Origin of the sequence: Methylobacterium durans (assembly GCF_003173715.1) — a bacterium.
Classification (GTDB): domain Bacteria; phylum Pseudomonadota; class Alphaproteobacteria; order Rhizobiales; family Beijerinckiaceae; genus Methylobacterium; species Methylobacterium durans.
This window is the reverse complement of sequence record NZ_CP029550.1, coordinates 3,003,859-3,059,929: the sequence shown is the minus strand read 5'-3', so window position 1 is coordinate 3,059,929 and position 56,071 is coordinate 3,003,859. Positions and strand designations below refer to the sequence as shown.

Genomic DNA, 56,071 nt, shown 5'->3' with positions numbered 1-56,071 from the left:
CTTCGCATGGTCGCTCTGCGGGCTCTTCGTCGCCTACGCTCTGGTCGTGCTCTGGCGGCTCCGCCCGGCCGCCCGGCCTTGACGGGCGACGCCCGATCGGGCATTCACCCGCCGGTATTCGGCCGGGCCTCCCGGCCCTTTTGCGTTTCGCTCTCATGCGGAATGCCGCAATCCACAGGAGCGCCGCGCCATGGCCAAGGCCGTCACCGTCAAGATCAAGCTCGTCTCCACCGCCGACACCGGCTACTTCTACGTGACGAAGAAGAACTCGCGCACGCAGACCGAGAAGCTCTCGATGAAGAAGTACGACCCCGTGGCGCGCAAGCACGTCGAGTTCAAGGAAGCCAAGATCAAGTGATCCCGGCCGGCGCCCGGCGGCGCCTCCGGATCGATCCGGCACGAAGAAGGCCGCCCACCGGGGCGGCCTTTTTCATGGGCGCAAGCCGGGCCGGGGGGCCGGGACCGCGGCCGGCCGTTCAGGCCGCCTGCGCCTCGACGCGGTTCCGGCCCGCGGCCTTGGCGCGGTAGAGGGCAAGATCGGCGCGCTTGAGCATGTCGCCCGGCGCCGCATCCTCGGCCTCGCGCACGGCGACGCCGATCGAGACCGTGACGGAGACGCTGCGCGAGGCGCGCTGGATCGCGAAGGGCAGCGCCTCGACCCGCTCCCGGATGCGCTCGGCGATGGCCTGAGCCTCGGCGAGCCCCGCGTCGGGCAGGATGATCACCACCTCCTCGCCGCCATAGCGGGCGACGATGTCGATGTTGCGGGTGTGCGTCCGCAAGCGCTCCGCGAAGGTGCGCAGCACCTCGTCGCCGGCCTCGTGGCCGTAGGTGTCGTTGATACCCTTGAAGCGATCGATGTCGAGGATCAGCGCCGCCATCGGCCGCTGGCGGAACGCCGCATCGCCGAACAGGGTGCCGAGATGGCTGTCGAGGTAGCGCCGGTTGTGCAGGCCGGTCAGCCCGTCGGTGATGGCGAGTTCCATCGAGGCGTGGACCGCGCCGCGCAGCACGTCCGAGAATCGCTTGCGGCGCACCTGCGTGCGCAGTCGCGCCAGCAACTCGTTCCGGTCGACAGGACGCAGCAGGAAATCATGCACGCCGAAATCCAGCCCGCGCACGATGCGCGCCCGCTCGTGCGGCTCGGCCAGCATGATGAGCGGGACGTTGCGGGTCCGGTCGAGAGAGCGGAGCTGGCTGCATAGGCGCAGGCCGTCCGAGCCTTCGAGGTCGAGGCTGACGAGGATGGCGTCGTAGGTGCCTTCGGTGGCGAGCAGCAGGGCCCGGTGGGGGTCCGCCTCGACGGTCACGGCGTGGTGCTGGCCGAGCGCTGCGGCCATGCGCTCGGCGGCGCCCGGGCGGTCCTCCACGAGGAGTACGTTGGCGTCGAGCCCGGTCTCGGCGGTGGCGAGCGCCAGTGGGTCGCCGATGCCGAAATCGCGGGAGGCCATGGCGCGGCTGCGCAGCTCGTCCGTCACCGCCTTCAGCCGCACGAGGCTGCGCACCCGGGTGAACAGGGCGGTGTCGTCGATCGGCTTGGTCAGGAAGTCGTCGGCCCCCGCCTCGAGGCCCCGCAGCCGGTCCGAGGGCTGGTCGAGGGCCGTGACCATGACGACGGGGAGATGCGCGGTGACGGGGTTGTTCTTGAGATGCCGGCAGACCTCGAATCCGTCCATCCCCGGCATCATCACGTCGAGGAGGACGACGTCGCACAATCCCTGCTCGCAGATCGCGATCGCATCGGGACCGTTCATCGCGGCCAGAACGTCGAAATACTCCAGCGAGAGCTTCGTCTCGAGGAGCTTCACGTTCGGAAACAGGTCATCGACGATCAGGACCCGGGCCGACATCGATCCTCTCGCTGAAGTTGTGCAATCTTCGATCTGACACGCTTAGCGAGTACAGACTAGCCGCCGCGACTCAGCGGGTCTCGCCAAGATACGTCCGAACAGTTGCCAAAAACTTCGCGACGGAGATGGGCTTCGACAGGTAAGCCTCGCAGCCGCCCTCGCGGATGCGCTCCTCGTCCCCTTTCATGGCGAAGGCCGTGATGGCGATGACGGGGATGTCCTTGAGGTCGTCGTCCTCCTTGAGCCACTTGGTCACCTCCAGCCCCGACACCTCGGGCAGCTGGATGTCCATCAGGATCAGGTCGGGATGGTGCTTGCGGGCGAGTTCGATCGCCTCGATGCCGTTGGCCGTCTTCAGGGTGGCGTAGCCGTGCGCCTCCAGGAGATCGTTGAAGAGCTTCATGTTGAGCTCGTTGTCCTCAACGATGAGCACCGTCTTCGTCATGGCCCATTGTTCCCGGTGCGCTGGCGGCTCATTGTTGACGGACTCTTGGTCCGTCTGGTCCGTTTGTAAGTGACACATGTTGATGAAACGCAAATCCGTTCAAGTGGATGATTCTGCTGAAGTCGTGGCGGTGGAGATCCTGGGCTGGCTCGCGGGCGACGAGGAGCGGCTCTACCCGTTCCTGAACGCGAGCGGCCTCGCACCGGACAATCTGCGCGCGAGCGCGCAGGACCCAGGCCTCCTCGCGGGCGTGCTCGACCACGTGATGGGCGACGAGACCCTGTTGCTGGCCTGTTCCCGTGACCTGAACCGGAAGCCCGAGACGATCGCGGCCGCCTGGCACCGGCTGTCGCCCCGGGGCTCCGACGAATTCTGATGCGCCCGCTCTGCCGCGACTGCCTGGGCACGCAGGAGGCGGGCGCCCGCCGCTGCGCGGCCTGCGGCTCGCCGCGGCTCCTCGCGCACCCGGAGCGCGACCGGCTCACCATCGCGCACGTGGATTGCGACGCCTTCTACGCCGCTGTGGAAAAGCGGGACGACCCAGCCCTGCGTGACCGGCCGCTCATCATCGGCGGCGGACGGCGCGGGGTGGTCTCGACCGCCTGCTACATCGCGCGGATCTCGGGCGTGCGCTCGGCGATGCCGATGTTCCAGGCCCTGAAGGCCTGCCCGGACGCGGTGGTGCTGCGGCCCGACATGGAGAAGTACGCCCGGGTCGGCCGCGAGGTGCGGGCGATGATGCTGGCGCTGACGCCGGCGGTGGAGCCCGTCTCGATCGACGAGGCCTTCCTCGACCTGTCGGGGACCGAGCGGCTGCACGGGGCGAGCCCGGCCGTGACGCTCGCGCATTTCGCCGCGCGGGTCGAGCGCGAGGTCGGGATCACGGTCTCGATCGGGCTGTCGGACGCCAAGTTCCTCGCCAAGATCGCCTCGGACCTCGACAAGCCGCGGGGCTTCTCGATCCTCGGCCGGGCCGAGGCGGCGGCGTTCCTGGCGGACCGGCCGGTGACGATCCTGCCCGGCATCGGCCGCTCGGCCGCCGCGCGCCTCGCCGATCTCGGCGTTGCCCGCGTTGGCGATCTCCTCCGGGCCGACCCGCGGCGCCTCTACACGGCGATCGGCCGGGACGCGGAGCGCCTGCTGGCGCTGGCCCGGGGCGAGGATTCGCGACCCGTGCGCAGCCAACGGGAGGCGAAGGGCGTCTCGGCGGAGACGACCTTCTCGGCCGACATCGCGGGCTTCGCGGAGCTGCGGCCGATCCTCTGGCGTCTCTGCGAGAAGGTGTCGGGCCGGCTCAAGCGCTCGGGGCTCGCGGGCGCGAGCGTGACGCTGAAATTGAAGGACCACAGCTTCGCGCTGCGCACCCGCACGCGCGGCGGCCTGCCGCCGACCCAACTCGCCGCGCGGCTCTTCGCGTCGGGCGAGGCGATGCTGCGCGAATCCTGCGACGGCACGCCGTTCCGCCTCATCGGCATCGGTGCAGGCGATCTCTGCGACGCGGCCCATGCGGACCGGGGCGACCTCGTCGACGGAACGGTCCGCGACACCGCGCGCCGCGAGGCGGCCCTCGACCGGGTGCGCGAGAAGTTCGGGGCGGGCGCGATCCAGCGCGGCCTCGCCTTCACCGCAGCGCCGCGGCCCGCGGCCAATCCCCCCGTCCCGGCGGGAACGAGCCCGGGCTCGCGACGCGACCGCGTCGGCTAGGGCGGGTCCCGCACCGGCCTCCGCCGGAGCGGGATCACGGCGTGCAGGGCGCGGGCTGCACCTTGTCGATGTCGAGGCGGGTCAGATCGCCCTTGATGGCGAAATCGCCGTAATCGAGCTTCAGCGCGCCGCTGACGCCGTTCTCGTAGAGGTCGAAGGTGAGCGTATAGATCGGCGTGCGCTCGCCCTCCCCTTGGGTGAAGTAGCTCAGGGTCACGGGCCAGTGGGCCATGGCGGCGATGGGGCCCTCGCGCAGGGGCTTGTCGCGCTCCGTGTCCGACGCGTTCGTCGGCGCCGTCACCTGCCGGCCGATCACCGCGAGGGTGTCGTAGACCTTGCGGCCGTCATCCGAGCCGTCGAACACCTTGGTCGAGAGCGTGGTCTGGCCGGCGCGCGCCGCCTCGATCAGCCGGCGCATGTGCAGGCTCGGGAACAGCACCGCGTCGCGGTCCTGGAACTGGTCGCGCTTCGGTTCCTTGAGGCGCACCTTGAGGCCATCCTTCACATCGGCGGTGCCGTCGATGGAGGAGCCGGGCGCGCCGTTGAGGACGGTCGTCGTCTTGAAGCGGAAATCCTGGCCGTCGCCGCTCTCGAAGGTGGTGTTGCGCAGATCCGAGGTGCGGCTTCCGGACTCGCCGCTCTCCAGCATCGTCACCTGCCGGGTCTGCATCGTGTAGCCGCGGCAGGCATCGCCCTTGAAGTCGATGACGATGCGGCCGCGGGCGCTCTCGACGGCGCGGGTGCCGCCGCTCGAGGCGAGCGTCAGATCGTAGACCGCGCGGTGGCTCGCGAGCGTCACGGCTGCGGCCTTGGCCGGCGGCTCCTGGCCGGCCGGAGCAGCGGGGGCGGCCCAGGCCGTGCCGGTCGCGAGAAGGACGAGGCAGGCGGGGGCGAGGCGCGGCGTCATGCGGACTCCTGAACTGGCGCGGGCCGGGATCGGGTGCGGCTGCGACCGCAAGTGCGGGGCAAGCGCGGGTGACAGATAGGTTGTCCCCCGATCGGGGCAAAGATCGGGCCGATCGCCGCGCCGTCCGGCGACAGGCCGCCCCGCACCGCAAATGCGCGGAGACCCGGGCGCCCGGAGAGGGTTTCGGCGCGGCCGCAGCCTTGCCGCAAAGATCGGCGACACGTCCGCCGAGGGGCGGCGCGAGGCGCCCGAACCGGTCCGGGACGATCCGCGAGCGCGGTGTGCCGGCGGGGGATGAGGTCAGGGCGGCGGATCGGATCCTCCAGGTGCTCGCCCGATGGCGGGCGGACGAGGATGCCGGCATGCCGCGGGGCGTTCCGGCACGGCGCCCGCCCGGATTTGCCCATGTCGAGAATATGCCTATGTTAATGAAAACAGAATTCCGCACAGTCGAAGGAGGACGGATGCTCAGCGGCTCGGCAGTCCTGAGGGTCTCGCTGCTGCTCATCGTCGCCGGCGCCCTCGCGGCCTTCGTGCAGCATTTCTGGCCCTATGGCGGGCCGGAACCGGTCGAAACGCCCCGGGCTCCCGTCTCCGCCCCGCGAAACCGGCGCCGCGCGCGGAGTTGCGCCGGGTGGATCCGGCACCGGCGCCACTACCCGCTCCCGCTCCCGCTCCGCAACTCGCCCCCGCGCCGAGCCCGACGCCACCGGCCGCGACGCCCGAGGCGCCCGCGCGTCCCGCGCCCGGACCGGTCGCGGGCCTGGACCCCGCGCCGCCCGCGCCGATGCCGGCTCCGGTGCCGCCCCCTGTGCCGGCGCCCCTCGCCCAGGAGCCGGCCGAAGCGCTCGCCCCGCAGGCCGAGGCCGACCCGGTCCCGGATTCCACCGCGCCGCGTGCCGTGAGCCTCGTCGATCTCAATACCGGGTCGCTTGCCGAGCTGAACCGCCTGCGCGGCGGCGGCACCATCGGCCGTGCCATCATCCAGAAGCGGCCCTACACCGCGATCGATCAGCTCCTCTCGAAGCGGGTGCTCACCCGCGCGACCTACGAGCGGATCAAGGATCAGGTGACGGTCCAGTAGTTCTGATGCCTGCGCTCTGGCGCGGAGAATCCGGGATGCCTATGGTGCGGCGGGCGTGATCACACTCGTCGACAGGCCAAGGACACCCGCATGTTCACCCCGACCGGCAGCACGATCCTGCGCGACGACCTCGGCGTTCAGGAGACCACCGAGACGGACAACGTCGTCCGCTGGGACGGCGAGCGGCTCTACGTGGAGCACGACGTCTACCACAACGGGCAGCTCGTCCACCGCAAGTACCGCCGCAACGTCACCGAACCCGTGGCCCGCGCCCTGCTCGCCGTGATCAACCGCAGCAAGCAGTGAGGCCCGCTCCCCTCGCGCTCGCGCTTCTGGCGGGGCTGTCGGGACCGGCCGCCGCCGGGGTCAGCGTCCGCTACGTCGCGCCCGAGCGCTTCACCGACGCCGAGAACCGGATCGGATCCGGCCTGCCCCTACGGGTCACCCTGGCGGAGATGACCCGCATCCTGCAGGAACTGGGAGACCGCCACCTGCCGCCGGGCGAGACCCTCGCCATCACGATCCTCGACATCGACCTCGCCGGCGTCGAGCAACTGGGCTTCGGCACCGCCCAGGCCCTGCGCGTGGTGCGCGACTCCTCGCCGCCCCGCATTCGCTTCGCCTACAGGTTGCAGCGCGGCGGCCGGACCCTGGCGCAGGGCGAGGAGACGCTGACCGACATCAACTTCCTCCTGACCAGCAACGCCCGCTTCTCCAGCGGGCCGCTCTTCTACGAGCGGGCGCTCCTGCGGGACTGGTTCAGGCGGCGCTTTCCGAGCGGCTAGCCGCTCAGCGGTAACACCAGCGTGAACGCGAGCGATCACCGCGCGTTGTCAGGGACGATGAGCGCGATCATCACCCTCGCGGCCTCGGCCGGCGGCCTCGAGCCTCTCCAACGCATCGTGGCCGCCGTGCCGATCCCATGCCGGGCGTCGATCTTCATCGTGATGCATGTCGGCGCGCATGACAGCGTGCTGCCGCTCATCCTTCAGGCGAGCACCCGACTTCCCGTCTCGCACGCGACGCACGACAGCCCGATCGAGCCCAGCCGCATCTACGTGGCGCCGCCCGACCGCCACATGCGGCTGAGGGACGGGCGCATCCACCTCGACCGCGGCCCAAAGGTCCACTTCGCCCGCCCGGCGGCCGATCCCCTCTTCATCTCGGCGGCCGAGGCCTACGGGACGCGCGTCGTCGGCGTCGTTCTGAGCGGCGGCGACGGGGACGGCGCGGAGGGCCTCCGGATCATCAAGGAGCACGGGGGCCTCTCGCTCGTGCAGCATCCCGTGGAGGCGTCGAGTCCCGGCATGCCGCTGGCGGCGTTCGGCGCGGACGATCCCGACGCCTGCCTGCCGGTCGCCCAGATCGCCGAGCGGGTCGCAGCGCTCTGCGCCGAGGATGCGAGCCTCGTGCCGGCGCCAGGGGCTTAGGCCGGACGTCGCGCCGGCCCGCGAGCCCGCCCCCCGATCGCATCCTCCGGCCCGCTCCCTCGTTATGGTCCCGCGCGGTCCCCGCGGAGGCCGGCGAGCGGGAGCCCCCATGAGACGCATCAGCCAGATCTCGGACCTTCATTTCGGCCGCACCGATCCGGCCGTCGTCGAGGGCCTCGTCGCCGAGCTGAACGCGGACCGGCCCGACCTCATCATCATCTCGGGCGATTTCACGATGGCGGGGCGGCGCCGGGAATACGCCGAGGCGCAGGCCTTCCTCGCCCGGCTGCCCGAACCCTGGATCGCGGTGCCGGGCAACCACGACATCTCGCCCTTCCATCTCGTGCAGCGCTTCTTCCGGCCGTTCTCGCGCTACAGGCGCTTCATCGCCTCCGAGACCGAGCCGGTCTTCCAGGACGAGGAGATCGGCATCGTCTGCCTCAACACGGTGCGGACCTGGGCGCCCGAGCGCGACTGGTCGCAGGGCAAGATCCACCGCTGGCAGATCCTCGCCGCGGAGGCGCGGCTGCGGCGGATGCCCGCGCACCTGTTCAAGATCGTGGTCGGCCACCACCCGTTCATGCCGCCGCCCTGGGACGAGGAGGCCCGCCTCGTCGGGCGCGCCGACAAGGCGCTCGCCGCCTTCCGGCGGTGCGGCGTCGGGCTGACGCTGGCCGGCCACCTGCACCGGCACTACGCCCGGTTCGCGATCGCCGACCGCGACGGCGCGGAGCACGAGGAACTCGACCGCGCCCGGATGCGCGGCGGGAACGGGCGGCTCCTCGCGGTCCAGGCGGGCTCCGCCACCTCGACGCGCCTGCGCGGCAACGAGCCGAACGCCTACAACCGCATCGCGATCGAGGACGGCCTCGCCACCGTCACCGTGCGCCTGTGGAACGGCAGCGCCTGGGAGGACGCGGCGGCGGCGCGGTAGGGTCATCGCGCGGGTGGCACGACGCGCCCCCTCTCCCGAACAGGAGAGGGGACCCGCACGCGAGATACCGATGTCGCGGACTGTCGGGACCGATGCGTGAAGGACGGAGTGCGTTCGGGTGAGGCGGATCGCGCGTGCCGATCTGCCGCCTCTTCAGCCTGCCCCGTAGCCGCCCTTCCGGTTGGCCGGCGCGTCGTCGCGCTGGCCGCTCTCGTAGCCGCCGCTCGGGCGGCCGTCGCGGCCTGTCCCGCCTTCGGGCGGCGGGGAATGCGGCCCCGGCTCCCCGTCCTGCGGGGATCGCGTCTTCGCGCGCTCCGCGCGCGGGTCCCGTGCCGGCTTGCCGTCGCTCTGCATGGATGCCTCCTTTGCAACTCCTAATTGAGGCAAGGCACCGCGCCGGACGCGGGTTCCGACGCGCAGGGTGGCCATCGCTCCGAGCTTCAAGCCGAGCCTTTCCGGCATTCCGCCCTATCTTCCCTGTCCCGCAACCGAACCGAGAGGAATCGTGATGGCGAACGACAGTGGCACCCGTGACCGCGCCGAGACCCGCGCTGCCAAGCAGCGCGAGCGCGAGGTCGCTGGCGCCGCCGCCTGGCAGGACCACGAGGCCGAGCAGCGCGCGATCGAGGAGAGGACGCAGAGATTGCGGGCGATGCGCCTCGCCCGGGAGGCCGAGAAGGTCTGAGCGCGTCGCCTCCACGACGTCATCCGCCCGTCATGGGTGCGAATGAGGCTGCGCGCCTCGCCTGAGGGAATGGCAGCCAGATGGACTTCCACCGCCGCTTCACCGTGCTGATGTGCGCGCCGGCCTTCGATCCGGACGATCTTGAGGGCGCGCGTGTGCAGCAGATCGTGGCGGCGGTGGAAGGGCGCGGCTTTGAGGTGGTGCGCGCCCGCCGCGTCGAGGACGCGGCCATCGCCGTGCAGACCGACGCCGCCATCGGCTGCATGGTCGTCGACTGGGGCAAGCGCGGCCTCGACGGCAAGGCCGCCGCGCTCATCAACATGATGCGCAAGCGCGGCCTCGAGATGCCGATCGTCATCATGGTCCGCAGGAAGCGCCTGGAAGACATCCCGGTCGAGCTCCTCGACTTCATCGACGGCTACATCTTCCTCGCCGAGGAGACTCCCGAATTCATCGCCCGCGGCCTCGTCTCGCGCGTGACGCAATACGCCGAGACCCTGAAGACGCCCTTCTTCGGGGCGCTCGTCGACTATGCCGAGAAGGGCAACCAGCTCTGGACCTGCCCCGGCCACAACGGCGGCATCTTCTACAACCGCTCGCCGATCGGGCGGATCTTCGTCGAGCATCTCGGCGAAGCGATCTTCCGGGACGACCTCGACAATTCCGTCCTCGACCTCGGCGACCTCCTCACCCACGAGGGCCCGGCGCTGAAGGCGCAGAAGGAGGCGGCGCAGATCTTCGGGGCCGAGAAGACCTACTTCGTCCTCAACGGCACCTCCGCCTCGAACAAGATCGTGCTCTCGGCCCTCGTGGCGGAAGGCGACCTCGTCCTGTTCGACCGCAACAACCACAAGGCGGCGCACCACGGCGCGCTCTTTCTCGGCGGCGGCATCCCGATCTTCCTCGAGACCGACCGCAACGCCTACGGGCTGATCGGCCCGATCTTCGCGGAAGCCCTCGACGAGCGGGCGATCCGCGAGAAGATCCGCACCAACCCGCTCGTCACCGACCGGGAGGCGTGGCGGCGCGAGCGGCCCTTCCGCGTCGCCGTGATCGAGCAATGCACCTACGACGGCACGATCTACGACGCGGAGAAGATCCTGGAGCGGATCGGCCACCTCTGCGACTACATCCTGTTCGACGAGGCCTGGGCGGGCTTCATGAAGTTCCACCCGCTCTTCGCGGGCCGCTTCGCGATGGGCCTGAAGGACCTCGGGCCGGATTCCCCCGGCATCATCGCCACGCAATCGACCCACAAGCAGCTCGCGAGCTTCAGCCAAGCCTCGCAGATCCACACCCGGGACAGCCACATCCGCGGTCAGGCCCGCCGGGTCGAGCACCGGCGCATGAACGAGAGCTTCCTCGTCCACGCCTCGACCTCGCCCTTCTACCCGCTCTTCGCCTCCCTCGACGTCGGCGCCCAGATGATGAAGGGCCGCTCGGGCGTGGTCCTCTGGGACGACACGATCCGCCTCGGCATCGAGTGGCGCAAGAAGGTGCGCGCCATCCGCCGCGAGTTCGAGGAGAAGCGGGACGGCGACCCGCGTGAGCGCTGGTTCTTCGACCCCTTTGTGCCGGACGTGGTGCGGGGTCCCGACGGGGCCGAGGTCGCCTGGGAGAGCCTCTCGACGGACGAGCTCGCGGGCGACCCGCGCCACTGGGAACTGACGCCCGGCGCTGCCTGGCACGGCTTCACGCATGTGAGCCCGGGCTACGCGATGACGGACCCGAACAAGCTCACGGTGCTCACCCCCGGCTTCGACCGCCGCACCGGCGCCTATTCCGAGCACGGCGTGCCCGCTCCCATCGTCGCGCAGTACCTGCGCGAGAATCGGATCGTGCCGGAGAAGAACGACCTCAACTCCCTCCTCTTCCTGCTGACGCCCGGCGTCGAATCCTCGAAGGCCGGCACGCTGATCTCGGGGCTCGTCGCCTTCAAGCGCCTGCACGACGACAACGTGGCCCTGGAGGAGGCCATGCCCGAATTCGTGCGCCGCCGGCCGAACCGCTACCGGGGCGTGCGCCTGCGCGACCTCTGCGCGGAGTTCCACGCCTTCCACCGCGAGGCCGGCACCTCGGCGCTCCAGCGCGCTCAGTTCGCGCCCGAGCACCTGCCCGAGATGGTGCTGCCCCCGAAGGCCGCCGCCCAGATGCTGACCCGCAACCAGGTCGATTACGTGCCGATCGGCGAGGCCGAGGGGCGGATCGCCACCACGCTGCTTCTCGTCTACCCGCCCGGCATCGGCACGGTGCTGCCCGGCGAGCGGCTCGACGCGCGGGCGAAGCCCATGCTCGACTATTTCAAGATGTTCGAGCGCTCGGCCAACCTGTTTCCGGGCTTCGAGGCCGAGATCCAGGGCGTCTACCGGGAGGTCGACCCGGACGGACGCATCCGCTTCCACACCTACGTGATGCGGGAGTGAGGCGACCCTTTCCGCGGATCCTCAGGGCCGGCGGGTCTTCTCCCGCCCCGTCTGCGCGAAGGGCGTCGTCTGCTCGGCCTCGCTGAGGAGCTGCTTCTTGGCGCAGATGGCGCGGGCGGTGATCGGGCCGGGCTTCGCGCCCATCGAGAGGCAGTAGATGCTGCTCTCGTCCATGCCCGGCCGGTCGCCGGCGCTGCAGGTGCCGTTGACCGCGAACTCGTCCGACGCGCAGGTGGCGACGCAGCGCCCGCCATCGGCGCAGTTCGTCATCTGCACCCGCAGGGCCGCGAAGGATGCGGCGCTGCGCCCGTCCGCGCCGGCGGCTCCGGCGGGGCCCGCAGGTCCGGCGGGCCCGACCGCCCCCGCCTCACCGCGGGGACCGGGTGGGCCGGCGGGACCGGCAGGACCGACCGCCCCCGCAGGGCCGGCGGGACCGGCCGGCCCGACCTCGCCCCGCGCCCCTTGCGGGCCTTCGGGCCCCTGCGGGCCGGCGACCCCTTGCGGGCCGCGCGGGCCGATCTGGGGCCCGATCTGGGGACCGCCCTGGCTCCCGATCTGCGGCGAGCCCTGCACCGCCGCCGGCACGACGGTGGGCACGGCCGCGCGCGCGTTCGGGTTGCCCTGCCCCTCCGGCCCGCGCTGACCGCAGAAGCCGATCACGGCTTGGCGCACGTCGGGGCCGGCCTTCAGCGTCACCATGCAGTTCGCCGGGTGGTAGGCGAGGCGGAACAGGAAGCGCCCCTCCTTGTCGGCCGTGATCTGGCTGCGGTCGTCGAGGACGACCGTCGCGGTCTGAGCCGGGTTGACCCGGCCGCTGACCCGCAACTCGCCCGCCGTGATCATCGCTTGGTCGATGATCATGTCGGCGAGCGCCGGACCTGGGATCATCAGCATCGAGGCCAAGAGGAACGCGGTACGAGACATCATCAAGCCTCTGAACGCTGACGATCAGGACTTGAACGCTACTGCGCCCCCCGGACAGCGTCCACGAAGCGTGCGGATTCATACGGAGCCCGGAGGGGACGGCGCGCCGACCTCCGGCGCGCCCTCGGCCTCGAAGGCGATGCCGATCTCGGGGCCCCGGCGCCAGACGAGGCGGACCGGCCGCGCGGCGAGCGCCCCGAGCCGCAGCGCGAAGCGCACCGGCAGGAGACCGATCTCGGCGAAGGCGAGGCGGGCGCCGGCGCCGGACAGGTCGGTGACGGCGCAAGCGAGCCGGCGCCCGTTCGCGAGGCCGACCGACCCCGGCAGATCGACCTCCTGCCGCTCCGTCCGCCGCCGGTCGATGCCGGGACATGCCATGCCGCGCCTCTCCTCCGAGACAGGCGCCGATGGTGGCGGGCGCCCGGTTGACGGACGGTCAACGGGGCCTGGCCCATCAACAGATGGGGCGGTCCCGTACCGGCCGTGTCCGGGGCGGGGTCAGTCGCGGGCCGAAGCGGACCGGGCCGTCTCCGCCGCGAGGCGAAGCCGCGGCTGCTCCGAAGCCGCCGCTCCGGCCGCGCCGCTCTCGGATCGGCGCAGGATGGCGCCCTCGCCCCGGAGATCGATCACGATCGCCGCGTCCCGCGCACCCGGGTCCAGCCCCAGGCTCGCCGTGAACAGGCCGTTGAGCTGGCCGGGCCGACTCGTGCCCGTCTGCGTCATCACGCGCCATGTCAGGGTCTCGGCCGGAAGCGCCGCGCCGCGCTCGAACATCGCCCGGTAGGGCTCGGCGGCGCCGCCGCCGGAGGGCGCGAAGGTGCAATCGGCCACGGGTGTGAGGCCGACGACGAGGCCGAGGTCCCCGTTGCGGATGCAGGTCAGCGTGCCGGCCTCCCGATCGGGCGCCTCGCTCAGGGTGCCGCGGGCGTAGGGCGCGGTGGCGATGAGGACCGCGCAGGTCGCGGCGATGGAGAAGGCGATGACTTCCGTACGCATGGGGTGCCCCGACGAGGTTCTGTCCGCTCGCTCCGGTCTCGAAGCGTTGCGTTAACCCTGTGGGGCAGGCCCGTTGCGCGCGTATTCCGTCCTCTGTTTCGTGGCGGCCGGATTGCGCAGCGTCCGAAGCAATACACTTCGCTCCGGGGCTACTGCGTCAGCTCGGCGACGCCGAGGATCGCCCCCATCACCGAGACGATCAGGCCGCCGATCAAGCCGCCGATCGCGATCGTGACGAGGGGCGTCAGCAGCGCGAGCAGCCGGTCGACGCGCTCGCGCGTCTGCGCCTCGTGCATCGCGGCGGCGTGGAGCAGCACGGTTCCGAGGCGGTTCACCTGCTCGCCGCTGGCGATGAGGCTGACCGCGGCGGAGGCGTTGAGCGCCAGAGCCGCATGACTGTGGAAGACCTGCCCTCGAATGGGTTCGTTTCGCCAAATTCGACGGATTGTCCTGTGGTCAAGCTTCACGAACGCGGCTTGGGCCTCGGGTGACCGACAGTGAGCGGATCGGCCTTCATATGCAGGTATCATCCTATTGAGGCATTGATAATGGCATTCTAGATCCTATTCACGATGTCGTATGCAATCGCACCCAGCAGGCCAGCGGTCCATTTCCTGCGCCTCAACCAAGATTTCTCGGCCGCCTCCGTTGGACCCGAGTCAACTTCCCTTTCCGCAACTCATACGGCGATGCCCTGTGATTGGATCCTGGCAGGCGGCCTCAGGACGTTCAGAGACGATTCACTCCACGCGGGCCGCTCCACTGCGGCCCTCAAAATCTTCCTCACCCTGGCGTGGGAGGTTCCGTCAAGCTCGCACCTCCAATCAGGGAGAGGCTCAGTGCTTCTCGCCTACGAAGAGTTGAGCGAGCTGACAGCTCTGTCCCACCAGCTCATCGCCGCCGGTAAGAAGCTGCTCATCGACCGCGGGCTAATCCGCACCCATCCGGAAGGGCAGGGCCGACGACTTAGATACTTCCTTGAGAACTATGATGGGTCACTCGCTCAGTACCGACTGCCGCATCGCAGGCTTTTGCCTAGACTAGGCGATTCCTCTCCTGCAGATCTGCGAAGTTTTTCAACCCGACATGTCGGCGACCTACACGCCTTAAAGGTCTATGCCTGCCTGTGCGCTCTCGGTCAGCCCGGCAAGAATAGAATTTCTTTCCGGCTTGATCGTCTCTCCTCGCTGACGAAAATCGCAAACGAGAAAACACTCGGCGCCCTGGATAAACTCGCTACCCACGGTCTCGCGTTGCCCCGCACACATTCAAGTGTCGCGAGCAGCGAGGCTAAAGAAGTTGAGATTGTTGGTTTTTCGCCCTTGCGACCTGTGGGGCTACGTGAGCCCCATCAGAACTGACAACAGGACCTCGCCACTAATCCAGAATAGATTTAAGACTATAATTGTTATCCTGCAATCTGATGGAAATCAGACAGTTGCAAGCTGACGCATAGTTTACTTATTAATTATTTTTACCCGGCCGTCCAGGAGAAGGTTTTTCAATAACGTGTTGTGACCAAATTACATTATTCTGCTTTGATTACGCGCGACGATCATATTAATCTGTGTTTCTGAAATATTAAATGAAATTCTGACTAGATGCAGCTCACGGATATCTTCTTGAGGTCCGCTTGCACTGCATTGAGTGGCGCCTCTTCTTCGACCATCATCCCTTTGACCGTATGGACGCGCAGGAGACGAACCCACGCTTCAGTGAGATCGCCGGCAGCTTCGCCGAAGGTGGGATCGCCTGCGTGCTCGACACACCCTTCGAGATCATCTGCAGACCTGGACGAAAGAGTCCGAGCGCTTCAGGCTCGATCCGTCTCACCAAATCCCGGGACCGAACATCTAGTACTACTGTGTCACAAACGAGCGATGGCAGCAGGGACATCGGTGAAGGGACAGGACCAGTGCACGCGCCAGTCTCAAGCGCAGGCTCTTGATGGAATCAGGCACGTGACGCTCTGGCCGGATCGGGGGCGCCGCGGGGTCTGTAACCGGCGGGTAGGACAGGGGTTTGGCGCCTGGTGATCTTCGGTCCTGAGGGGGGAAACCGGCCTCGCTCGGAGACCAAGAACCCGTACGCCGCGATGCACAAGCTGGCGTGATGATGGAAGCCGCGCCAGCTCCGCCCCTCGTAATGGCCGAGCCCGATCTCCTGCTTCAGCTCTTGATAGTCCCGCTCGATGCGCCAGCGCAGTTTGGTCTGGCTGACGAGCTCGGCCAGGGACGTCTCGGGCGGCAGGCTCGAGAGCCAATACTTCGTCGGCGCGGCCTCGCCCTGCGGCCACTCGATCAGGACCCACTCCTCGGCACGAGGCTCGTGTCGCAGCTCATCGCGATGCGCCGGGCGCGCCCGCACCGCCGCAAAGCGCGACGCCAACATCCCGTTCGGGCCCGCACGCCACCTGACCTGCTGCCAAGCCGCCTCCGGCAGAGACCGGGCCAGCTTCTCGGCCGAGAGCGGCTTTTGATCGGGGCTGCGCCGCACCCGGGTCGGTGGCCTGCCGCGCCCGCTCCACGCTTTGGGCGGCAAAGGAGCTGTTCCGGGTGGCCACAGGCTGGTCGAGGAGGAGATGCCGAGACTGTAGCGCAGACCCAACTCCGTCAGGGCCGTGCGGAAGGCTGTGTCGATCCCGTATCCGGCATCGGCCAGCACGAGACCGGGCGGCACCTGTTCGGCCTGGGCGGCACGGATCTGATCCAGCGCGATCTCCGGCTTGGTCTGGAAGAAGATCGCCTCGGGCACGCCAGCCTTCGTGCGCCGCTCGGGATCCTGGGCCCAGGCTTCGGGCAGGTAGAGGCGGTAGGCGATCGGCAGGCTGGCCTGCGCGTTGGCCAGCGAGAGCGTCACGGCGACTTGGCAGTTCTCCTGTTTGCCGATCTGCCCGCAGTATTGCCGCCACACCCCGACCGAGTGCCGGCCCTTCTTGGGAAAGCCCGTGTCATCGACGATCCAGGCCTGGATCGGGCCTTGGCTCTCGATCATCGGCAGCACCGCGGCGCGGACCCGGGCCAACAAAGCGGCGTCTGACCAGTCGCCCTTGGCCACGAAATGGTGCAGCGCCTGATGGGTGGCCTGAACCCGAGCCGGTGCGATCCGGGCCGCCATGGGCTCGATGCTCTTGCGCGCGCCCGGCAAGAGCAGACCGGTGCAGTAAGCCTTCAGCGGCGCGACCCGATCAGCATGGCCGAGGACGTCCGAGAGGGTGTCGACATAGGCCGCAAAGCGCGGCTGGTCGGCCAACGGAGTGTTCAGGGCATCCATGCCGCGCTCCTGCACGAGATCGGATCACCCCTCATACACCCCATTCTTGTGACACAGTAGTACTAGGAGCCTGTCCGAGTAACGGGGTTTGAAGCCGGGGGAGAGGGGGCGAGACCGGAGCCGATGAGGGCGGACAGCGGGCTCAACGGTCGGCCTGTGCCAGCTTCAGGAGGTTATGGGCCGTGCAGATCATCGCCCACTCGCCCCGGACCTGCTCAAGCCCTCTCATCAGGAACGGTCGGAAGCCTCGGGCCTGCTTGATCTGCCCGAACACCGGCTCAACCACCTGCTTCCTGAGGCGATAGCGACTGCGGCGGCCAGCCCGTTTTAGGCGGGCGGCCATCGCGCTCATCAACGGCATCTTGGTCAGCCTCCGGCGGCCGGCCGCATCCGCCTCGCCGTGTCGCGCCCGGCCCGGAGCGAGGTAGCCCGTAATGCCCCGCTCCCTGAGCGCGACGAGGTTCGCCTCGTTGGCAAACCCGGCATCGCCCGAGACCTCCCGCGGCTTGCGCCTGAGATGAGCGCGGACCCCGTCCACAAGCGGCACGAGGGCGCGGTAGTCGGCCGAGTTGGTCACGAGGCGGTGCGCGACGATCACCTGATGCGCGGCATCGACCGCGATCTGACCGTTGTAGCCCTGCACGAAGCCGTCGCGCATGGGCAGGATCCGGCTGTCCGGGTCGGTGAAGTTGCGCTGCGCCCGGTCGGGCGGACTGCCGTCGTCACCGCGCAGTGGCCGACCCTGCCAACGCATGCCCGACGAGGCACCCGGCCCGTTCTCGTCCTCCGGATCGGGCGGATCTGCGGCCTCCGCTTCCAGCGCGGCCTTGGCGGCGCGGATTGCTTCCAGCCGTCGCTGCTTGTCGGCCATCCAGTCCGGCGTTTCGTCGCCCCGACGGCCGGCACCGTGAGCCTGATCCTCCGCCGCGTCAGCCTCGCGCGCTCGCTCCAGCCAAGCGTCCACCTCGGCCGCCAGGGCCGGCTCGGCCGTCTTCATCCGCCCGTAGCTCATCGCTTTGTGGCGCGAGGCGTTGGCCTTCAGCTTAGTGCCATCCACCGCCACGTGAGCGAACTCGACGAGACCGGCTGCCCGACACAGGCGCAGCACCTGCACGAACAGGTCCGACAGGGCCACGAGGTGGCGCTTGCGGAAGTCGGCGATGGTTCGGAAGTCGGGCCGGTTCAGGCCGGTCACTGCCATGACATCGACCCGCTCCTCGCAGGCGCGGGCGAGCTGGCGCGAGGAGTACAGGCCTCGGCTGTAGCCGTAGAGCAGGAGCGCCACCATCATGCCCGGATGGTAGGGCGGGTAGCCGCGCTCTTCCGCGTAGGTGTCGAGAATGGCCGAGAGGTCGAGCGCCTCGCGCACCGTGTCGCGCACGAAGTGCGCCCTGTGCCCGGGTGGCACGAACTCGTGCAGCGAGGGCGGCAGCAGCCAGCCCTGATCGACGTCCCAGGAGCGAAACACCTTGGCCATGAGCCGAGTGAATCATCCCGCGGCCTCGTCGTCGAGACACTTACTCGGACGGGCTCCTAGTACTACTGTGTCACAAACGGAGAATAGCAGCAGGGACATCGCTGAAGCGATTGCAACAGGGCGCGCGTCAGTCCCAGGCGCAAGGTCGTAATGGAGTCAGGCACGTGACGCTCGGGCCGGATCGGGGGCGCCGCGGGGTCTGTAATCGGCGGGTAGGACAGGTGTTTGGAGCCTGACGAACTCGGATGCCGAGGGGGAATCCGGCCCCGCTCAGAGACCAGAAACCCGTAAGCAGCGATGCACAAGCTGGCGTGATGATGGAAGCCGCGCCAGCCCCGGCCCTCGTAGTGACCCAATCCGATCTCCTGCTTCAGCTCTTGATAGTCCCGCTCAATGCGCCAGCGCAGTTTGGTCTGGCTGACGAGCTCGGTCAGGGGCGTCTCGGGTGGCAGGCTCGAGAGCCAGTACTTGGTGGGCGCGGCCTCGCCCTGCGGCCACTCGATCAGGACCCATTCCTCGGGACGGGGCTCGTGTCGCAGCTCATCGCGATGAGCCGGACGCACCCGCTCTGCCGCAAAGCGCGACACCAACAGCCCGTTCGTGCCGGCACGCCATGTGACACACTGCCAAGCTTCCTCTGGCAGAGACCGGGCCAGCTTCTCAGCCGAGAGCGGCTTGTGATCGGGGCTGCGCCGCACCCGGGTCGGCGGCCGGCCGCGCCCGCTCCAGGGTTTGGGTGGCAGCGGTGTCGTTCCGGGTGACCACAGGCTGGTCGAAGACTGAATGCCGAGACTGTAGGGCAAGCCCAACTCCGTCAGGGCCGTGCGGAAGGCTGTGTCGATCCCGTATCCGGCATCCGCCAGCACGAGACCGGGCGGCAGCTTGTCGGCGTGAGCGGCACGGATCTGATCCAGCGCGATCTGCGGCTTGGTCTGGAAGCGGATCGCCGCGGGCACGCCAGCCTTCCTGCGCCGCTCGGGATCCAGGGCCCAGGCTTCCGGCAGGTAGAGGCGATAGGCGACCGGCAGGCTGGCCTGGGCATTAGCCAGCGAGAGCGTCACGGCCACTTGGCAATTGTCCTGCTTGCCGACCTGTCCGCAATACTGCCGCCCCACCCCGACCGAGTGTCGGCCCTTCTTGGGGAAGCTCGTGTCATCGACGATCCAGGCTTGGATTGGGCCTTGGCTCTCGATCATCGGCAGAACAGCGGCACGGACCCGGGCCAGCAAAGCAGTGTCTGACCATTCGCCCTTGGCCACAAAGTGGTGCAGGGACTGATGGGTGGCCTGAACACGCGCTGGCGCGATCCGCGCTGCCATGGGCTCGATGCTCTTGCGCGCGCCCGGCAGGAGGAGACCGGTGCAGTAAGCCTTCAGCGGCGCCACCCGATCCGCATGGCCAAGGGCGTCCGAGAGCGTGTCGACATAGGCCGCAAAGCGCGGCGGGTCGGCCAGCGGGGTGTTCCAGGGATCCATGTCGCGCTCCCGCACGAGGTCGGATCACCACTCATACACCGCAATCTTGTGACACAGTAGTACTAAGTACGTCCTTATAAGTTTCGTGGTATGCTGGGGCGCTAAGCCGGGAGGCGGCGATGCGCGCCCTGCGTTTGGACAGCCTGAACGTCGATCAGCTGCGCGAGCTTGATGATCTCTACCGAACGACGCGCGATGTCCGGGTTCGCACGCGTGCGCAGATGATCCTGCTCGCGGCCGAGCAGAGGCTCGCTGTCTCCGAAGTTGCCGCGATCGTGCGCGAGAGCGGCGAGACGGTCCGACGCTGGGTCCATCGCTACGAGGCCGAGGGCATCGACGGCCTCTCCGACGCGCCGCGCTCGGGCAAGCCGGCCAAAGCCGGTGCCGCCTACCGCGAGCGGCTGGTCGAGCTGGTGCGGCGACGGCCACGCGCCCTGGACCTGCCGTTCTCGATGTGGACCGCCGCCCGGCTGGCCGATCGCTTGGCGGAGGAGACGGGCTTGCGTATGAGCGTGGCCAGTATCCATCGGCTGTTGCGCTCGGCTGGTCTGGGGTTCGGTCGTCCCCAGCACACGATCAGCAGCCCGGATCCGGACTATGCTGTCAAAAAAAGGCGGTCGAACTCGCTCGCGACGGTCTGAAGCCAGGATCCGTCTTCTACTACGCCGACGAGTTCAACATCAGTTGGCACCCGACCTTGCGGCCGATGTGGGGCCGAAGGGACAGCAGGTGATGATCCCGACCCCGATGCAGCCGGCGCGGCGCTATGGGCTTGGGGCGGTCGATTGGCATAGCGGCCAGACGGTGGTCCTCACCCGCCCTCATAAGCGGCGACGCGAGGTCGCTGAACTACTCGGAACGCTCCTGACCAAGCACCCGACCGAGACCATCTACGTCGCCTGGGACAATGCCAGCACGCACGAGGACGACGAGGTCGAGGCGGTGCTGCGCGGCGCGGCCGGGCGCCTCGTCCTGCTTTACCTCCCGACCTACAGCCCATGGCTGAACCCGATCGAGATGCTCTGGCGCCAGTTCCGCCGCGAGGTCACACACTGTGAGTTGTTCGCCAGCATCGACGCCCTGGTTGAAGCCGCCCGGGCTTTCTTCGAGCGTTACAACCGCAAGCCAGGCGGTGTTTGCTCCATCATCGGAGCGCATCCCACATGACTTCCGCGGTTGTACTTAGCACCTGTCGCAGATTGGCTTTGCAGCCGCACCACCCTGCTTCACCAGACCGCCCATGGTCTTCTCGCGATCCTGAATAGCTGGGGCAGCCGAATTGGCAGCGCCTAGCCTCGAGCTCGGCACGCTCGCCGTCGAGCCGGGCTCGTCGAACGACTGCGCCCTCATGCTCTCGAACAAGGGCGGCTTCAGAAGATCGTTCGGCCGCAGCTCATTCCAGGCAAGGCGAGCCCGTGCCGATTGCTGGAGCGCTGCATGGGGTTCGACGGTGCTCCCGCGCCGCCCCCCCGGCGCAGCTAGGAGCTGACCAGGAATGACGACAGTCGGCAGAGAGGCATCCGGCAGTTCCGCAACCGAACCAACAATGGCTGGTGAGCCGCTACTCACCGGTAGCGCGGTGTACTGGGCCGGCGCATGCATTAAGTGTGAGCAGCCGCTCACGAGCAGAAGGGAGCTGCAAGCCGCAGCCAGACGTGTGAACACCATTTCAGGTCGCCCGGTTCAGGGGCGACGCCCCCCAATCTTAGCCGTTATCTCAGCATTAACTACTGAGCTGTCGTCGGGTTGCCAAGGCGCCAGCCGCCATGATCGTTCCCAGGGCAGCTCGTCCACCATTCCAGAAGGGCTTGCTCGGCCAGACCCAAGGCGCGGTGCGGCAAGCGGGCCGGGGTGTTATGGAGCCGATGGCCGCCACACCATCCGATATGAGGCAGATCGAATCAGGCCGCGCGATCGTTCCGGTCGTGCGGGGTGTTCGATGAGGCGACCGTTGGATCCCCCCACGCAGAGGGCGTGGCAACGGACGCGCACGAGAAGGGCGCGCAATTCACTTCACCCGCGTCGGCGAGCCTTCGGCGGGAGACGCCTTCTTCGGGACACTGCCCGTCACTGCACCCTTGGCTGCCCATTCCAGGTCGGAGCGTGGGCCGCCAGCAGCGTCGGTCGCGCCCTGCAATTGGCCGGGAGCAACGTCCGCGACGCGCTTCCAGACTTGCGAGGCGCAGAACACCAGCATGCAACCCTTCACGGTCAGGGCCGACGGCTGATCGCTCCAGACTGTCACGTCGTAGGATTTGCCGTCCTCCGCGTTGTAGATCTTGCCCTCGAAGCGCCCATCCGAGTTTGGCTTCAACCCGAGCAGAATCTGGTGGCCGAGCTGCAGTCGGCCCTGCTTAGCCGGGTTCGGGTTGTAGCGGTCGACCTTCGGCTTGCCGTTCTCGTCGAGGGGCTTGCTGCCCCAGACGATGAAGCCGCACAGGCGGGTGTCGTCAGAACCGCACGGCTCAGTCCGGACGCGGGCGCGGCCATCTTCCGTCAGCCACGTCCCAGCCGGGACGACCGCTTGCGCGGCGCGGGATTGGGAGCCTGCGAAAGCCGCTGCCGCGACCAGCGCGGCTGTAGCGAAGCGGATGAGGATTGGGGTCATTTCGGCAACCTCAGCCTGAGGAGCAGCAAGGAGGGCGAAGCCCCTACAGCGTCTTCGACGACGAGCATGTAAGGGCGGCCCAGGGCAATCCCCTGGGACAATTGTTGGGCCTGTCGCTCAAGCAGATGCCCGCGCTGAAGAAGGAGCCGGAGGCCGCCGGCCTCCCGCCTTCTATGTGAGACGGTTTGCGCATCGGGGGCGGCGAGACTGCTCAACGTTCGCAGTACTCCATGATGCTGCGCACGGGGTTTAGGGAATGCACCTTGACCCCATACTGATTGAGTAGCAGCGCCATGGTCATCGGGCGGATGTTCGGATTGCGGTCCATCGCTTTCCTGACGAAATCTGCGTGCGGCAGAAGCGCGAGGGGCCGTCCACGTCGGGGTGGTGGTCCCCGGCGCCGCTCCCTCTGCTGTTGTGCCGGTATGACTGTTTTAGGCAGCGCGCGAACGCTCTGCCCGGACGGCGGGGCACACTCGTCGAGGTCCGGAGGCTTAGACGGCGCACCGGTCATCTCCATGTAAAAGTTGACCACGTCCTCCTCAGTGAGCCCGCGGATGATCTCTTCACTGCCAGCGTAGAGGCTGTGGGAGCCTTGGTGATTTCGGCGCACGCGCTGTTCTGGGATCGGGTTCTGTCGCATCGGGGCCTCTTAACAGGCATGATGCGCTGCGGAATATCACATTTGCTGTACAGGAAAAGAGTATTTTATTAATTGTAAACTTCAGATGACGCAAAATAGTAGCGTTAGCCTGTGGATGTTAATTCCGCAAACCTTGTATACGATTCACAAAGACTGATGAGCTACTGAACTATATCTTTAACTTTCAAATAATTCCTGGATATGATGGCGACTCAACTGCGACCCAAGCGCTACGCAAGCAACAACGCTGTGTTACATGGCTCCTCGAACAGCATGGTGAGAACTCCAGGCTGAAACTGCGTGGAGCGAGAAACGGTTCAGTCTGCGGCATCATGTCAGGTCTGTGCAGACGGAAGAGTGGGGTGAGGCAGTACGGCGCTGAGGCAGAGCAGAGCCGAGCCACGGCCTACCGCATGGCCAACGCCAAGTTCCCCGTGATGAAGACGCTGAGCGCGTTCGACCTGGCGGCCACGCCGATCAATGCCGCGCTCGTGCGCGACCTGCATCAGGGCAACTTCCTGACCGACAGCCGCAACGCCGTGCTGATCGGCGGCATGGGCTCGGGCAAGACGCATCTGGCGATTGCCATCGGGGCGAACTGCGTGCGGGAGCGCGAGGCGCGGGTGCGCTTCTTCAACACGGTCGACCTCGTCAACCAACTCGAGGCAGAGGCGCGCGCCGGCAAGGCTGGTCGGCTGGCGTCGCAGCTCGCGCGCGCGGATCTCGTGATCCTGGATGAGCTGGGCTACCTGCCGTTTCCGCGGGCGGGCGGGCAGATGCTGTTCCACCTGGTCAGCCGGCTCTACGAGCACACCTCGATGATCGTGACCACCAACCTGCCCTTTGCCGAGTGGCCGAGTGTGTTCGGTGGAGTGGGCCCCTGTGGGTGGACGGATAGGGCGGGACTGATTGACCGGTTCGCTGGGTCTTCGGAGGATGAAGACCATGGCCCGACACCGATCCCACAGCGTCGCGTTCAAGCGTCAGGTCGCACAGGAGTTCCTGTCCGGCGAGACACTGCATGGCTTGGCCAAGCGCCATGACCTCTCGCGCAACCTCGTGCGCGTCTGGGTGCAGAAGTACGAGGCTGGCGCGCTCGACGACGATGCGGCAGCCGCCGACACGATCCAGGTCTACGAGGCACGCATCGCGGCACGCGAACGGCTTGTCGGCCGACAGGCGCTTGAGCTGGAGTTTCTAAAGGGGGCATCACGAAGCGCGCCGCCGCCGAGAAGCGGGCCTACGTCCGTGATCACCGGCCCGATGGCCTCTCCGTCGCGGCGGGATGCCGGCTGATGGGCCTCGCGCGCTCCAATGCGCGAGCATGACCTGCAACCGCGCGTCCAGCGCCGCTACATCACCACCACCGACAGCGATCACGGCGGCCCGATTTTCCCGAACCTTGCCAAGGACATCGTACCGGGCGGCCCCAATCAACTTTGGGTCGCGGACCTGACCTACGTCGCGGTAGCAGGCGGCTTCGTCTACGTCGCGATCATCCTGGATGCCTGGTCACGGCGGGTAGTGGGCTACGCGCTCAGCCGTTCCATCGACGCCCGCCTGACCATTGCGGCCCTGCGCGCGGCGATTGAGCGTCGTCGCCCACAGGCAGGACTGACCCACCACACAGACCGCGGCAGTCAGTACGCGGCGGAGGCGTATCGGAAGGTGTTGGCCGAGCACGGACTTGTCGGATCGATGGGGCGACGCGGCAATCCCTATGATAACGCCAAGGCTGAGAGCTTCATGAAGACGCTCAAGGTCGAAGGCGTATACCCCATGGCGTTCGAGACCTTCGCCGATGTTGCGGCCGAGCTGCCACGCTTCATCGAGGAGGTCTACAATGCGCGCCGCCTACACTCTGCACTCGGTTACCTGAGCCCCATGCAGTTCGAGGAGCAACACGCCCAGCACATGGTCAAAACCGCAGCCTGACCGCGCCCACCAGCAGGGTCCCACTCCAATCCCGGGTTCCCGTTTGGAAGCCGATTGACAGATGCCGCCCGGCGCGTGTGACCGGCAGGTTAGGGGAGCCGACCCTGTCGTCTGGCATCACTCGGAGCTCACGCAGGTCTCTGTCCCCTGCACCTCGGTTCTAACTAGACCTCGGTCATAGGCGCACAGTGCGTCCGGTCGGCGCGGCGGGAGCGGAACTGGAGGGGGCTGATCGCCAGAGTTTAGGCCACGATCCGGCTGGGCACCCAGCGGCAGCTCTGCCACCCTGATCGCAGGTGCGCGGTGGCGAATCTTAGACAGGCGAAGCGTGCGCCGCGCTTTCTGCGCTTGAAGCAGGGCGAGACGCTTCTGAGCTTGGACGAGGCGCTGCCGAGCATACCGGGCGTGTTTGCGCGTGCGGCTCGCCAGACGCGCGTAGCGGCGAACCTGCCGCTCCGCCCGCCTGCGCTCGGTCTTCTCTGGCTGAAGGGCAGCACTCTGGATCCGAGGCGCGGATGGAGGCTGTGTGGACTTTGTCTTCTCAGCCTGCTGTGTTTCGGCCTCAGCCACACGCAGAGCCTGCAGGTAGCGCGGTTCAGCGCGGGCGATCTCGAGTGGCGCTGGTGGCGCACCGCAGCCGGTGCAGATTGAGGCTGAGATGCGCCTCCAGTTCGTCCCATCGCGATCCGTGATCCGCTTGTAGCGCTCCGCAGAACTCTGCAGCGCTCCGCCACGTGTTTGCTCACTGGCCCCTGCGGTGACCAACGAGGCGGCTTGAGCTGCATCGGCCACGATCAGGGCAGCGGCCATCGCAACATGGATCAGACGACGCATGGACCCTCCTGCCCCAAAACCTCTCCGATGCGCACGGTTCGGCCGTGTGCTTGCGAGCAGGTGCGGGCCGGCGATACGGCCCAGGTCGGCAAAGGGTTCCGAGAAAACTGCTGTGCTCTGGCATGGCCGGACAGCACCAATGCGGGGGCCACGCTTCGCATCACACGGGATGAGCTAGCCGCGGCTGGCCAAGCTAAACTCGACCGGGTCGGAAGCGCGCCTGAAGCGCCTCCGAGTAGCCGCCGGGGGTGACGTAGCCGCCCTGTCACGGGTGTACCGTCGCCCTGCCGCTGGGGCGGAGACACTCAAGCTTCTGGAGGAGGGCTCCGGACGGATAGGCGGGGAGCGGACCGTCAGAGATCACGCAACCGTTCCCGGTCTCCATCTCTTCGCGAATCCACCGAGCCTTCACCGACATGATCCGCGCGAGGCTGACCTGCGCCTCGGCGAGGGTTCGGGCGGCGTCGGCAATCTCGGGGTCGCTGGCGTGCTCACTCGCGATCCGATTGAACAGGCGCGCGACCTCTGCGTCCGCGGTAGCATCGAGACGAGCCGCCGTCGGGCCGTGGCTTCGAGCGTTCTGGGACGCCCGCTGCTTGCCGGCCGCGGTGCGCGGGCCGTTGCTGGCCTGGGCGTTTTGGCGGTTTGCAGTCTTGACGCGCTCGGAGGTCATCTCAGCTGCTCAGCTGCGAGACGGACCGCGCGTCCGCGCTGTGCGGCTTGACGTCGATGATGTCATTGCTTGCCGCCCGCAGGCTCTGGCCGAGGCTCGCTCGTCTGCGCTCGATCCCGCGCAGGAGCGTGTCGCGACGGTTGTCAGCGTTCATCACCATGCGATCGACGCGCTCGAGGTCGGGCAGCCTGAGCTCGAAGGCCTTTGCAATCACGTCAGCCGTGGTGAGTCCCCTCCCCTGCAGCAAGGTCTCGACCGTAGCCGCCTCGGCCGCTTTGCCGTTGAGCCAACTGAGGGCGAGGTCACAGGCCTTCCGCTCGATCTCGGAGATGCCCTGGAAGGCGCTCTTGTCCTGCGCCTCCAGCACCGGCTTGATCAGCGCCTCAGCCGCCTGCAACCTCGCCTGATCAACGATTCTCTGGCGCCACAGGCGCAGGCGCTTGGCCTCCCAGACCAGACCGACGAGATCCTTGACCCATAAGGCCTCGACGACATCGCGGGGTTTCACCTGCTGGACGATGCTCGCGAGGACGGCCTCGTACTGCGATGGGTCCTCGCCGGGCAGCAGCGGGCAGTCCTCGAACAGGAAGGCGAGATGGATCGGAAGCGCCAGGAGAAGCTCGCCCGACATAGAGGCAGGCAGCGCAGCTGGCGAGGTCGTCGGCGAAGGGATGGCGTGCGGGGTCAAAGGAGTCTCGGTGGTTCGCGGTTTGTTCGAGTCGGGCCATTCTGAGGTCGATTCGATTGGTTTCGCTAGGGGTGGTCTGCAAACCAGCCCGTGATTCACACCTTGACCAGATTGATCCCACAATTTCGAAAACTTGACCGTGTTGCTCAGGGGCTGAGTTTCTCTTGGCACTACGGTACCGTTGAGCTTGCGCTTCAGCGGGCTTGTTCTCGAGCCGGGCAAGGGACGTTCGGGCGCCGCCGCGCCGATGTGGCGGAGCTTCTGCCGCTTGGCTTGGGCGGCGCGTGCGTGATCGTCCCGGGTCTTCTCGCGGCCGCAGGCCTCGTGGGCCGGCCCCATGTTGTCGAGCTCGTCCGCGCCGCCGAGCTCGAGCGCGCGGATGTGCTCGATGATCCAGCGATCGCGCGCGCCGTCGATGCGGTCGCCGCACACCACGCACTTGCCGTTGGTGCGCTCCCAGGCTTGGAGCCGGCGGCGCGGGGAGAGGCAGCTGCGCCGGGTCGTGCTGATATCCTCAGGGGTGATGAGGGGCATGGTGCTTGTCCGTGGGGGTGAGCGGCCAGAGAGGGCTTTGAGGGCGCGGTGGGAGAGGTCCTCCCAGTCGCAGAGGAGTTGCTCGTAGCGCTCGACCAGGGCTCGGAGCTCGGCGTCCTGCTCCTCGGTCACGAGCTTGGCGCGCAGACCTAAGGAGGCAACCGTTGGGCGTGCGGGATCGATCGCGCGCGAGCGCTGTCTCTTCCTGGGCATGGTGCCTCGCTGAATGTGAGTGAGAGGTGGTAAAGCAGCGCTGCCGGCAGCTCGGCCGGTCGCAGTCAACAGGCCCGGGCTCAATCCGACTTAGAGGCCGAGGGCTGGGACGCAGAGATGGGTGAGGCGCTCGATACCGTGACGCGTGGGATGGACTCGGATAGGGCGTGTTGCTTGGGAGTAGGCATCAGTGGCGGCTGCGGGCGGCGACCTGGTGCCAAATACCCCTCCCCTGCGGGTGAGCTCACCTGGTCCGGGTTGATGTGCGAATTTGCTCGCCGAGCGCGTTCGACGGCTCGCTGTGCCTGATGGGCTGCGAACGCGCGAGCTGCTTTCGCGACCTGCCAGGTTCCTTTGAGAGCGGCGGAGAGACAGATGTTCCAGGGCTCTCCTGTAACGGCGCGTCGAGCTGTTGCTGAAACGATCGCAGCCGACATGATGGCTCGTCGATTGTAGGCACCAGCCACAAACAGGGGATGGTCGCGAGCGAGTGTTTGAGCGCGAGCGGCTGCGAGTTTAGCAAAGCCATTCGCGGCAAGCATGGCTCGGCGTTCGGAGCGAGAAATCTGGGCGCGATCGGCGCGAAGGCTTTGAAGGGCAGACGACCAAGAGATAGAGCGGCGATAGGACATTGACGGCACCTCATTTCGATGCCTCAGGTATCATTATCCCGTCGTACGTTCAATACTTAAGGGATCATTTAATGCCTCAGGCATCGAAAAGAGTCTGAAATGCTCACAAGCGAAATCATACGCGCAGCTCGTGCTTTGGTTAGGTGGGAGCAGAAGGAGCTTGCCGAAGCCTCAGGTGTGTCCCTGCCAACCATCAAGCGGCTGGAGGCGAAGCCGGGTGATCTTGGTGCGCACGGACCAACCATTGCAGCTCTGCGGCTTGCACTTGAACGTGCCGGCATCGAATTCATCCCCGAGAACGGGGGAGGAGCTGGTGTCCGCTTTCGAGAGAAGCACTCGCACCCTTCAGAGTTACAAAAATAAGCAACGAGTAAGCGGCTCGTGCAGCTTAACAGTGTCGAACGACCGCACACCGTGTACGGGTGACCTAACCGAGCGGTTTGATCCGCACTTATTGAGAGCGAGGCAGCAGAGCGGACAGAAACTCGGCGTGTGCTCAGTGAAAATCTCATCTTGCGACCTGTTGCAAGGCACACAAAATGCTTCAGAGAACGCTCAATATGAAATATTATTTCATTATGGCTATCAAGAAGAGGCGGATTACCTAACCGTCCTTGGCACCAGCCGCGAGATCTGCGCGGCGCCGACCCGGCTTCAGCTGAGAAGCCACCCCTGCTCGACCACCGAGAGGAGGTGCTGTTGCGCCTCACCGCTCTGCACGAAGATCGCAGCGACGTCTGCTCGAGAGGCCCCGTGGGCGAATGCCGCTGTCCAATATGTAAGGCCGTCGGCATCCGCGGTTCGACCGAAGGCCCCCTCATACAGCATGTTGAGGAAGGTAGCGTCGGAAGGTGCGACGAAGCGATCGTGGAATTCGGCCGATTCCACGAAGGCATGCGCGACCTGCGCGCGGGTCAGCGTGTGGCCGTCTATCGCCGCCGTCCAACTCGCTAGGCCTGAGACGTCGCCCGCGCGTCCGAGCACCCCCTGGTAGAGGCCGGAAACGTAATCCGTGCTGGACGCGGTCGCGTAAGCCCCCTGGAATTCGAGTGAGTCCGTGAAGCTTTCGGCAATGGTCGTTCGTCCGGCACCGTGATCGAGGGCGCCCGTCCAAGCCTGCAATCCTGCCGTATCCGCGGCCCGCCCGAGAACAGAGTGGTAGAGCATCTCTACGAACTGGCGGTCGCTGAAGCCGGTCGCGGCGACCTCGTACTCGGCGCTGGCGATGAAGGCGCCGGCGACATTCGACATCTTCGCACCCGCATCGACCGCGCCGACCCATGCCTGTAGGCCCAGAGCGTCCGGCACGCGGGCGAGAACGGCGTGATACAGGCGCGCTACGTCCGCGGTTGCCTTGTCGGGAACGAAGATGCCCGCCTCAAAGATGGGGCCGAGGCGGGTCAGGTGCTCGTCCGAGAGCGCGAAACCGATCGCTACCTGCGCCGGGGTGGCATCAGAGGCGAGAGAGGCGGTCCAGGCGGCAAGACCGGAGGGGTCGGCACTTCGGTGCAGCACGGAGACGTAGAGACTCTGGATGAAGCTGCCGTGATCCGTCGCATCGAAGCGTGCCTGCCCCTCTGCGCTGGCGAGAAGCTCGGCAGCGAACGACGTAAGCGAGGTGCCGTGCTCCAGCCTGTGGGCCCACCCCTCGATCTCGAGGAGCCCCGGGATGCGCCCAAGCAGGCCACTGAACAGGACGTAGACCTGGGCGCCCACGTCCTGTGCGCTGTGCACCGTCTCACCGAACAGGCTCTTTCCAGGCGCCTCTTGCACGGGCGTGCCACGCACCGCGGTCGCGCCGTAGAGGCCGGGATCTCGCTCGTCCGGAGCGGAGGGCGTGTCCTGCGCTACGGCGACCGCGTCCGATGCATTGGAGAACGCACGGATGTAATCGATGTGCATCGATAACGGCACTCCAGCCGCGTCCGCGTCATTGTCGGGAACACCCTGCGTCGCAAGGTCCGCCAAGATGTACATCGGACCGTGCATGTCCGAGGGCGTCGCGCGCGAGCCCATGTAGATGCCATCGAAATAGAAATCGATAGTGTCGGCGTTCCAGTTCACGCCGTAGGTGTGATAGCCAGTCGTCAGCCCACCATGATAGCTGTAGAATTGGCGCTCGCCCGCGCCTCCATCATCAGTCGTATGTACGTAACCGTAGACGCCGCCCTCGTTGGCGCCATAATGCTCGACGATATCGATCTCCTGCCAGCCGGGCCGGTTGTCGGTATTTGCGGCGGGTGTGTCCGGCAGGAGCCAGAAGGCGTCCCAAGCGCCGATGCCGCCGGAGAGCTGGGCCCGCATCTCGAAATAGCCGTATGTCTGCGAGAAGTTGCCCTGCGTCGTGATGAGGCCGGATTCCCAGCTGCCCGGATGACCCGACGCGGTCCGGTCCGGAACGGCCGTGATGGCGAGGGCGCCGTTCTCCACCCGGAAGGGGTCATAGCCCGAGGACGGATCTACGAAGGAGGAATGGCCGAACCCGATATCGGAATTCGCGTCGTATCGCCATTCGCGCCGCGTATCGGCCCAAGTCGTGCCACGTCCATCCAGAGAAATACTGCGCCTGTTGAATTCTTCGTCGAAGGTCAGGCGGTAGCCGGTCAGGTCGAGCATGGCCGAGGATTTCGAGTTTCTCGCGGAGCAAGAACCCTTGGTCTGCAATCTTTAAGGTTTGGTTTACCTCCGGACAGGTGCCACATCTTGAGGCATCGATAAGAATTCGACCATACTGCTCTGCCGGTAGGCGAATAAGTCCCACACCTCGTGGTGCCGTACGGTCTGGTTTCCTTGCAGTGCACAATCTACAACCGTCGCGATCGGATCGATCTAACCGCCCGACGGGTGCCACCGCAGGAGTCCCGATGCCCAAAATCGTCATCAACGGGCGCTTCGGCACCCGCGCCCTGACGGGCGTTGATCGGGTGGCGCAGGAACTCAGCGTCGCTCTCGACCGGTTAGTGATCGAGGGTGCCCTGCCCGGCCTCGACATCGAGGTGGTGGCACCGCCGGGCAATTTGCGGCACCTCGGTCTCTCGGCCATTCCCGTGCGCCAGACTGGGCGGCTCACGGGACATGCCTGGGAGCAGCTCGAGCTGCCCCGCGCCTGCCGCGGCGCATGGTTGCTCAATCTCTGCAACACGGCGCCCCTCACCGTGCGGGACGCGCTCGTGATGCTGCACGACGCCCAGATCTATCAGACCCCGGATTCTTATTCCCGCGCCTTCCGGGCGGCCTATCGCGTCCTGTTGCCCGCCGCCGCGCGGCGATGCCGTGCAGTGACCACTGTCTCCGATTTTTCGAGAAGGGAGTTGGAGAGATTCAGCGTGGTGCCACAGGGCAAGGCCGTCGTGGTACCGAACGGCGGTGATCACATCGACCGAATCGAAGCTGATCCGACGACGCTCGATCGGCACGGTCTGTCGCCAGACTCCTACCTTCTGGCAATTGGGAGCCTCAGCCCGCACAAGAATCTCGCCACGATTCTGGAGGCGCAGGCGCGCCAGACCGGGCCGCTGCGGCGTCTCGTGATCGCGGGGGGCGCCAACCCGCGCATCTTCGCGGCCCACGGCCTGCCGGCCTGCCCTGCCGCACAGTTCATCGGGCGCGTCTCAGACGCGGAGTTGAAGGCGCTCTATGCGGGCGCTGCGGCGCTTCTGTTTCCGTCGCATTTCGAGGGATTTGGCCTGCCGCCGCTCGAAGCCATGCGCAGCGGAAGCCCAGTCATCGCCTCAACGGCTGCGGCGGTGCGGGAGGTCTGCGGCGAGGCAGTCGTCTACGCCGACCCCGCCCGCGCCGACGAATGGGTCACGCGCATCGAAGACATTGGCCGGGACGCAGGTTTGCGCGCACGTCTGCGTGAGGCGGGGCGGGCGCAGGCCGCACGCTTCACGTGGCGACACTCGGCCCTTGCTCTCATCGCGGCGATCGAGGCATCCGGTTACGCGCTACATTCCTGCTAAGACGCCCACTCAGGGGATTGCCGCGACGCAACGAGAATAGGCAAGCTGGCGTGATGGATTCACGTGAGGTTTGTAGCTTCGTTCACAGACCGGTTCGGAACCGGGCGGCCAATGACCTGCAGCACACGAGGCTGCTTGAAACTGGACATACTTTCCAGGGCGTGCATTGAACCGATGGTCTAAGCTATTTGCAGTGCTACGCTGAAGAGATATTTCAAATTAATCTGTCTCGATCTTCGTTTTTTGTTTTGATTAGATGCTTGTATCCCATTGCAACAGCTTGTCTTATTTATGAAATTGCTGTGGTCGCTCGATGCTGCCGAGCAAATCTCTCGCGCCACCTCCGCTTTTTTGCCGTGCAAAAAAGTTGCCCTTAAATCAAGTCTGGGATTCTTAGATAAATTTACTTGTTTTCCGCAAATTTGAGCATTTTTTGTGCATTCTGCACAGCATTAGGTCGACCCCGCTTTAAAATCGACCTTGAATGTTGCAGCGCGTCATGGGATTTTAACGAAAAGTTAAACAAGGGGGTTTTCTGAACTAGGAGACCTGTATGGCTTTGCTCCCACAGCTTGTGGCCAGCACGAAATACCGAACCACCGAAGCCGAGCAGCGGGTGTGGTTCACGTCCCAGAATCGACGGCTCGGCGCGAGCCTCAAACGCAGCTTCGACGTCACGGCCGCTCTCACGGCGCTCCTCCTCCTCCTCCCGCTCTTCATCCTCATCGCGATTCTCGTGCGGGCCTACGATGGCGGACCGGCCCTCTACCGCCACCGGCGGCTCGGGCGCGGTCAGACCAGCTTCGGCTGCCTCAAGTTCCGAACCATGCGCGAGGACAGCCATCAAGCGTTGCAGGACTACCTGAACAGGAACCCGACGGCACTCGCAGAGTGGGAGCAGACGCAGAAGCTGCGGAACGATCCGCGAATCACGCCGGTCGGCGCGATCCTGCGCAAAACGAGCCTCGACGAGCTGCCGCAGCTCTTCAACATCCTGCGCGGTGAGATGAGCGTGGTGGGCCCGCGGCCGATCGTGGAGGCCGAAGTTGAGAAGTACGGCCCCGACGCCGCCGCCTACTTCGCCGTGCGCCCCGGCCTCACCGGTGCTTGGCAGGTGAGCGGGCGATCCGACACGTCCTATGCCGAGCGCGTATGCCTCGACCGGACCTACGTCGAGTCTCAGTCTTTCGGGAAAGACATGGTCATCATCCTGCGGACGATCCCGGCCGTGTTCTTCACGCGGGGCTCGTACTGACGGGCCGCATCTGGCCAGATACTGAGATGCGCTCAGGACGCCTCCGAGCAGGCGGTTCGCAGCGCTTTAAATCCGGCCACTCCCGCAGCCCTCATTCGCGAACGGGCCTGCGACGCATCGTCCCTGCGCCGTCAGCGACATGCCGGCACTCACGCGTCAAATTCTCAGAGGTCATATTATGAGAGTCGCGATCGTCCATTACTGGCTCGTCGGCATGCGCGGCGGCGAGAAGGTCGTCGAGGCGCTGGCGCGGATGTACCCGGACGCGGACATCTTCACCCACGTCGTCGTTCCGGAGGCGATGTCGGACGGGATCCGCTCGCACCGCATCCGGACCTCCTTCATCGCGAAGCTGCCGCGGGCGAGCCGGCTGTACAAGTCCTACCTGCCCCTGATGCCGCTGGCGCTGGAGCAGCTCGACCTGCGCGGCTACGATCTCATCCTTTCGAGCGAGTCCGGACCCGCCAAGGGCATCGTCCCGCCGGAGGGCGCGGTGCATGTCTGCTACTGCCACTCGCCCATGCGGTACATCTGGAACATGTACCACGATTACCGGGGCTCGGCCGGACGGCTGGCCCGGTTCGCGATGCCGCTCGTTACCCACTACCTGCGGACGTGGGACGAGAGCTCCGCCGCGCGGGTCGATCATTTCGTCGCCAATTCGAGCACCGTCGCCTCGCGGATCCGCCGCTACTACCGGCGCGAGGCCAGCATCATCCACCCGCCCGTCGCGGTGGAAGATTTTGCGCCCGTCCCGGAAGCGGAGCGCGGCGACTACCACCTGATGGTGGGCGAACTCGTCCGCTACAAGCGGCCGGACATAGCGGTCGCGGCCTTCAACGCCATGCGCCGCCCGCTCGTGGTCATCGGTGGCGGGGAGATGCTGGGCGAGCTCAAGGCCCTGGCCGGCCCGACTGTGCGCGTGCTCGGCTCGCAGCCTTTCGACCAGCTCCAACACCATTACGCGCGCTGCCGCGGCCTGATCTTCCCGGGTGAGGAAGATTTCGGGATCGTGCCGGTCGAGGCGATGGCGAGTGGCCGCCCGGTCGTTGCCTACGGCCGCGGCGGAGCCACGGAGACGGTGGTCGATGGTCGTACCGGCGTTTTCTTCGAGACGCAGAGCGTCGAGGCGCTGATCGACGCCGTCGATCGGCTCGACCGGCTCGCTCTCGACCCGGCCGCCATCGTCGCGCACGCCCAGCGCTTCAACGGGACCCGATTCGAGGAGCAGATGTCGGCGGCGATCGCGATGGCTTGCGCCGGCGCCGGTATATCCCTGGGCGCCGAAGCGGCACGTGGGTCGGGGGGGCCCCTATTCCCTTAGCTCTGCGTCGGCGACAGGCTTTCGCCTAGTACTACTGTGTCACAAGATTGCGGTGTATGAGTGGTGATCCGACCTCGTGCGGGAGCGCGACATGGATCCCTGGAACACCCCGCTGGCCGACCCGCCGCGCTTTGCGGCCTATGTCGACACGCTCTCGGACGCCCTTGGCCATGCGGATCGGGTGGCGCCGCTGAAGGCTTACTGCACCGGTCTCCTCCTGCCGGGCGCGCGCAAGAGCATCGAGCCCATGGCAGCGCGGATCGCGCCAGCGCGTGTTCAGGCCACCCATCAGTCCCTGCACCACTTTGTGGCCAAGGGCGAATGGTCAGACACTGCTTTGCTGGCCCGGGTCCGTGCCGCTGTTCTGCCGATGATCGAGAGCCAAGGCCCAATCCAAGCCTGGATCGTCGATGACACGAGCTTCCCCAAGAAGGGCCGACACTCGGTCGGGGTGGGGCGGCAGTATTGCGGACAGGTCGGCAAGCAGGACAATTGCCAAGTGGCCGTGACGCTCTCGCTGGCTAATGCCCAGGCCAGCCTGCCGGTCGCCTATCGCCTCTACCTGCCGGAAGCCTGGGCCCTGGATCCCGAGCGGCGCAGGAAGGCTGGCGTGCCCGCGGCGATCCGCTTCCAGACCAAGCCGCAGATCGCGCTGGATCAGATCCGTGCCGCTCACGCCGACAAGCTGCCGCCCGGTCTCGTGCTGGCGGATGCCGGATACGGGATCGACACAGCCTTCCGCACGGCCCTGACGGAGTTGGGCTTGCCCTACAGTCTCGGCATTCAGTCTTCGACCAGCCTGTGGTCACCCGGAACGACACCGCTGCCACCCAAACCCTGGAGCGGGCGCGGCCGGCCGCCGACCCGGGTGCGGCGCAGCCCCGATCACAAGCCGCTCTCGGCTGAGAAGCTGGCCCGGTCTCTGCCAGAGGAAGCTTGGCAGTGTGTCACATGGCGTGCCGGCACGAACGGGCTGTTGGTGTCGCGCTTTGCGGCAGAGCGGGTGCGTCCGGCTCATCGCGATGAGCTGCGACACGAGCCCCGTCCCGAGGAATGGGTCCTGATCGAGTGGCCGCAGGGCGAGGCCGCGCCCACCAAGTACTGGCTCTCGAGCCTGCCACCCGAGACGCCCCTGACCGAGCTCGTCAGCCAGACCAAACTGCGCTGGCGCATTGAGCGGGACTATCAAGAGCTGAAGCAGGAGATCGGATTGGGTCACTACGAGGGCCGGGGCTGGCGCGGCTTCCATCATCACGCCAGCTTGTGCATCGCTGCTTACGGGTTTCTGGTCTCTGAGCGGGGCCGGATTCCCCCCTCGGCATCCGAGTTCGTCAGGCTCCAAACACCTGTCCTACCCGCCGATTACAGACCCCGCGGCGCCCCCGATCCGGCCCGAGCGTCACGTGCCTGACTCCATTACGACCTTGCGCCTGGGACTGACGCGCGCCCTGTTGCAATCGCTTCAGCGATGTCCCTGCTGCTATTCTCCGTTTGTGACACAGTAGTACTAGGAGCCCGTCCGAGTAAGTGTCTCGACGACGAGGCCGCGGGATGATTCACTCGGCTCATGGCCAAGGTGTTTCGCTCCTGGGACGTCGATCAGGGCTGGCTGCTGCCGCCCTCGCTGCACGAGTTCGTGCCACCCGGGCACAGGGCGCACTTCGTGCGCGACACGGTGCGCGAGGCGCTCGACCTCTCGGCCATTCTCGACACCTACACCGAGGAGCGCGGCTACCCGCCCTACCATCCGGGCATGATGGTGGCGCTCCTGCTCTACGGCTACAGCCGAGGCCTGTACTCCTCGCGCCAGCTCGCCCGCGCCTGCGAGGAGCGGGTCGATGTCATGGCGGTGACCGGCCTGAACCGGCCCGACTTCCGAACCATCGCCGAGTTCCGCAAGCGCCACCTCGTGGCCCTGTCGGACCTGTTCGTGCAGGTGCTGCGCCTGTGTCGGGCGGCCGGTCTCGTCGAGTTCGCTCACGTGGCGGTGGATGGCACCAAGCTGAAGGCAAACGCCTCACGCCACAAAGCGATGAGCTACGGGCGGATGAAGACGGCCGAGCCGGCCCTGGCGGCCGAGGTGGACGCTTGGCTGGAGCGAGCGCGCGAGGCTGACGCGGCGGAGGATCAGGCTCATGGTGCCGGCCGTCGGGGCGACGAAACGCCGGACTGGATGGCCGACAAGCAGCGACGGCTGGAAGCCATCCGCGCCGCCAAGGCCGCGCTGGAAGCGGAGGCCGCAGATCCGCCCGATCCGGAGGACGAGAACGGGCCGGGTGCCTCGTCGGGCATGCGCTGGCAGGGTCGGCCACTGCGCGGTGACGACGGCAGTCCGCCCGACCGGGCGCAGCGCAACTTCACCGACCCGGACAGCCGGATCCTGCCCACGCGCGACGGCTTCGTGCAGGGCTACAACGGTCAGATCGCGGTCGACGCCGCGCATCAGGTGATCGTCGCGCACCGCCTCGTGACCAACTCGGCCGACTACCGCGCCCTCGTGCCGCTTGTAGACGGGGTCCGCGCTCATCTCAGGCGCAAGCCGCGGGAGGTCTCGGGCGATGCCGGGTTTGCCAACGAGGCGAACCTCGTCGCGCTCAGGGAGCGGGGCATTACGGGCTACCTCGCTCCGGGCCGGGCGCGACACGGCGAGGCGGATGCGGCCGGCCGCCGGAGGCTGACCAAGATGCCGTTGATGAGCGCGATGGCCGCCCGCCTAAAACGGGCTGGCCGCCGCAGTCGCTATCGCCTCAGGAAGCAGGTGGTTGAGCCGGTGTTCGGGCAGATCAAGCAGGCCCGAGGCTTCCGACCGTTCCTGATGAGAGGGCTTGAGCAGGTCCGGGGCGAGTGGGCGATGATCTGCACGGCCCATAACCTCCTGAAGCTGGCACAGGCCGACCGTTGAGCCCGCTGTCCGCCCTCATCGGCTCCGGTCTCGCCCCCTCTCCCCCGGCTTCAAACCCCGTTACTCGGACAGGCTCCTAGATGTTCGGTCCCGGGATTTGGTGGTGCGGGTTCTGGGTGAACCTAGAGGGCTCCTCCGTCCAGGCATTGCAGATAGCTTCGTAGGGCGTGAGGCCGCGTAGGGTCTTGAGGCGGCGGGCGAAGTTGTAGGCGGCCACGAAGTCGGCGAGGTGTTGCCGAAGCTGACTGCCGCTGTCGTCGTGGCGCTCCCGTGCTGAACCTGGCCCATAGCGCGTCCTTCCACACTCGTGAGAAAACTGCACCATCAAACCCTGGGATCAAACATCTAGATCCGAAGGCGAACACGCCTTCTCGCCTGTAGCACTTGCCGACCGGCTGCGCCGCGCCACCCGAAGGTTCCTGCAGTGCAGCCCGGGCACTTTGCCCCGCTCTGACTCCTATACAATCCGCGGCGATCGCTGTCTCTGCGCTCCAGACCCGCGTCAGCGAAGTGCCAGAATGGACGCTAGGCCGCGGCGCTCCGCCCAGTCGTAGAAGAGATAGGGCAACCCCAGTCCCGCGATCGTCGCGGCGAGCAGGATCGGCAGCGGATTGTGAACGCCTAGAATCAGAGTGAAGGCAATGCGGGTGCCGGCAACGATCAGGACGTGCGTGACGAAGATCGGCATCGAGCGGCGGCCGAGTTCGGCCAGGACATCTTGAAAGGGTAGCCGCGCCGCCTGAGAAATGCTGAGCACCAGGAGCGTTCCAAGGGTAGCGGCCGGCAGATCCCAAACAGAGAGATAGCCGCCCCCCCAGTACGTGACGGCGTAGGCCGCCGCGGCCCAGGCGACGACGAGCCCGGCGAAGCGAGTTCCGCTGATCCACCGCGTGACGAGACCACTCCTTAGGGCGGAGGCAAGGGCGGCTGCAGCCGCGTAAAAAATCCAATAGCGGGCCGAGAAATCCAGGGCCTTAGGCAGTTCGACGAACTCAGGGATGATGCGCACTGCGAGGGCGAGCCACACCATGAGGCTGAGCGAGGCGTAGCGCCCGAATATCATGGCCGCGATCTGGAACAAGGCAAGAGAGTAAAGGAACCAGAACTGCGACGGCGGCTCCCAGAGCACCCGTAGGAATAGGGACGGATCCGGCGGGACCGGCGTGTTCACGAAGCGGGCCATCGTCATGATGGCAGCCGTCTGGAGCAGGCCCCAAAAGAAGTACGGATAGGCAATCCGCGTCAGCATGCCACCGACCAGCTCGCGCGTGGGTCGGGCGAGCCGTCCTGGCATAAACATGCCACTGAGCACGAAGAACAGCGGCATGTGAAACGTATAGATGAACAGGAACACCCGCGCGAGCAGGCCCGACCGATCGACCTGACCACTGGTCATCATCCCGCCGATAGAGTGACCGAGGACGACTAGAATGATGCCGATGCCGCGAGCAATGTCGGGCCACGCAAGTCGGTCCGACCCCGCGAGAGACTGCGTGCTCTCGTCTACTCGCGCGGTGCTGCGGCCCTCTGGGTCGAGAGGAGGCGGCCGGTCGACTAGGTCGGGCCTACCGAACGACGATGAGTAATCAGTCAATGCAACCGAGCTCCAGAAATAATATCCGCGCGATAACTTCTATAATTTGTATGATTTCTGCAATCTGTTGAATATTATCGAAATAATATTAGATCAATGATCGCGTATTACACATTTCATTTGCTGCGGAAATAGAGTTGTGATCGTTAGCTAACCTTATCATGGCGCCACTATCACGGTTCTCTACTGTTCGCATAAGCGTCGAGACTGGTGGTAACGTCACGGAATAGTGCGGACGTTGTCGAATTCGCGAAGCCCGGCAAGCTTCGGCCCCTGCTTCTGGACGGCGGCTCTCAGGCACAGGAGGTTCCCCCCGTTGGCGCCCGCCCCCGAGAATCGATGATGCCAAGAGATTCCATCCTGGCCCGGTTGGGAACGAGCGTCAGCGCCTGCGTTCCCGGATCAGCGCAAGCGAGGCCCCCGAGCGCGCAGAACTGAAGGCCAAGATCGATCGACCCACCCGATAGCGCGGCCGCGACGAGCAGAGCTATGCAGCCCGATGCGGCTGCTTCGCGCAAGGGTGCGATGCGAGGGTCGATCTGTCCGGAGCCTGCTCGACGCAGCATCGCGGCAAAAAAGGCCGTAAACGCAATCAAGCCCACAAGGCCGACATTTCCGAGGGCGGATGTGAGGAAGCTTGACGACTTCACGCTGCCGAGCCCTGTTCCGAGGCCGTAGGTGTCGATGAAGTTGACGATAGCCTGCTGGTTCCAGCGCGCGCGCTCGACGCCCGAGGCTGAGGCGAGTTTGTTGAACAGAAACGAATCAAGAACCTCCGATACCGTCCGCCACGCAGCGTCGCTGAATTGCAGCAGGATGAAGAGAAAAACAGCGGCGAGCGGTGCCACGAATACGAAGCGCGACATGTTCAAGGTCGCACTTCCCTGTCCCATCCGGAGCAAACATCCAACATAAACCAGGGTGAGATAGATGATTGTGCCGGCATACGCCGTGCTTGAGGTTGAGAGCATCAGGCTGACAAGCAAGGACGTCGCGAGGAGCCCCGACAGTCGGCTACGGTGATGACGCAGCCACAAGCTGAAGCTAAACCCGAAAAGGCCGAGGGTGGTGGAGGCATAGGCAGACGCCTCGGGGAAGGATCCGACGAGGCGCTTGAGGCCCATCACCTGACCCTCGTCGAGCATTCGGTAGCTCGCGTTTCGCAGCGGTTGCATAAGTTCAGTCGTGTTGGTCAAGGCCGTGAGCTGGTCGAGAGCGGCAAAGATGAGGTTCGCGCCGCAGCAGAACAGCACCGCGTTGGCGACGGCGTTGGCCCGCCGCGCCCCGCGGGCATAGGCGGCGACCACGAGGAAGCAGACGACGTTACCGGCAAAATAAACTGGTTGCGTGATGTTGCCCGAGTTCGGCGCGAGCGGCAGCAGCGGCGTATCCGTGCCGCCGCCCTCGCGGCTGTTGCCGAAGGCGTAGGTCATGCCCTCGAACAGGCGCGGCAGGAAGGCTGCCGAGATTAGGGCGTAGATCAGCAGCACCACGAGCCAGAAGCCGGGATTGGGCGGGCGCGCTGCCTCGATCATGCCGCGGAATGTCGTCGCGTAGCGCAGCATGCCCACGAGAAAGAACAGAAGCAGCAAGTGGGCAGGCTGGATGCTTGCGCCGCCAAGGCTCGTAAGCACGATCGCCGCGGCGGACTGGAGCAGCGCCGCTACGAGCAGTGCGTAAACCGAGAAGGCTGGTCCCGCGAGGAGGCAGACAAATCCTGCCAAGAGTACGGCGAGACCGATCGGTTCGAGGCTCATGAAGCAGCTCCGCGGGCGGAGTGGCGCGACAGGAGAGCGAGGGCACGGTCGAAGGGGGTCACCACGAGGTTCGGGAGCCGTTGCAGAAGGTCGCGCAGGCGCTTGATGTCGTCCGCCGGCATCGCGTTGAGCAGCCGCACGGCGACGCAGTAGGTCACGATTCCCGCCGGGATCGCCCCCAAAAGGCTGACGGGTCCGGGGATCCAGTGGGTCACGGCCGCGGCGCTCGCGCCGCAGATCGTCGCCGCGATCAGGATCCGCAGCATATCCCCGATCGGCGCCCGATAGCCGAGGCGGCTCCGAATGAGCCACAGGCTAGCGCCGACGAGGAAGAGCTGCACCGCGACCCGCACGAGGGCGGCTCCCATAATGCCGTAGGAGGGAACGACGACCGCGCAGCCGGCAACAAGAAGGACGGCACCAGCGAGCGTGCTCGCGAAGCCGAGATCGCTGCGGTCACAGCCCAGCGTGAGCTGATTGCCGACGTAGATGACACCGCTCGCCGAGCTGAGTGCGAGGATCATCGAGGCGGTGATCGCGCCGTCGAACTGGGCGCCGTAGACGAGCGGGATTACCGAGGGCAGGATCGCCGCGAGCCCGCAGCAAGCGGGGAGAACCAGGAACGACATGACCCGCGTGCCGGAGGCGTAGAGCCGCTGGATGCTGTCGCGGTCGCCCCGTCCGTAGCTCGCGGAAAAATGTGGAAGGAACCCGCTCGTCAGAAGCATAGGTCCCTGCGCCGCGATGTTGGCGAGGGTGACGCCGACAGCGAACAGGCCGACCGCCTCCGTGCCCCAGCTCCGCTCGAGGAAGAAGATCTCGATGCGTGAGTAGAGCAGCACCGTGGCGAGATTACCGGCCCAGGCAAACAGCGCGTAGCGGCGAACCCGGCGCGCGAGTTCAGGCGGCAGCGGCTTCGATCCGCGAAGATGGCGAAAGGGTTTTAGGGCGGGGAGAAGGAAGCCGGCGCAATATCCGGCGAGTGCCCCAAGCGGACCGTAGGCGAGGCTGCCCGCCGCCACGGCGGCGAGCTGGATCGCGAGACAGATCAAGGTAAGCTTGGCGACGTCCCCAAACCTCTGGAGCCCGCGCAGGTAGCCGTAATGGAACAGCGAGAGCGCCTGGAGCGCGAGGGCTGTCGCCGCGGCGAGCCAGAACAGGAGGTTCTCTCGCGGCCGGACTGCATCGAGATGCAGAAGCGGAGCGCCGGCTTGGTGCCATCGCCAGATTCCGAAGCTCGCCAGGCACGCGCAGATCAGGATGACGGCCAGGGCGAAGGTCCGGAACAGGCGGCTCGCCAGCTGTTCGACGAGCGCATCCTCGCGGCGTCCCTGCAGCTCGGGCAGGTAGCGTGAGAGCGAGGTCGCGGAGCCGAGATCCGCAATGGCGGCCCCCAGCACCACGATCCACAGAGCGAACATGACCGTGCCGAAGCCCTCGACGCCGAGGATGCGGGCGAGGATGACGCTGCTGCCGAAATTGCTGAGCGCCGTCGCGAGGCCCGCGACCACGCCGAGCAGTGAGTTCCTGGCGAAGCTTCCTGACATCGAACCTCCTTGGCTCAGCGCCTCAGTCGCGGCAGGCCGGATCGGCCGCGTCCTTCGGCGCGTAGGCGCGGACATAGTCGACGAGGAGATGGGAGGGGTTCGGCGTGCGGTCGATCGGCCAGCCGGCACCGAGAGCGAGGTTGACGAGCAGCATCAGCGGCTTGTCGTGCTCGGGCGGGGTCGGGACGCGGCTGACCTCGCGCCGGTCGAGGTAGAACACGATCGCCTCCCGCGTCACCTCAGCCCCGTAGGTGTGAAAGTTCGCGGTGAGGGAGCCGCTCGGCACCTTCGTCAACCTGTCCGTCTCTTGGTGGCCGGGCTTGTCGCCCTTGCCCCAAACATGGACGACGGAGTGGAAGGCGTCGGGAAACTGACCGTAATACTCGATCACGTCGATCTCTACGGCCGGGGTCTGGTCGTCCTTGCGGGCGCTCGCGGCCAGCCAGAAGGCGGGCCAGACGCCCGGCCCGGGCGGCAATTTCATGCGCGCTTCGAAGTAGCCGTAGGTCTGCGAGAAGCCGGCGGTGGTGGGATCGGCCGAGGCGAGGAGTCCTGAGGTCCACTTGTCGCCGGGATGCTTGCGCGCCTCGATCGTCAGCATGCCGTCCTTTACGAAGAACGGCCCGTTCTCCCCCGGATCGAGAAAGCGGGCGTCGCCGAAATCCCCGTTCCAGGGCGTGTGGGCGATCCAGCGCGCCTTCTCCGCGTTCCAGGGCGAGACGCTGAGGCTGTTGAAATCCTCGCTGTAGGTCCGCGTGAAACGGCACAATTGCAGCGTGTTGTCGCCGGCCCGGGACGGGCTCGCGGCGGCGCAGAGGAGCAGGAGGGCAATCAGGCGAGCGAACATCTCTCCTCCTTTCAGGGGCGGGCGACGGCGTGGTCTCGGCTGTCGCGGGGGCGAGGAGATCGAGCGACAGCTCGATGTGGCGGTGGACATAGCTCTCCGCGCCGAGGCCGTTGGGGCCCATCCGGGCCGCGGCCGCTTGCGTCAGGCGCTGTTGCGCGCCGGGATCGGCGGCCAGATCTAGGACGGCCTGGCGCAGCGCCGGAGCCGCCCCGGCCGGGACGTAGCGGATGGCCGCATCGGTGAAATAGGCCCGCAGGCCACCGACGTCGGAGGCGACGATCGGCAGGCCCGAGAGAGCGGCCTCCTGGATCACGGTGATGCCCGAGGCGTGCAGGTTCGGCTTGAGCGGCACCACCATCAGGTCCGCCGCCCGGTAGACGGCGCGCAACTCATCGTTCCGGGTGACCCGGCCGATCCGCACGTTGGGGAAAGCGGCCGCCCGCTCGGGCCGCAGGGCCGTCGTGACGATGCGCAGGTCGCAGGCCTCGCAGCCGCCAAGAGCCTCAAGCAGCGTGTCCCAGTCCCGGTGCTCGTCGTTACCGACCGCCACGACCTGGAGGCGCTCCGACCGCGCCGGAGGCCGCGCGGAGATCCGCTCGTCGGTGGGAATGCCGAACAGCACGAGATCGCAGCGCGTCGACGGGAAGAGGGCGCGGGCGCGCTCGAGATTGAGGGGCGAGAGGACCGTGAGCACGTCGACATGGCGCAGGAGGACGCGGAAGAGGGCCCGGCGGACGGGCCCGTAACGATCCCAGCGGTCGATCATCCAGACGGCCTGGCCGAGGAGCTTCGGTCGCCGCACTTCCCGGGATAGCGCGCGGATCAGGGCGAAGGCCAGGAATTGCGATTCGGTGTGCGTCCAGATGACGTCGGCCTCGGCGGCCGCACGCCGGTTGCGCCAGGCATGGACGAGGTCGAAGCCAAGAAGGGCGCGCACGCCCAGGCGCACGAGGCGCCGGAGGCGACCCTCCGGCCGGTCCTGGGAGAAAGCCACGCGACAGCCGGCGCCCTCCGCCAGATGGTAGCCGTAGGGCGTCCGGGTGTTGAACCCGATCAGGCGGCCCTCGCGCCACGCCCGCTCCCAAGCGCGAGCCTCGAAGCCGTAGGCGAGGTGCACGAAGACCCGGATCGCATGCCGGTCTCCCGAGTCGGTCGGCAACGTCTTCATCGTTCGTCGATCTCCGAGACGCCCCGTCACTCGGCGGAGGACCGTCGATCCGATGCCCGGACGGTTCGTTCCTCCATCTCCCCGGCCTGGGGAAGCGGAACTTCCACGCGCAGGACATCGCCGGGCTCCAGCGTGGTCGCCTCGGTGACGACCGTGGTCGAGGCGGTCTCCGTGGCGGGGTCGCGGCGCGTCAGGACGAAGATCGGCTTGCGCTTCTCGGAGGCTTGGTCGCGGGCGAGCACGAGGGCCGGGGCCGTCACAGTCGCCTCCCGGACCAGCCCCTCCTGCGCGGCGACCTTGGCGCGGGCCAGCTCGATGCCCGCCCGGGTATCGCTGAGCTCCGCCGCGAGCTTCGTCTGCCGCTCGCCCTGGATCGTCATCTGGGCCTGCTCGGCCTTGCGGCGATCCTGTCGCGCGGTGAGCGCCGCCATCTCGTAGTCGATCTTGCGGCCCTCCGCCTCGGCCACGGTCCGCTCCAGGCTGAACTGCCGCGAGGTGATGGCGAGCCCCTGGCTGGTGAGGGCGGAGTAGGATTGCAGCTCGCGTCGGCTGATATCGACCTGCTTGGCCTGCGAGGCGATCTTGGCGTCGAGGGTCTTGATCTGCTCGTCGAGGAGTGCCTTCAGGCTCTCGCTTGAGCGCATCTGCGCGTTGAAGGCATCGATCCGGCTGCGAGCGATCGCCTCCTCGTCGGCCACCAGGGAGCCGAGATCGCGGCCGCCGAGGTCCGGCGGGAGCTTGACCTCCACTCGATTGGCCGTCTCGCCCTGCAGGCGCGCCTCGCGCACCCGGCCGCGCAGGAGTTCCAGTTTGTTCTGCTCGATCAGGCCCTGAGCCGTGATGCGGTCGCGTTCGATCCGCAGGAGCCCCGCATCCGTGGGCCGATAGAACCCACCGGCGATGCCGACGGCCTGAAGGGGTGTGATGCCCGGCCGGAAGGCGTAGTCGCCCGGCTTCGTCACGGACCCGAGGATGTAGAATGGGCGGTAGGTATCGATCTCGACCGAGACCTCTGGGCGGGTCGGCATGCCGACCCGCTTCTGCATCTCGGCGCCGATGGCATCCGCCAGCGTCGCCGTCGTCTTGCCGCCAGCGACGAACTCGCCGAGCATCGGCATCGAGAGCCGTCCGGAGGCATTCACGCTGTAGAAGTCCGACAGCGCCTCCCACTCCACGGCCTGCCCCGCGCCGGGCCGCCACTCGACGATCTTGATGCGCAGCCGGTCTTGCGGGCCGAGCCGGTAACCCTCGTCGACGGCCGCCGCGGGCCCCGCCTGCACGGCGAGCAGTAGGGCGGCCAGGAGAGCCAGGAAGGCCGGCGGGCGAGCGGCTCGGCGAAGCGAGGGTCGCGGATGCGTCACGCGTTCATCTCCCGGGAGGGAACCTTGTTGACGACGAGGCCCAGAACCTCCGCCCGGCTGCCGCGAAGGCTCGCGACGGTGTCGGCGAGAGCGTCCATGGAGGTGCCCCGGAACTCAGCGACGACGACGATGGCGTCGAGAAGAGAGGCCAGGACCAGGGCTTCGGGCGCATGGTCGATGTCGGGCATGTCGAAGATCACGATGTCGAAGACCTGACCCAGCGCCTCGAGATTCGGCCGGTGGCGGGCGGCCGCGAGGATCTCAGCGGGAGAGCCCTGTATCGGCGCGGAGCCGAGCGGCAGGACGAACAGCCCCTCGACCTTCGGATGGCGGACCACGACCTTAGGCAGCGCCTGGGGATCGGCGAGGTAATCGATCAGGCCGATCGTGCGGTCGGATGTGAGGGTGCGGCTGAGGGTGCGGTCGTCACTGCATAGGTCGACGAGCAGCACGCGGCTCTCAGGGTTCGCCAGGACCGTAGCGAGATTTGCCGCGACGGTGGTCTTCCCCTCACCGCGGCCCGGAGAGGTAATGCCGAGCCGCTTGATCGGCTGGGCGAGCTGTGCGGCGCTGAATGCGACCTTGAGCGCTCGGAAGTCGCTGTCGGCCCTTCGGCCGAGCCCGCGTGCCCAGACAGTTCGCAGAACGGGCAGCGCGCTGGCCGCCCGCGCGGCGGCTCCTTTGCGAGCCGCTTCCCCGCGGAGCACGAGCCTGTCCTTCGGGATGGTAGCGATCATGCCGAGCACGCTGCAATTCGCGGCCGTTGCGGCCGCTTTCACCGAGCGGATACGCCGATCCGCGCCGTTCCGGGCCATCGCGATGCCGGTGCCTAGCGCAGCACCGACGAGGCCCGTGAAGGCGATGACAAGGGTGGTCTTGGGGAAGCTCTTGGCCTGCGGCTTTACCGAGGAGGCGATGATGCGCGCATCGGGCACCGGATAGGTGATGTTCTGAACGGTCTCGAGCGAGCGCTGCAAGAAGGCGTCGTAGAGCCTGCTCTGCGTCTGCGTCACGCTCTCGAGCTGGGCGAGCTTCACGGTGCGGTCGCTGGCGCTCTGAACGTCGCTCGAGGCCTTGAACCGCTCTAGCGCACCGCGGGACTCGGCCACCTGGTCGCGCAGTTCGTTGAGCCGCTCCGTCAGCCATGCGCTGCCGCGCCGAGCGCTGTCAGCCTTGGCCGCGACATCGGCCTTGATGTAGGCGTCAAGGATCGCGTTGGTGATCGTGCTAGCCTTGGAGGCCTCCTCCGCGGAGAACTGGACTTCGGCCACGAAGGACTGGCCGATGCGGCGCACGGTCAGCCGGCTGTTGAAGGCGTCGACCGCATGTGTCAGCCGGGCGGCCTCGACGTCTGAGGGTTCCTGCGGCGCCTCATCCTGGAATGACCCGAGAAGCCTCGTCAGCAGCGACGGCCTGGGCTCGGGCAGCTTGAACTCCGGATCATCAAGGAGATTGTGCTGGCGGATCACCTCGCGGGCGATCTGCGCCGACTTGATCACCTGGATCTGGCTCTCGATGCGCCCCGTCTCCGTCTCCAGCGTCGCAGAGGCGCGGCTGGGCTCCTGGAGCAGGGCTGGCGTCCGCGCGGGCTCGATCAGGATCTGCGCATTCGCGGTGTAGCGCGGTTTGACCACTGCACAGAACACGGCGCCCAGCGCGGCGCACACGAGTGCGGCGACGAGGATGGTCGCGAAAGACTCGCGCACGAAGCGAACGACGTCGCGGATGCTGATGGCCTCCGCCTTCTCCTGATCGGTGAACGACGTAGGGACACCCGGTCGGAGAACTGGGTTGTACATCCTATCTCCCAATCTATGGCGGATCGCTCATCCATCCGCTCCGCCCTGCGCGGGTCACGCGCCTTTCTCTGTATAGGTTGTGCTAGAATCCCTCTCGGATGCCGCCTCCCACGCGCCCGGGCGAGATCGAGCGGCGTGGACGGTGAGCGCACACCTGTTCCGCAGCACGGCACGACGACGTCTCCGGCTTGGCGAGCCTCCGACATACCTGCGCATCGGCGGCCGATGACCGCGGAACGGAGCCGGCGATCGCCGACGACACTAGCGGGAGCCGCTTTGGAATAAGACGTTACGGAAAGGACCACAACCCATTCCGCAAAGCAACATGCGCACTGCACCGTGACCACAAAAGGAAACAAAAAAATTTGAATTCTCGTGGAACCAAAGTGGCCCCGTCCGCATTTAGCCAGTCTTTTTTATAGAACTGCCTATAAAATATGCAATACGCGTAAATGTGCCGGCTCCAGACGCAATTCGACGCAATTAATACGCGGAAGAGCAGCGAGGACCGCAGTTTGAGCAGGAAATACGCTGCCCACGCGAGTTAAAATGCCGCGCTCGACGGACACCGAGAACCAATATTTGTAGTTGCGTGTGTGCGTTGCCGAACGCAGGATCCGCGCGCCCTGAGGATCGAAGGACGCTTTGATGCGGCGCAACAAAGACTGTGCCTGCTAGATCGGCCGAGGAGATCGCGCCCTGCCCCCACGATTTGCGGCTTCACAACTTGCACGAGAGCCGGATCGCGTCCGATCCTGATCGCATCAGCGCGTCGCGCGCTTCTTACCTCTCCGCGCGCATTCGAGCGCCGTCGACCCGCCCCGGAAACGCTCGTCACCCCGGCACACCGGGGTCGCGCAGAACTCGGCCGCACCTCTGACGAGCGCCGCCTCCTACCGGAGACTGTATGACCATGAAGATGTTTGTCGGAATCGCGAGCACCGGCCGCAGCACGATCATCGAAGCTGCGCTTCAGCGAATCGCGGGACAGACCCGGCCGGCCGACCGCGTGCTCGTCTGCACGCCCGACAACGAGGAGTATGCCGTCGACGAAGCGGCCTTCGGCCTACCGATCACGCACATGAAGTACCGCAAGGGCTCGTGCTCGCAGCGCAACGCGATCCTCGACACGCTCGCGAGCGAGAGCGGGATCCTGCTGATCATCGACGACGATTTCCTCCTCCATCCGTCCTACCTCGCTCGCTTGGAGGAACTCGCAACCCGGCATGCCGACGTGGCCCTGTTCAACGGGACGATCCTCAAGGACGGCATCATCGGGCCTGGGCTCTCAGTCGGCGAGGCGGATGCGATCCTGTCGGGACATCGGATGGACACCGGCGCCCCACCCCGCATCGCGGATCGGGCCTCCGCCTACGGCTGCAACATGGCGATCCGCTTGGAACACAGCCGCTCAGTCCGCTTCGACGAGAACCTGCCCCTCTACGGTTGGCAGGAGGATGTCGATTTCTCCTGCCGCTTGAGCAGGTTCGGGCGCATCGTCGAGACGAGCGCGGTCTCCGGCGTCCATCTCGGGGTGAAGCACGGCCGGACCTCCGGCGTGCGCTTCGGGTACTCGCAGGTGATCAACCCGATCTACCTTGCCCGGAAGCGGACGATGCGGCTCGGGCATGTCCTGAACATTGTTGCCCGGAACGTGCTGATGAATACGCTCCGGTCAACGCGGCCTGAACCGTACATCGACCGGCGCGGGCGGCTGAAGGGCAACATCCTCGCCGCGCGGGATTTCATTCGGGGCCGGATCGATCCGCTTCGGGTATTGCAGATCGAGTAGGCTGCCCCGCCTTGGCCGCAAAGCCGGCAGACAGACCGTGACCGAAGCGGATCTCGGCGGCGCCGGGATCAAGGCGCACAAGGCAGTACGCGCCGGCCGCCTTCCTTGCCGAGGCGCTTCCACGAGCCCGGGGACCAGATGCCAACTCTCGGATGGAACCGTCTCGCCCGGCTTCTCGGGCTCGCCCTCCCGCTGGCTTTCGGCGGCCCTGGGAAGGCGGATACGGACATCTTGATCGCCAGCATCACGGCCGGGCGTCTCTATGTCGTCGGAACCTCCGATCACCCGCGAACGCCGGTGCTGCTGGAGGGGCGGTTCCCCACGGAGTCGGACGAAGTGGGCAAGTTCCAGTTCGAGGCGGTCTACCACCCGGCCCGCTGCATCGTCTCAGTCGAGATCGAGGGGCGGACCTACGAGGCAGTGGTGAGCAATTGCGGCCAGCAGGGACCATCCGGCGCAGCAGCGGGCGCGGGGCGGCCTGCCTCCGTCCAGGCTGGGCTGCAAGGCCCTCCCGGCCGGCCGGACCCGCGGGGCCACCCGGACCGGCCGGGCCACCCGGGCCCCCGGGCGCACCCGGAGGGACGCAAACCGCCCGCCTCCCCCTGCAGACGCAGGCCAGCGCGAGCGAGGCACTTCCTGATTCCGGCGCGAGAGCGGTCGGCCTCGCATCCCGGCCCGGCGCAACGATCAAGCACCCGCCGCAACCTCCGCGGCGTCCGCAGCCGGCGGAATTGGCGCGCGTCGGCGGAGCGCGCTAGCAGGACGGGCAAGCACGCGTGCCGGCGCGGGGTGCCTCAGCCCGCCGCGCGCGCGATCTGCTTCGGCAGTTGGATCGTACGATCACGCAGCGCGTCCCGCTCGGCACGCGCCATGTCCCTCTCACGCTCCGTGGCGAGAAGGCGGCCTTGGAGCGCCTCATACTCGGAGACCAGCGCGTCGAAGGGGTCGCTGTGGCCGGACAAGCTCAGGCGTGTGTTCACGCCGGCGATCTGGGCGGCCTGCAACCGCAAACGCTCGTTCTCGTCGTGCAACAGGGTGACCAGGACGGCCGCCTGGGCGATCGCGTGGCTGGTGATGGTGTCTTCACCCGTCGCTGACCTGTGGCGGCAGGCCAGCTGTTCGAGACATTGCGCCAAGCTTTTCGCGGTCGACATGGCGATCTCTCTGCACCTCAACTTGCTTGTCAGCCAGATCTAGAAAGCAAAGCACCGCACGTATCAAACTGCGGCAAGGACGCACGAAGCAACTCTCAAGAACAGTCCCACAGCGTGCTTCCGCGGGTCGATCTGACGGACAACCCGGGTGCCATTTAGCCGAGCGGCTCACCCCAACCAAGCCACATTGGGGCATGGAGGCTTGGCCGGTCCAGATCCGAGACCCGGCCCTCCTGCCTGGGTACGTTCGGTGACGGGCTCCCGGTCGGCCATCGCGGCAACGCTGCGTTGATGTCTTCTTCACGCGAGTTCGTGTGGAGCGATCAACACGCCTCGATTGCATAGATCTCGCTCGCCTGTTCGATCGCATGATGTTCAGCAGCACATCCGTTGGTTGTTAGCTTGGATCCGCGTCACGGTAGAAGACGTACAGAGCCTGTCGTCCACGGCTCAGTTTGGCAGAATGCCGCAGTGCAGCAGGAAAGCCCTCGCGAACGCGCCGCAACATTCCCGCGCACAGGGTCGTCTGTGCTTCTTGGCAGCTTTGTCCTGATGAGGTGATCACCGATGGCGGCCGGCAACCTCGGCACCTCCCTCTCCCGAACGAGCCCGGTGGCGGATGAGGAGGCGACATTCGCGCCGGCACCGCGTCGTGAATGTCCTCCTGCCACTCAGGCCGCGCGCCTGCGGCTCGCCGTGGGCATCGCCACGGCCGGAAGACCTGGCATCCTGGCGAGGACGATCGCGGAGATCCGGAAGCAGGATCGCGCACCCGACCGGATCGTCGTATGCACCCCGACGCGCGAGGATGCCGGGCCCGTCATCGAATGCGAAGGCGTGACGGTGGTGAGTGGACCGCGCGGCCTGACCTTGCAGCGCAACGCGATCCTCGACGGCCTCGACGATTGCGACGCGGTCGTCTTCTTCGACGACGACTTCGTCCCCTGCGCCGACTACCTGCGCGAGGTCGAGGCGCTGCTCCTCGCTCACCCGGACATCGTGATGACGACCGGCCACGTGATTCGTGACGGCATCATCGGCCCGGGACTGAGTTTCGACGAGGCGCGGGCGGCGATCGCCGCGGACTTGGGCGCCGGCGCGCATCCTGCCGGGCTCAGGCCGGTCTATAACGGTTACGGGTGCAACATGAGCGTGCGCCTCGCTCCCGTTCGCCAGCATCGGCTGCGGTTCGACGAGTCGCTCGGATCTTACGCCTGGCTCGAGGACGTCGATTTCAGCCGGCAGATCGCTCCGCACGGCGCCATCGTGCACGCGAGCAGCACCCGTGGTGTTCATCTCGGTGTGAAGCTCGGCCGTCAATCGGGCCTGCGCTTCGGCTACTCGCAGATCGCGAATCCGCTTTATCTCGTCCGGAAGGGCAGCTGTTCCTGGGGCAAGGCCCTCCACCAGATGTCGCGCAATATCGCGATGAACGTGGCCCGCTGTGCGTGGCCCGAACCGTATGTCGACCGGGTGGGCCGTCTCCGCGGCAACCTCCTGGCCGCTCTCGACCTGTTGCGGGGGCGGCTCGAGCCCGCGCGCATCCTCAGCCTCGGCAGCTGAACCGCGATCCCAGAAAACATTTGCCAAGTCCTGCCAGCCCATCGGCCGGGCGCATGCCTTCGCGGCGGCTGGATGTCCTGCGACCGATCGACGGTGCGAACACTTTTGCGTATTGCCATCGCGACTGGCGATCACCAGACACATTGAACGCGCCGGCGCGACCAGTTCGGCACCATCCTTGCCACTCCCGGATGAGCTTGGCTCCGTCGCGCACGTAAACGGAGAGTGGAATGGATGGAGAAGTGATGTCTCTCGTCGTACCAGTGATCCTGTGCGGCGGCTCGGGCACGCGGCTGTGGCCGGCCTCCCGCGAGAGCATGCCCAAGCAGTTCTCGCGCCTCGTCAGCGAGCATTCCTCCACCTTCCAGGACACCGCCCGGCGGGTCACCGACGAGACCACGTTCGGCCGCCTCAGCGTGCTCACCCACACGGAGGCCCGCTTCATCGTCGCCGAGCAGCTCGCCGAGGCCCGCATCCCCGCCGACATCCTGCTCGAGCCCGAGCGGCGCGACTCCGCCGCCGCGGTCGCCGTCGCGGCGCTCCATGCCGCCCGCACCGACCCGCAGGCCGTCGTCCTGATCCTGGCCGCCGACCACGTCATCGGGGACACCCGGGCGTTCGTCGCCGCCGTCGAGGCCGCCGCGGTCGGCGCGCGCGCCGGCCACATCATGACGCTCGGCATCGAGCCGACGCAGCCGGCGACCGCCTACGGCTACATCCACCCGGGCGAGCCGCTCCCCGCGAGCCCCGGCACCTACAAGATCGCCCGCTTCGTCGAGAAGCCGGACCGGGCCGGCGCCGAGCGCCTGATCGCGGAGGGCGCGGTCTGGAACTCGGGCTACTTCCTGTTCCGCGCCGACGTGATGCTCGACGAGCTGGAGGCGCACGCGCCCGCCGTGCTCTCGGCCGCCCGGGCCGCCCTGGAGAACGCGGCGCGGGACCTCGACTTCGTGCGCCTCGACGCGGACGCCTTCGCGCAGGCCCCCAAGACCTCGATCGACTACGCGGTGATGGAGCGGACGCGCCACGCGGGCGTGCTGCCGGTCTCCTTCGCGTGGTCGGATGTCGGCACCTGGGACGCGGTCTGGAGCGTGCTGGCGCAGGACGAGAGCGGGAACGCGGTGCGCGGCCGCGTCGAGCTGATCGAGACCCGCGGCAGCTTGGTCCACAGCGAGGGCGAGCAGGTCACCGCGGTGGTGGGGCTCGAGGACGTCGTGGTGGTCTCGACGCCCGACGCGGTTCTGGTCAGTTCCAAGGCGCGCTCGGGCGAGGTGAAGACGCTGGTGGAGCGGCTGCGCGCGAAGGCCTATCCGGAGGCGGACGCGCACCGGCGGATGTACCGGCCCTGGGGCTGGTACCAGCGCATCGACATCGGCGAGCGCTTCCAGGTGAAGCGGATCATGGTGACGCCGGGCGGGCGCCTCTCCCTGCAGAAGCACTATCACCGGGCGGAGCATTGGGTGGTGGTGAAGGGCACGGCCGAGGTGACGCTGAACGAGCGGGTCGTGCTGGTCCACGAGAACGAGGCGATCTACCTGCCGATCGGCTCGATGCACCGCCTGTCGAACCCGGGCAAGATCCCGCTGGAGCTGATCGAGGTCCAGGTCGGGTCCTACACCGGCGAGGACGACATCATCCGCGTCGAGGACGTGTACGGACGCTGACGCGGGGCGCTCCGTCCCCCCGGATGATTGCGCAGGCGCCGCGGATCTCCGCTCGCGGCGGCGAAGACGCCGGAAAATTCAGCTTTCGCTAACCAAAGCCACCTGATAACGAAAAAAGCCCAAAATCGACACGAATCCCGTGGACTTGAGGGTCCGACCGACGTGGTGACGGGCCGTCTCGGCTGCTCCACACCGTCGATGTCGATCTTGGTGAAACCTGGACGTGAGCGCTGCATCCCGTTCGAGGTTGGTGGGTGGTGCATGATGCTGGTCGCGTCGCTGTTCGCAATCTTCGGTGCGCTCTGTGGCCTCTGGCTCACGGTCGTCGGCATTGCGGTCACCACGGTCGGGCTGATCGCGATCTGCGGCTTGGCGAGCTACCTCCTCGGCGGCCCCCTGACGCCGATGCTCCTGCTCTGGTGCGCAATCGCCTTGCAGGCCGGCTACTTCGTGACGCTGGCGTGCAAGACGATCATCCTGCATGTCCGCCGGATGCGCGGCGCGGGCAAGACGATCCGCGAGGACCAGACCCCGGCCGAGATCCGGCGCAACCAGAACTGAGCTTCGGCTCGGGTTCGGAAGCCGGGCCCGGTACCTCGCGCAACCGTGCCCTCTCTCCCGAGCGACGATCTCAGCCGGCGAACCGAACGGTGAGCTTGCGGCCCTCGCGGTGGGTCACCCGGCAGGTCTCGTCGAGGGCGAGGGCGGGCGATTGCAGGCGGAACAGGTTCGGCGCGACGGCCTGCGGCTCGATCTCGATGATCGCCCCATCGACGGTGAGTTCCCAGACGAGGCATTCGAGTCCGTCCGCCCCGGTCGCGCACTGAATCAACCCGAAGCGGAACGCGTTTTTTCGCAGCAGCGCCGAGTCCTGGCCGGTCAGCGCAGGACCTCCCGGACCGATCCTGGGCTCATGACCCCGGACCCGAAGCTGGCAAGCACAGATCTTTCCGCCACGAGACCGGCCTCGATATTGATGAGATCTTCACGCTCGGTGGAGATAAGCTTGTCGCCGCAGGCGATCCAGCGATGCGGAGCCTCGCCCCTGGAAATCAGCTTTCCACCGCCGGACCGTCCGACAGCGAAGCCGCGGCCGCGCGGCCGGGGCCAACGTCTCAGACCATCGTCGGGCCGGTGCTCCCACCTTCTGCCGTTTCGCGGCCGCGACCCACGTGAGAGCCTGTGCGGGTCTCGCAAGGCGTCGGGCGTGCGAGGAACGAATGGTACCGCCCATGTCGAATCCTCAGCGCGTCGTGCTCGTCGCCAAAGCGGGCGACGCGCGGTCATCGGTGGCCGATCGCGTGCGCGCGGCGGGCATCGCCACTGCGGTGATCGAGAGCCGTGGCCTCGCCGAGGCGCGGCGCGCGCTCACCGAGCGGCCGGACATCGCCTTCGCCTTCATCGATTTCGGGGACACGGCCGCCGGCCGGGCGGCCGCCCTGCTCGACCTTCGCCTGGTCTTCGCGGGTCTGCGCGTGGTGGCCCTCGCCAAGTCCGACGCGCGCGGCGACGTGCTGGCCTGCCTGGAGGCGGGCGCCTCCGGCTTCATCCCGACCAGCCTGGAGCCGGGCGCCTTCGCGGAGGCGGTCGCGAGCGTCTGCGCGGGCCGCGTCTTCGTTCCCGCCTCCCTCAGCGCGCTTCCCACAGGCGCGGCCAGCGCACCCGCGCAAGCCCCGCAACACCGCCGGGAGAGCGGCCTGACGGCCCGGCAGGCCGACGTGCTCGGGCACCTGCGCGCGGGCCGCAGCAACCGCGACATCGCGCGCCGGATGCACGTCGCCGAGAACACGGTGAAGGTTCACATCCACACGATCTTCCGCAAGCTCGGCATCTCGCGCCGGCAGCAACTGATCAACCTTCCCTGATCAGGGCGCGCGGGTCCCGGGGCGAAATCCCAACCCGCGGCCGGAACGATTCTTTCCGGGCGCCGTCATGCCTACAGAACCGGTGAAGTCGCGGACGAGGCGGCAGCCGGCCCCCGGAGGAACGCGCAGATGCTGGTCCACGAAGTGACC

General features: G+C 66.9%; 51 protein-coding genes and 4 pseudogenes (2 of these 55 running past the window's edge). 29 read left to right on the top strand and 26 right to left on the bottom strand.

What is annotated here, in order from left to right:
• Positions 1-82: the final stretch of an MFS transporter gene (locus DK389_RS14120; RefSeq protein ID WP_109890471.1), read on the top strand. Its footprint begins 1,091 nt before the window's first position; 82 of the gene's 1,173 nt are visible here — the last part of the coding sequence; the start codon falls outside the window, past its left edge; it ends in the stop codon at positions 80-82.
• 108 nt (positions 83-190) lie between these two features.
• Positions 191-358 (top strand): 50S ribosomal protein L33, encoded by a 168-nt coding sequence (rpmG, locus tag DK389_RS14115; protein WP_109890469.1) that lies wholly within the window; start codon positions 191-193, stop codon positions 356-358.
• Positions 359-476: 118 nt separating this feature from the next.
• Here the strand turns inward: rpmG and DK389_RS14110 are convergent, their stop codons facing one another.
• Both DK389_RS14110 and DK389_RS14105 read right to left on the bottom strand, forming a co-directional pair.
• Complete coding sequence (locus DK389_RS14110) at positions 477-1,850, bottom strand: PleD family two-component system response regulator (protein WP_109890467.1); 1,374 nt, start codon at positions 1,848-1,850, stop codon at positions 477-479.
• A 70-nt stretch (positions 1,851-1,920) separates the two neighbouring features.
• Complete coding sequence (locus DK389_RS14105; RefSeq protein ID WP_109890465.1) at positions 1,921-2,295, bottom strand: response regulator; 375 nt, start codon at positions 2,293-2,295, stop codon at positions 1,921-1,923.
• 82 nt (positions 2,296-2,377) lie between these two features.
• On the opposite strand from DK389_RS14105, the gene DK389_RS14100 reads away from it, so the two are divergent.
• On the top strand, positions 2,378-2,671 hold the full coding sequence (locus DK389_RS14100; RefSeq protein WP_109890463.1) for a DUF3572 domain-containing protein: 294 nt from the start codon (positions 2,378-2,380) through the stop codon (positions 2,669-2,671).
• Positions 2,671-3,999, top strand: a complete 1,329-nt coding sequence (locus tag DK389_RS14095; protein ID WP_109890461.1) for a DNA polymerase IV — start codon at positions 2,671-2,673, stop codon at positions 3,997-3,999. Before DK389_RS14100 ends, DK389_RS14095 begins: the two co-directional genes overlap by 1 nt.
• Before the next feature lie 34 nt (positions 4,000-4,033).
• Here DK389_RS14095 and DK389_RS14090 read toward each other — a convergent pair whose 3' ends face one another.
• Positions 4,034-4,906, bottom strand: a complete 873-nt coding sequence (locus DK389_RS14090) for a cell envelope integrity EipB family protein (RefSeq protein WP_109890459.1) — start codon at positions 4,904-4,906, stop codon at positions 4,034-4,036.
• A gap of 634 nt (positions 4,907-5,540) precedes the next feature.
• On the opposite strand from DK389_RS14090, the gene DK389_RS33430 reads away from it, so the two are divergent.
• The 5 genes from DK389_RS33430 (at position 5,541) to DK389_RS14065 (ending at position 8,354) form a co-directional block, all read left to right on the top strand.
• Entirely contained in the window at positions 5,541-5,990 is a 450-nt protein-coding gene (locus tag DK389_RS33430) for a ComEA family DNA-binding protein (RefSeq protein WP_236960873.1), read from the top strand.
• A gap of 90 nt (positions 5,991-6,080) precedes the next feature.
• Entirely contained in the window at positions 6,081-6,296 is a 216-nt protein-coding gene (locus tag DK389_RS14080) for a hypothetical protein (protein ID WP_109890455.1), read from the top strand.
• A complete protein-coding gene (locus DK389_RS14075) occupies positions 6,293-6,775 on the top strand; it encodes a DUF3016 domain-containing protein (RefSeq protein ID WP_109890453.1) in 483 nt (160 codons plus the stop codon). Before DK389_RS14080 ends, DK389_RS14075 begins: the two co-directional genes overlap by 4 nt.
• A 57-nt stretch (positions 6,776-6,832) precedes the next feature.
• Entirely contained in the window at positions 6,833-7,420 is a 588-nt protein-coding gene (locus tag DK389_RS14070; protein ID WP_109890451.1) for a chemotaxis protein CheB, read from the top strand.
• 109 nt (positions 7,421-7,529) lie between these two features.
• Complete coding sequence (locus DK389_RS14065; protein WP_109890449.1) at positions 7,530-8,354, top strand: metallophosphoesterase family protein; 825 nt, start codon at positions 7,530-7,532, stop codon at positions 8,352-8,354.
• A gap of 153 nt (positions 8,355-8,507) precedes the next feature.
• Here the strand turns inward: DK389_RS14065 and DK389_RS14060 are convergent, their stop codons facing one another.
• Positions 8,508-8,708, bottom strand: coding sequence for a hypothetical protein (locus DK389_RS14060; protein ID WP_109890447.1), 201 nt, complete (start codon positions 8,706-8,708; stop codon positions 8,508-8,510).
• Between the two features lie 154 nt (positions 8,709-8,862).
• Between DK389_RS14060 and DK389_RS14055 the strand changes: the two genes are divergently transcribed.
• Positions 8,863-9,039 carry a hypothetical protein gene (locus DK389_RS14055; RefSeq protein WP_236960871.1) on the top strand — a complete coding sequence of 59 codons (177 nt, stop codon included), beginning with the start codon at positions 8,863-8,865 and terminating at the stop codon, positions 9,037-9,039.
• A gap of 80 nt (positions 9,040-9,119) precedes the next feature.
• A complete protein-coding gene (locus DK389_RS14050) occupies positions 9,120-11,462 on the top strand; it encodes an Orn/Lys/Arg family decarboxylase (RefSeq protein WP_109890443.1) in 2,343 nt (780 codons plus the stop codon).
• 21 nt (positions 11,463-11,483) lie between these two features.
• Here DK389_RS14050 and DK389_RS14045 read toward each other — a convergent pair whose 3' ends face one another.
• The 4 genes from DK389_RS14045 to DK389_RS35625 form a co-directional block, all read right to left on the bottom strand.
• Positions 11,484-12,389 (bottom strand): collagen-like protein, encoded by a 906-nt coding sequence (locus DK389_RS14045; RefSeq protein ID WP_162560647.1) that lies wholly within the window; start codon positions 12,387-12,389, stop codon positions 11,484-11,486.
• Positions 12,390-12,464: 75 nt separating this feature from the next.
• On the bottom strand, positions 12,465-12,764 hold the full coding sequence (locus tag DK389_RS14040; protein WP_109890441.1) for a PilZ domain-containing protein: 300 nt from the start codon (positions 12,762-12,764) through the stop codon (positions 12,465-12,467).
• Between the two features lie 120 nt (positions 12,765-12,884).
• Positions 12,885-13,382: a DUF992 domain-containing protein gene (locus DK389_RS14035; RefSeq protein WP_109890439.1), complete on the bottom strand. Its 498-nt coding sequence runs from the start codon at positions 13,380-13,382 to the stop codon at positions 12,885-12,887.
• 149 nt (positions 13,383-13,531) lie between these two features.
• Positions 13,532-13,912, bottom strand: a complete 381-nt coding sequence (locus DK389_RS35625; protein WP_418292032.1) for a type II secretion system F family protein — start codon at positions 13,910-13,912, stop codon at positions 13,532-13,534.
• Between the two features lie 309 nt (positions 13,913-14,221).
• Between DK389_RS35625 and DK389_RS32375 the strand changes: the two genes are divergently transcribed.
• Positions 14,222-14,743, top strand: coding sequence for a hypothetical protein (locus tag DK389_RS32375; RefSeq protein ID WP_162560645.1), 522 nt, complete (start codon positions 14,222-14,224; stop codon positions 14,741-14,743).
• A 592-nt stretch (positions 14,744-15,335) separates the two neighbouring features.
• Here DK389_RS32375 and DK389_RS14025 read toward each other — a convergent pair.
• The 3 genes and pseudogenes from DK389_RS14025 to DK389_RS14015 form a co-directional block, all read right to left on the bottom strand.
• Complete coding sequence (locus DK389_RS14025; RefSeq protein ID WP_109887897.1) at positions 15,336-16,655, bottom strand: IS701 family transposase; 1,320 nt, start codon at positions 16,653-16,655, stop codon at positions 15,336-15,338.
• 142 nt (positions 16,656-16,797) lie between these two features.
• Positions 16,798-18,132, bottom strand: a complete 1,335-nt coding sequence (locus DK389_RS14020) for an IS1182 family transposase (protein ID WP_109890437.1) — start codon at positions 18,130-18,132, stop codon at positions 16,798-16,800.
• Between the two features lie 156 nt (positions 18,133-18,288).
• A pseudogene (locus DK389_RS14015) lies at positions 18,289-19,607 on the bottom strand (IS701 family transposase).
• 119 nt (positions 19,608-19,726) lie between these two features.
• On the opposite strand from DK389_RS14015, the gene DK389_RS14010 reads away from it, so the two are divergent.
• Together DK389_RS14010 and DK389_RS14005 are read left to right on the top strand one after the other, a co-directional pair.
• A complete protein-coding gene (locus tag DK389_RS14010; RefSeq protein ID WP_109887948.1) occupies positions 19,727-20,248 on the top strand; it encodes a helix-turn-helix domain-containing protein in 522 nt (173 codons plus the stop codon).
• 43 nt (positions 20,249-20,291) lie between these two features.
• A complete protein-coding gene (locus DK389_RS14005) occupies positions 20,292-20,774 on the top strand; it encodes an IS630 family transposase (protein WP_109890433.1) in 483 nt (160 codons plus the stop codon).
• A gap of 841 nt (positions 20,775-21,615) precedes the next feature.
• On the opposite strand, the gene DK389_RS14000 is transcribed toward DK389_RS14005, so the two are convergent.
• Positions 21,616-22,215 carry a DUF2147 domain-containing protein gene (locus tag DK389_RS14000; RefSeq protein ID WP_109890431.1) on the bottom strand — a complete coding sequence of 200 codons (600 nt, stop codon included), beginning with the start codon at positions 22,213-22,215 and terminating at the stop codon, positions 21,616-21,618.
• Between the two features lie 211 nt (positions 22,216-22,426).
• The gene (locus DK389_RS32370; protein WP_162560644.1) at positions 22,427-22,858 is read right to left on the bottom strand and encodes a hypothetical protein; all 432 of its coding nucleotides are present in this window, start codon (positions 22,856-22,858) and stop codon (positions 22,427-22,429) included.
• Between the two features lie 386 nt (positions 22,859-23,244).
• On the opposite strand from DK389_RS32370, the pseudogene DK389_RS13995 reads away from it, so the two are divergent.
• The 3 genes and pseudogenes from DK389_RS13995 to DK389_RS13985 all read left to right on the top strand — a co-directional run.
• Positions 23,245-23,730, top strand: a pseudogene (locus tag DK389_RS13995) (ATP-binding protein); the annotation flags it as partial.
• A 64-nt stretch (positions 23,731-23,794) separates the two neighbouring features.
• On the top strand, positions 23,795-24,154 hold the full coding sequence (locus DK389_RS13990) for a transposase (protein WP_335645548.1): 360 nt from the start codon (positions 23,795-23,797) through the stop codon (positions 24,152-24,154).
• An 18-nt stretch (positions 24,155-24,172) separates the two neighbouring features.
• Entirely contained in the window at positions 24,173-24,793 is a 621-nt protein-coding gene (locus tag DK389_RS13985) for an IS3 family transposase (protein ID WP_109890427.1), read from the top strand.
• Between the two features lie 1,099 nt (positions 24,794-25,892).
• Here DK389_RS13985 and DK389_RS13980 read toward each other — a convergent pair.
• Positions 25,893-26,300 (bottom strand): hypothetical protein, encoded by a 408-nt coding sequence (locus DK389_RS13980; RefSeq protein ID WP_109890425.1) that lies wholly within the window; start codon positions 26,298-26,300, stop codon positions 25,893-25,895.
• 1 nt (position 26,301) lies between these two features.
• Positions 26,302-27,735, bottom strand: coding sequence for an HNH endonuclease (locus DK389_RS13975; RefSeq protein ID WP_109890423.1), 1,434 nt, complete (start codon positions 27,733-27,735; stop codon positions 26,302-26,304).
• A gap of 731 nt (positions 27,736-28,466) precedes the next feature.
• Here DK389_RS13975 and DK389_RS35620 point away from each other — a divergent pair.
• Positions 28,467-28,730, top strand: coding sequence for a helix-turn-helix domain-containing protein (locus DK389_RS35620; protein ID WP_109890421.1), 264 nt, complete (start codon positions 28,467-28,469; stop codon positions 28,728-28,730).
• 291 nt (positions 28,731-29,021) lie between these two features.
• On the opposite strand, the gene DK389_RS13960 is transcribed toward DK389_RS35620, so the two are convergent.
• Positions 29,022-30,983: a DUF4214 domain-containing protein gene (locus DK389_RS13960; protein ID WP_109890419.1), complete on the bottom strand. Its 1,962-nt coding sequence runs from the start codon at positions 30,981-30,983 to the stop codon at positions 29,022-29,024.
• A gap of 248 nt (positions 30,984-31,231) precedes the next feature.
• On the opposite strand from DK389_RS13960, the gene DK389_RS13955 reads away from it, so the two are divergent.
• The 5 genes from DK389_RS13955 to DK389_RS13935 all read left to right on the top strand — a co-directional run bounded on the left by DK389_RS13955 (position 31,232) and on the right by DK389_RS13935 (position 37,810).
• Positions 31,232-32,329 carry a glycosyltransferase family 4 protein gene (locus DK389_RS13955; RefSeq protein ID WP_109890417.1) on the top strand — a complete coding sequence of 366 codons (1,098 nt, stop codon included), beginning with the start codon at positions 31,232-31,234 and terminating at the stop codon, positions 32,327-32,329.
• Between the two features lie 553 nt (positions 32,330-32,882).
• Positions 32,883-33,584, top strand: coding sequence for a sugar transferase (locus tag DK389_RS13950; RefSeq protein ID WP_109890415.1), 702 nt, complete (start codon positions 32,883-32,885; stop codon positions 33,582-33,584).
• A gap of 178 nt (positions 33,585-33,762) precedes the next feature.
• Positions 33,763-34,908: a glycosyltransferase gene (locus DK389_RS13945; RefSeq protein ID WP_109890413.1), complete on the top strand. Its 1,146-nt coding sequence runs from the start codon at positions 33,763-33,765 to the stop codon at positions 34,906-34,908.
• Between the two features lie 91 nt (positions 34,909-34,999).
• Complete coding sequence (locus DK389_RS13940) at positions 35,000-36,319, top strand: IS701 family transposase (RefSeq protein WP_109890411.1); 1,320 nt, start codon at positions 35,000-35,002, stop codon at positions 36,317-36,319.
• A gap of 156 nt (positions 36,320-36,475) precedes the next feature.
• On the top strand, positions 36,476-37,810 hold the full coding sequence (locus tag DK389_RS13935; RefSeq protein WP_109890409.1) for an IS1182 family transposase: 1,335 nt from the start codon (positions 36,476-36,478) through the stop codon (positions 37,808-37,810).
• Positions 37,811-37,886: 76 nt separating this feature from the next.
• On the opposite strand, the pseudogene DK389_RS13930 reads toward DK389_RS13935, so the two are convergent.
• From DK389_RS13930 to DK389_RS13895, 8 genes and pseudogenes are all read right to left on the bottom strand, one after another.
• A pseudogene (locus DK389_RS13930) lies at positions 37,887-38,057 on the bottom strand (IS481 family transposase); the annotation flags it as partial.
• Between the two features lie 255 nt (positions 38,058-38,312).
• Positions 38,313-39,404, bottom strand: coding sequence for an acyltransferase family protein (locus DK389_RS13925; protein WP_109890407.1), 1,092 nt, complete (start codon positions 39,402-39,404; stop codon positions 38,313-38,315).
• 293 nt (positions 39,405-39,697) lie between these two features.
• Positions 39,698-41,161, bottom strand: a complete 1,464-nt coding sequence (locus tag DK389_RS13920; protein WP_109890405.1) for a hypothetical protein — start codon at positions 41,159-41,161, stop codon at positions 39,698-39,700.
• The gene (locus DK389_RS13915; RefSeq protein WP_162560643.1) at positions 41,158-42,708 is read right to left on the bottom strand and encodes a lipopolysaccharide biosynthesis protein; all 1,551 of its coding nucleotides are present in this window, start codon (positions 42,706-42,708) and stop codon (positions 41,158-41,160) included. The genes DK389_RS13920 and DK389_RS13915 overlap by 4 nt, the downstream gene beginning before the upstream one ends.
• A gap of 22 nt (positions 42,709-42,730) precedes the next feature.
• Positions 42,731-43,555: a glycoside hydrolase family 16 protein gene (locus DK389_RS13910; RefSeq protein WP_109890401.1), complete on the bottom strand. Its 825-nt coding sequence runs from the start codon at positions 43,553-43,555 to the stop codon at positions 42,731-42,733.
• Between the two features lie 187 nt (positions 43,556-43,742).
• Positions 43,743-44,321, bottom strand: a pseudogene (locus tag DK389_RS35615) (glycosyltransferase); the annotation flags it as partial.
• 428 nt (positions 44,322-44,749) lie between these two features.
• On the bottom strand, positions 44,750-46,084 hold the full coding sequence (locus DK389_RS13900) for a polysaccharide biosynthesis/export family protein (RefSeq protein ID WP_109890399.1): 1,335 nt from the start codon (positions 46,082-46,084) through the stop codon (positions 44,750-44,752).
• Positions 46,081-47,883, bottom strand: a complete 1,803-nt coding sequence (locus DK389_RS13895) for a polysaccharide biosynthesis tyrosine autokinase (RefSeq protein ID WP_109890397.1) — start codon at positions 47,881-47,883, stop codon at positions 46,081-46,083. The genes DK389_RS13900 and DK389_RS13895 overlap by 4 nt, the downstream gene beginning before the upstream one ends.
• Positions 47,884-48,796: 913 nt before the next feature.
• On the opposite strand from DK389_RS13895, the gene DK389_RS13890 reads away from it, so the two are divergent.
• Positions 48,797-49,675, top strand: a complete 879-nt coding sequence (locus DK389_RS13890; protein ID WP_162560642.1) for a glycosyltransferase family 2 protein — start codon at positions 48,797-48,799, stop codon at positions 49,673-49,675.
• Between the two features lie 794 nt (positions 49,676-50,469).
• On the opposite strand, the gene DK389_RS13880 is transcribed toward DK389_RS13890, so the two are convergent.
• Complete coding sequence (locus DK389_RS13880) at positions 50,470-50,829, bottom strand: hypothetical protein (RefSeq protein WP_109890391.1); 360 nt, start codon at positions 50,827-50,829, stop codon at positions 50,470-50,472.
• A gap of 567 nt (positions 50,830-51,396) precedes the next feature.
• Here DK389_RS13880 and DK389_RS13875 point away from each other — a divergent pair.
• From DK389_RS13875 to DK389_RS13865, 3 genes are all read left to right on the top strand, one after another.
• Complete coding sequence (locus tag DK389_RS13875; protein WP_109890389.1) at positions 51,397-52,392, top strand: glycosyltransferase family 2 protein; 996 nt, start codon at positions 51,397-51,399, stop codon at positions 52,390-52,392.
• A 245-nt stretch (positions 52,393-52,637) separates the two neighbouring features.
• Entirely contained in the window at positions 52,638-54,056 is a 1,419-nt protein-coding gene (locus DK389_RS13870) for a mannose-1-phosphate guanylyltransferase/mannose-6-phosphate isomerase (protein WP_109890387.1), read from the top strand.
• 261 nt (positions 54,057-54,317) lie between these two features.
• Entirely contained in the window at positions 54,318-54,617 is a 300-nt protein-coding gene (locus DK389_RS13865) for a hypothetical protein (protein WP_109890385.1), read from the top strand.
• A 70-nt stretch (positions 54,618-54,687) separates the two neighbouring features.
• Here DK389_RS13865 and DK389_RS13860 read toward each other — a convergent pair whose 3' ends face one another.
• Positions 54,688-54,888: a hypothetical protein gene (locus DK389_RS13860; protein WP_109890383.1), complete on the bottom strand. Its 201-nt coding sequence runs from the start codon at positions 54,886-54,888 to the stop codon at positions 54,688-54,690.
• 400 nt (positions 54,889-55,288) lie between these two features.
• On the opposite strand from DK389_RS13860, the gene DK389_RS13855 reads away from it, so the two are divergent.
• Positions 55,289-55,921 carry a response regulator transcription factor gene (locus DK389_RS13855; protein WP_162560641.1) on the top strand — a complete coding sequence of 211 codons (633 nt, stop codon included), beginning with the start codon at positions 55,289-55,291 and terminating at the stop codon, positions 55,919-55,921.
• 129 nt (positions 55,922-56,050) lie between these two features.
• Positions 56,051-56,071, top strand: the beginning of a protein-coding gene (locus DK389_RS13850) for a hypothetical protein (protein ID WP_109890379.1). It continues 195 nt past the right edge of the window; 21 of the gene's 216 nt are visible here — the first part of the coding sequence; it begins with the start codon at positions 56,051-56,053; its stop codon lies beyond the right edge, outside the window.

Bases quoted from the DNA above. Each gene is read 5' to 3' on its own strand.
- DK389_RS13945 (WP_109890413.1), top strand. From the start codon at position 33,763: ATGAGAGTCGCGATCGTCCATTACTGGCTCGTCGGCATGCGCGGCGGC.
- DK389_RS13890 (WP_162560642.1), top strand. From the start codon at position 48,797: ATGAAGATGTTTGTCGGAATCGCGAGCACCGGCCGCAGCACGATCATC.
- DK389_RS13985 (WP_109890427.1), top strand. From the start codon at position 24,173: ATGCGCGAGCATGACCTGCAACCGCGCGTCCAGCGCCGCTACATCACC.
- rpmG (WP_109890469.1), top strand. From the start codon at position 191: ATGGCCAAGGCCGTCACCGTCAAGATCAAGCTCGTCTCCACCGCCGAC.
- DK389_RS14025 (WP_109887897.1), bottom strand. From the start codon at position 16,655: ATGGATGCCCTGAACACTCCGTTGGCCGACCAGCCGCGCTTTGCGGCC.
- DK389_RS14095 (WP_109890461.1), top strand. From the start codon at position 2,671: ATGCGCCCGCTCTGCCGCGACTGCCTGGGCACGCAGGAGGCGGGCGCC.
- DK389_RS13935 (WP_109890409.1), top strand. From the start codon at position 36,476: ATGGCCAAGGTGTTTCGCTCCTGGGACGTCGATCAGGGCTGGCTGCTG.
- DK389_RS14060 (WP_109890447.1), bottom strand. From the start codon at position 8,708: ATGCAGAGCGACGGCAAGCCGGCACGGGACCCGCGCGCGGAGCGCGCG.
- DK389_RS13990 (WP_335645548.1), top strand. From the start codon at position 23,795: ATGAAGACCATGGCCCGACACCGATCCCACAGCGTCGCGTTCAAGCGT.
- DK389_RS13940 (WP_109890411.1), top strand. From the start codon at position 35,000: ATGGATCCCTGGAACACCCCGCTGGCCGACCCGCCGCGCTTTGCGGCC.
- DK389_RS14070 (WP_109890451.1), top strand. From the start codon at position 6,833: ATGAGCGCGATCATCACCCTCGCGGCCTCGGCCGGCGGCCTCGAGCCT.
- DK389_RS13910 (WP_109890401.1), bottom strand. From the start codon at position 43,555: ATGTTCGCTCGCCTGATTGCCCTCCTGCTCCTCTGCGCCGCCGCGAGC.
- DK389_RS13875 (WP_109890389.1), top strand. From the start codon at position 51,397: ATGGCGGCCGGCAACCTCGGCACCTCCCTCTCCCGAACGAGCCCGGTG.
- DK389_RS13895 (WP_109890397.1), bottom strand. From the start codon at position 47,883: ATGTACAACCCAGTTCTCCGACCGGGTGTCCCTACGTCGTTCACCGAT.
- DK389_RS35620 (WP_109890421.1), top strand. From the start codon at position 28,467: ATGCTCACAAGCGAAATCATACGCGCAGCTCGTGCTTTGGTTAGGTGG.
- DK389_RS14035 (WP_109890439.1), bottom strand. From the start codon at position 13,382: ATGCGTACGGAAGTCATCGCCTTCTCCATCGCCGCGACCTGCGCGGTC.
- DK389_RS13855 (WP_162560641.1), top strand. From the start codon at position 55,289: ATGTCGAATCCTCAGCGCGTCGTGCTCGTCGCCAAAGCGGGCGACGCG.
- DK389_RS13915 (WP_162560643.1), bottom strand. From the start codon at position 42,708: ATGTCAGGAAGCTTCGCCAGGAACTCACTGCTCGGCGTGGTCGCGGGC.
- DK389_RS14000 (WP_109890431.1), bottom strand. From the start codon at position 22,215: ATGACCCCAATCCTCATCCGCTTCGCTACAGCCGCGCTGGTCGCGGCA.
- DK389_RS14105 (WP_109890465.1), bottom strand. From the start codon at position 2,295: ATGACGAAGACGGTGCTCATCGTTGAGGACAACGAGCTCAACATGAAG.
- DK389_RS14010 (WP_109887948.1), top strand. From the start codon at position 19,727: ATGCGCGCCCTGCGTTTGGACAGCCTGAACGTCGATCAGCTGCGCGAG.
- DK389_RS14110 (WP_109890467.1), bottom strand. From the start codon at position 1,850: ATGTCGGCCCGGGTCCTGATCGTCGATGACCTGTTTCCGAACGTGAAG.
- DK389_RS14055 (WP_236960871.1), top strand. From the start codon at position 8,863: ATGGCGAACGACAGTGGCACCCGTGACCGCGCCGAGACCCGCGCTGCC.
- DK389_RS14020 (WP_109890437.1), bottom strand. From the start codon at position 18,132: ATGGCCAAGGTGTTTCGCTCCTGGGACGTCGATCAGGGCTGGCTGCTG.
- DK389_RS13920 (WP_109890405.1), bottom strand. From the start codon at position 41,161: ATGAGCCTCGAACCGATCGGTCTCGCCGTACTCTTGGCAGGATTTGTC.
- DK389_RS35625 (WP_418292032.1), bottom strand. From the start codon at position 13,912: ATGATACCTGCATATGAAGGCCGATCCGCTCACTGTCGGTCACCCGAG.
- DK389_RS14050 (WP_109890443.1), top strand. From the start codon at position 9,120: ATGGACTTCCACCGCCGCTTCACCGTGCTGATGTGCGCGCCGGCCTTC.
- DK389_RS14040 (WP_109890441.1), bottom strand. From the start codon at position 12,764: ATGGCATGTCCCGGCATCGACCGGCGGCGGACGGAGCGGCAGGAGGTC.
- DK389_RS13880 (WP_109890391.1), bottom strand. From the start codon at position 50,829: ATGTCGACCGCGAAAAGCTTGGCGCAATGTCTCGAACAGCTGGCCTGC.
- DK389_RS14090 (WP_109890459.1), bottom strand. From the start codon at position 4,906: ATGACGCCGCGCCTCGCCCCCGCCTGCCTCGTCCTTCTCGCGACCGGC.
- DK389_RS14080 (WP_109890455.1), top strand. From the start codon at position 6,081: ATGTTCACCCCGACCGGCAGCACGATCCTGCGCGACGACCTCGGCGTT.
- DK389_RS14100 (WP_109890463.1), top strand. From the start codon at position 2,378: ATGAAACGCAAATCCGTTCAAGTGGATGATTCTGCTGAAGTCGTGGCG.
- DK389_RS32370 (WP_162560644.1), bottom strand. From the start codon at position 22,858: ATGCGACAGAACCCGATCCCAGAACAGCGCGTGCGCCGAAATCACCAA.
- DK389_RS13865 (WP_109890385.1), top strand. From the start codon at position 54,318: ATGATGCTGGTCGCGTCGCTGTTCGCAATCTTCGGTGCGCTCTGTGGC.
- DK389_RS13950 (WP_109890415.1), top strand. From the start codon at position 32,883: ATGGCTTTGCTCCCACAGCTTGTGGCCAGCACGAAATACCGAACCACC.
- DK389_RS14065 (WP_109890449.1), top strand. From the start codon at position 7,530: ATGAGACGCATCAGCCAGATCTCGGACCTTCATTTCGGCCGCACCGAT.
- DK389_RS13955 (WP_109890417.1), top strand. From the start codon at position 31,232: ATGCCCAAAATCGTCATCAACGGGCGCTTCGGCACCCGCGCCCTGACG.
- DK389_RS14045 (WP_162560647.1), bottom strand. From the start codon at position 12,389: ATGATGTCTCGTACCGCGTTCCTCTTGGCCTCGATGCTGATGATCCCA.
- DK389_RS13975 (WP_109890423.1), bottom strand. From the start codon at position 27,735: ATGCCCAGGAAGAGACAGCGCTCGCGCGCGATCGATCCCGCACGCCCA.
- DK389_RS13980 (WP_109890425.1), bottom strand. From the start codon at position 26,300: ATGACCTCCGAGCGCGTCAAGACTGCAAACCGCCAAAACGCCCAGGCC.
- DK389_RS13960 (WP_109890419.1), bottom strand. From the start codon at position 30,983: ATGCTCGACCTGACCGGCTACCGCCTGACCTTCGACGAAGAATTCAAC.
- DK389_RS13870 (WP_109890387.1), top strand. From the start codon at position 52,638: ATGTCTCTCGTCGTACCAGTGATCCTGTGCGGCGGCTCGGGCACGCGG.